The 51,496-nt window shown below is 70.9% G+C and carries 54 protein-coding genes (1 of these 54 running past the window's edge); 34 read left to right on the top strand and 20 right to left on the bottom strand.

Going from position 1 to position 51,496, the window contains the following annotated elements; translation table 11 throughout:
- Positions 1-92: 92 nt before the first annotated feature.
- Together ACIBVN_RS33310 and ACIBVN_RS33305 are read right to left on the bottom strand one after the other, a co-directional pair.
- Positions 93-659 carry an NADPH-dependent FMN reductase gene (locus ACIBVN_RS33310; RefSeq protein ID WP_397143237.1) on the bottom strand — a complete coding sequence of 189 codons (567 nt, stop codon included), beginning with the start codon at positions 657-659 and terminating at the stop codon, positions 93-95.
- 80 nt (positions 660-739) lie between these two features.
- Entirely contained in the window at positions 740-1,438 is a 699-nt protein-coding gene (locus ACIBVN_RS33305) for a response regulator transcription factor (RefSeq protein WP_397143235.1), read from the bottom strand.
- A gap of 216 nt (positions 1,439-1,654) precedes the next feature.
- Between ACIBVN_RS33305 and ACIBVN_RS33300 the strand changes: the two genes are divergently transcribed.
- Together ACIBVN_RS33300 and ACIBVN_RS33295 are read left to right on the top strand one after the other, a co-directional pair.
- Positions 1,655-2,146 carry a hypothetical protein gene (locus tag ACIBVN_RS33300; RefSeq protein ID WP_397143233.1) on the top strand — a complete coding sequence of 164 codons (492 nt, stop codon included), beginning with the start codon at positions 1,655-1,657 and terminating at the stop codon, positions 2,144-2,146.
- A 311-nt stretch (positions 2,147-2,457) separates the two neighbouring features.
- Positions 2,458-2,631 carry a LuxR C-terminal-related transcriptional regulator gene (locus ACIBVN_RS33295; protein WP_397143242.1) on the top strand — a complete coding sequence of 58 codons (174 nt, stop codon included), beginning with the start codon at positions 2,458-2,460 and terminating at the stop codon, positions 2,629-2,631.
- Positions 2,632-2,652: 21 nt separating this feature from the next.
- Here the strand turns inward: ACIBVN_RS33295 and ACIBVN_RS33290 are convergent, their stop codons facing one another.
- Positions 2,653-3,975: a hypothetical protein gene (locus ACIBVN_RS33290; RefSeq protein WP_397143231.1), complete on the bottom strand. Its 1,323-nt coding sequence runs from the start codon at positions 3,973-3,975 to the stop codon at positions 2,653-2,655.
- A gap of 128 nt (positions 3,976-4,103) precedes the next feature.
- On the bottom strand, positions 4,104-5,078 hold the full coding sequence (locus ACIBVN_RS33285) for a CapA family protein (protein ID WP_397143229.1): 975 nt from the start codon (positions 5,076-5,078) through the stop codon (positions 4,104-4,106).
- 241 nt (positions 5,079-5,319) lie between these two features.
- Between ACIBVN_RS33285 and ACIBVN_RS33280 the strand changes: the two genes are divergently transcribed.
- The 6 genes from ACIBVN_RS33280 to ACIBVN_RS33255 all read left to right on the top strand — a co-directional run bounded on the left by ACIBVN_RS33280 (position 5,320) and on the right by ACIBVN_RS33255 (position 9,513).
- Complete coding sequence (locus ACIBVN_RS33280) at positions 5,320-5,733, top strand: Hsp20/alpha crystallin family protein (RefSeq protein WP_349447307.1); 414 nt, start codon at positions 5,320-5,322, stop codon at positions 5,731-5,733.
- Between the two features lie 14 nt (positions 5,734-5,747).
- On the top strand, positions 5,748-6,332 hold the full coding sequence (locus tag ACIBVN_RS33275) for a hypothetical protein (protein ID WP_397143227.1): 585 nt from the start codon (positions 5,748-5,750) through the stop codon (positions 6,330-6,332).
- A gap of 6 nt (positions 6,333-6,338) precedes the next feature.
- A complete protein-coding gene (locus ACIBVN_RS33270; protein ID WP_397143225.1) occupies positions 6,339-6,701 on the top strand; it encodes a hypothetical protein in 363 nt (120 codons plus the stop codon).
- Positions 6,702-6,761: 60 nt separating this feature from the next.
- A complete protein-coding gene (locus ACIBVN_RS33265) occupies positions 6,762-7,010 on the top strand; it encodes a hypothetical protein (protein WP_397143223.1) in 249 nt (82 codons plus the stop codon).
- 124 nt (positions 7,011-7,134) lie between these two features.
- The gene (locus ACIBVN_RS33260) at positions 7,135-8,733 is read left to right on the top strand and encodes a PQQ-binding-like beta-propeller repeat protein (RefSeq protein WP_397143221.1); all 1,599 of its coding nucleotides are present in this window, start codon (positions 7,135-7,137) and stop codon (positions 8,731-8,733) included.
- A 42-nt stretch (positions 8,734-8,775) separates the two neighbouring features.
- Positions 8,776-9,513, top strand: a complete 738-nt coding sequence (locus ACIBVN_RS33255; protein ID WP_397143219.1) for a GNAT family N-acetyltransferase — start codon at positions 8,776-8,778, stop codon at positions 9,511-9,513.
- 9 nt (positions 9,514-9,522) lie between these two features.
- On the opposite strand, the gene ACIBVN_RS33250 is transcribed toward ACIBVN_RS33255, so the two are convergent.
- Positions 9,523-10,413, bottom strand: a complete 891-nt coding sequence (locus ACIBVN_RS33250) for a sigma-70 family RNA polymerase sigma factor (RefSeq protein ID WP_397143217.1) — start codon at positions 10,411-10,413, stop codon at positions 9,523-9,525.
- Positions 10,414-10,541: 128 nt separating this feature from the next.
- Between ACIBVN_RS33250 and ACIBVN_RS33245 the strand changes: the two genes are divergently transcribed.
- The gene (locus ACIBVN_RS33245; RefSeq protein WP_397143214.1) at positions 10,542-11,837 is read left to right on the top strand and encodes an FAD-binding oxidoreductase; all 1,296 of its coding nucleotides are present in this window, start codon (positions 10,542-10,544) and stop codon (positions 11,835-11,837) included.
- A gap of 91 nt (positions 11,838-11,928) precedes the next feature.
- On the opposite strand, the gene ACIBVN_RS33240 is transcribed toward ACIBVN_RS33245, so the two are convergent.
- A complete protein-coding gene (locus ACIBVN_RS33240) occupies positions 11,929-13,146 on the bottom strand; it encodes a S1C family serine protease (protein ID WP_397143212.1) in 1,218 nt (405 codons plus the stop codon).
- A gap of 228 nt (positions 13,147-13,374) precedes the next feature.
- On the opposite strand from ACIBVN_RS33240, the gene ACIBVN_RS33235 reads away from it, so the two are divergent.
- On the top strand, positions 13,375-13,851 hold the full coding sequence (locus ACIBVN_RS33235) for an MFS transporter (RefSeq protein WP_397143210.1): 477 nt from the start codon (positions 13,375-13,377) through the stop codon (positions 13,849-13,851).
- 35 nt (positions 13,852-13,886) lie between these two features.
- Positions 13,887-15,308, top strand: a complete 1,422-nt coding sequence (locus ACIBVN_RS33230) for a serine hydrolase domain-containing protein (protein WP_397143208.1) — start codon at positions 13,887-13,889, stop codon at positions 15,306-15,308.
- A 50-nt stretch (positions 15,309-15,358) separates the two neighbouring features.
- Here ACIBVN_RS33230 and ACIBVN_RS33225 read toward each other — a convergent pair whose 3' ends face one another.
- A complete protein-coding gene (locus ACIBVN_RS33225) occupies positions 15,359-15,793 on the bottom strand; it encodes a MarR family winged helix-turn-helix transcriptional regulator (RefSeq protein ID WP_349447708.1) in 435 nt (144 codons plus the stop codon).
- Positions 15,794-15,905: 112 nt separating this feature from the next.
- On the opposite strand from ACIBVN_RS33225, the gene ACIBVN_RS33220 reads away from it, so the two are divergent.
- A complete protein-coding gene (locus tag ACIBVN_RS33220; RefSeq protein WP_397143206.1) occupies positions 15,906-16,256 on the top strand; it encodes a DoxX family protein in 351 nt (116 codons plus the stop codon).
- 32 nt (positions 16,257-16,288) lie between these two features.
- Here the strand turns inward: ACIBVN_RS33220 and ACIBVN_RS33215 are convergent, their stop codons facing one another.
- Positions 16,289-17,320 (bottom strand): FAD-dependent oxidoreductase, encoded by a 1,032-nt coding sequence (locus ACIBVN_RS33215; protein ID WP_397143204.1) that lies wholly within the window; start codon positions 17,318-17,320, stop codon positions 16,289-16,291.
- Positions 17,321-17,383: 63 nt separating this feature from the next.
- Here ACIBVN_RS33215 and ACIBVN_RS33210 point away from each other — a divergent pair, with 63 nt between their 5' ends.
- From ACIBVN_RS33210 to ACIBVN_RS33200, 3 genes are all read left to right on the top strand, one after another.
- Positions 17,384-17,968, top strand: a complete 585-nt coding sequence (locus ACIBVN_RS33210; RefSeq protein WP_397143202.1) for a TetR/AcrR family transcriptional regulator — start codon at positions 17,384-17,386, stop codon at positions 17,966-17,968.
- Between the two features lie 254 nt (positions 17,969-18,222).
- Positions 18,223-18,585 carry an RNA polymerase sigma factor gene (locus ACIBVN_RS33205; protein ID WP_397143200.1) on the top strand — a complete coding sequence of 121 codons (363 nt, stop codon included), beginning with the start codon at positions 18,223-18,225 and terminating at the stop codon, positions 18,583-18,585.
- Positions 18,578-19,750 carry a hypothetical protein gene (locus tag ACIBVN_RS33200; RefSeq protein ID WP_397143198.1) on the top strand — a complete coding sequence of 391 codons (1,173 nt, stop codon included), beginning with the start codon at positions 18,578-18,580 and terminating at the stop codon, positions 19,748-19,750. Before ACIBVN_RS33205 ends, ACIBVN_RS33200 begins: the two co-directional genes overlap by 8 nt.
- Here ACIBVN_RS33200 and ACIBVN_RS33195 read toward each other — a convergent pair.
- Both ACIBVN_RS33195 and ACIBVN_RS33190 read right to left on the bottom strand, forming a co-directional pair.
- Complete coding sequence (locus ACIBVN_RS33195; protein ID WP_397143196.1) at positions 19,747-20,985, bottom strand: winged helix-turn-helix domain-containing protein; 1,239 nt, start codon at positions 20,983-20,985, stop codon at positions 19,747-19,749. The two genes, ACIBVN_RS33200 and ACIBVN_RS33195, sit on opposite strands and share 4 nt — an antisense overlap.
- 38 nt (positions 20,986-21,023) lie before the next feature.
- On the bottom strand, positions 21,024-21,212 hold the full coding sequence (locus tag ACIBVN_RS33190; protein ID WP_397143194.1) for a hypothetical protein: 189 nt from the start codon (positions 21,210-21,212) through the stop codon (positions 21,024-21,026).
- 4 nt (positions 21,213-21,216) lie between these two features.
- Between ACIBVN_RS33190 and ACIBVN_RS33185 the strand changes: the two genes are divergently transcribed.
- Positions 21,217-21,399: a hypothetical protein gene (locus ACIBVN_RS33185; protein WP_397143192.1), complete on the top strand. Its 183-nt coding sequence runs from the start codon at positions 21,217-21,219 to the stop codon at positions 21,397-21,399.
- 51 nt (positions 21,400-21,450) lie between these two features.
- Positions 21,451-22,764: a bifunctional transcriptional activator/DNA repair enzyme AdaA gene (locus tag ACIBVN_RS33180; RefSeq protein WP_397143190.1), complete on the top strand. Its 1,314-nt coding sequence runs from the start codon at positions 21,451-21,453 to the stop codon at positions 22,762-22,764.
- Positions 22,765-22,912: 148 nt separating this feature from the next.
- Here ACIBVN_RS33180 and ACIBVN_RS33175 read toward each other — a convergent pair whose 3' ends face one another.
- Positions 22,913-23,545, bottom strand: coding sequence for a TetR/AcrR family transcriptional regulator (locus tag ACIBVN_RS33175; RefSeq protein ID WP_397143188.1), 633 nt, complete (start codon positions 23,543-23,545; stop codon positions 22,913-22,915).
- 79 nt (positions 23,546-23,624) lie between these two features.
- Here ACIBVN_RS33175 and ACIBVN_RS33170 point away from each other — a divergent pair, with 79 nt between their 5' ends.
- A complete protein-coding gene (locus ACIBVN_RS33170) occupies positions 23,625-23,798 on the top strand; it encodes a hypothetical protein (RefSeq protein WP_397143186.1) in 174 nt (57 codons plus the stop codon).
- 100 nt (positions 23,799-23,898) lie between these two features.
- Positions 23,899-24,834 (top strand): RNA polymerase sigma factor, encoded by a 936-nt coding sequence (locus ACIBVN_RS33165; RefSeq protein ID WP_397143184.1) that lies wholly within the window; start codon positions 23,899-23,901, stop codon positions 24,832-24,834.
- A gap of 194 nt (positions 24,835-25,028) precedes the next feature.
- On the opposite strand, the gene ACIBVN_RS33160 is transcribed toward ACIBVN_RS33165, so the two are convergent.
- The gene (locus ACIBVN_RS33160) at positions 25,029-26,378 is read right to left on the bottom strand and encodes an MFS transporter (protein WP_397143182.1); all 1,350 of its coding nucleotides are present in this window, start codon (positions 26,376-26,378) and stop codon (positions 25,029-25,031) included.
- Between the two features lie 167 nt (positions 26,379-26,545).
- Here ACIBVN_RS33160 and ACIBVN_RS33155 point away from each other — a divergent pair, with 167 nt between their 5' ends.
- The 4 genes from ACIBVN_RS33155 (at position 26,546) to ACIBVN_RS33140 (ending at position 30,439) form a co-directional block, all read left to right on the top strand.
- On the top strand, positions 26,546-27,220 hold the full coding sequence (locus ACIBVN_RS33155) for a GntR family transcriptional regulator (protein ID WP_397143180.1): 675 nt from the start codon (positions 26,546-26,548) through the stop codon (positions 27,218-27,220).
- Positions 27,221-27,330: 110 nt separating this feature from the next.
- Positions 27,331-28,260 carry a dihydrodipicolinate synthase family protein gene (locus tag ACIBVN_RS33150; protein WP_397143178.1) on the top strand — a complete coding sequence of 310 codons (930 nt, stop codon included), beginning with the start codon at positions 27,331-27,333 and terminating at the stop codon, positions 28,258-28,260.
- A gap of 17 nt (positions 28,261-28,277) precedes the next feature.
- Positions 28,278-29,360 carry an exo-alpha-sialidase gene (locus tag ACIBVN_RS33145; RefSeq protein ID WP_397143176.1) on the top strand — a complete coding sequence of 361 codons (1,083 nt, stop codon included), beginning with the start codon at positions 28,278-28,280 and terminating at the stop codon, positions 29,358-29,360.
- 173 nt (positions 29,361-29,533) lie between these two features.
- Positions 29,534-30,439 (top strand): helix-turn-helix domain-containing protein, encoded by a 906-nt coding sequence (locus tag ACIBVN_RS33140; RefSeq protein ID WP_397143174.1) that lies wholly within the window; start codon positions 29,534-29,536, stop codon positions 30,437-30,439.
- Between the two features lie 3 nt (positions 30,440-30,442).
- On the opposite strand, the gene ACIBVN_RS33135 is transcribed toward ACIBVN_RS33140, so the two are convergent.
- The 3 genes from ACIBVN_RS33135 to ACIBVN_RS33125 form a co-directional block, all read right to left on the bottom strand.
- A complete protein-coding gene (locus ACIBVN_RS33135) occupies positions 30,443-31,261 on the bottom strand; it encodes an SAM-dependent methyltransferase (RefSeq protein WP_397143172.1) in 819 nt (272 codons plus the stop codon).
- Between the two features lie 298 nt (positions 31,262-31,559).
- Positions 31,560-32,237, bottom strand: a complete 678-nt coding sequence (locus tag ACIBVN_RS33130) for a TetR/AcrR family transcriptional regulator (protein ID WP_397143170.1) — start codon at positions 32,235-32,237, stop codon at positions 31,560-31,562.
- A 71-nt stretch (positions 32,238-32,308) separates the two neighbouring features.
- Entirely contained in the window at positions 32,309-33,532 is a 1,224-nt protein-coding gene (locus ACIBVN_RS33125) for a cytochrome P450 (RefSeq protein WP_397143168.1), read from the bottom strand.
- A gap of 139 nt (positions 33,533-33,671) precedes the next feature.
- Here ACIBVN_RS33125 and ACIBVN_RS33120 point away from each other — a divergent pair, with 139 nt between their 5' ends.
- A complete protein-coding gene (locus ACIBVN_RS33120) occupies positions 33,672-34,856 on the top strand; it encodes an alpha/beta hydrolase family protein (RefSeq protein ID WP_397143166.1) in 1,185 nt (394 codons plus the stop codon).
- Between the two features lie 67 nt (positions 34,857-34,923).
- Entirely contained in the window at positions 34,924-35,694 is a 771-nt protein-coding gene (locus tag ACIBVN_RS33115) for a hypothetical protein (RefSeq protein WP_397143164.1), read from the top strand.
- A gap of 1 nt (position 35,695) precedes the next feature.
- Here ACIBVN_RS33115 and ACIBVN_RS33110 read toward each other — a convergent pair whose 3' ends face one another.
- Together ACIBVN_RS33110 and ACIBVN_RS33105 are read right to left on the bottom strand one after the other, a co-directional pair.
- Positions 35,696-36,778: a trypsin-like serine peptidase gene (locus ACIBVN_RS33110; protein WP_397143162.1), complete on the bottom strand. Its 1,083-nt coding sequence runs from the start codon at positions 36,776-36,778 to the stop codon at positions 35,696-35,698.
- A 99-nt stretch (positions 36,779-36,877) separates the two neighbouring features.
- Positions 36,878-38,083 (bottom strand): SGNH/GDSL hydrolase family protein, encoded by a 1,206-nt coding sequence (locus ACIBVN_RS33105; RefSeq protein WP_397143160.1) that lies wholly within the window; start codon positions 38,081-38,083, stop codon positions 36,878-36,880.
- 256 nt (positions 38,084-38,339) lie between these two features.
- Here ACIBVN_RS33105 and ACIBVN_RS33100 point away from each other — a divergent pair, with 256 nt between their 5' ends.
- Together ACIBVN_RS33100 and ACIBVN_RS33095 are read left to right on the top strand one after the other, a co-directional pair.
- Positions 38,340-39,344, top strand: a complete 1,005-nt coding sequence (locus tag ACIBVN_RS33100; RefSeq protein ID WP_397143158.1) for a hypothetical protein — start codon at positions 38,340-38,342, stop codon at positions 39,342-39,344.
- A 49-nt stretch (positions 39,345-39,393) separates the two neighbouring features.
- Positions 39,394-41,373 carry a histidine kinase gene (locus ACIBVN_RS33095; RefSeq protein WP_397143156.1) on the top strand — a complete coding sequence of 660 codons (1,980 nt, stop codon included), beginning with the start codon at positions 39,394-39,396 and terminating at the stop codon, positions 41,371-41,373.
- On the opposite strand, the gene ACIBVN_RS33090 is transcribed toward ACIBVN_RS33095, so the two are convergent.
- Positions 41,370-41,978 carry a DNA-binding response regulator gene (locus ACIBVN_RS33090; protein WP_397143154.1) on the bottom strand — a complete coding sequence of 203 codons (609 nt, stop codon included), beginning with the start codon at positions 41,976-41,978 and terminating at the stop codon, positions 41,370-41,372. The genes ACIBVN_RS33095 and ACIBVN_RS33090 overlap by 4 nt on opposite strands.
- Before the next feature lie 91 nt (positions 41,979-42,069).
- Between ACIBVN_RS33090 and ACIBVN_RS33085 the strand changes: the two genes are divergently transcribed.
- Together ACIBVN_RS33085 and ACIBVN_RS33080 are read left to right on the top strand one after the other, a co-directional pair.
- Entirely contained in the window at positions 42,070-42,804 is a 735-nt protein-coding gene (locus ACIBVN_RS33085; RefSeq protein WP_397143152.1) for an ABC transporter ATP-binding protein, read from the top strand.
- Positions 42,801-45,134, top strand: a complete 2,334-nt coding sequence (locus tag ACIBVN_RS33080) for an FtsX-like permease family protein (protein WP_397143239.1) — start codon at positions 42,801-42,803, stop codon at positions 45,132-45,134. The genes ACIBVN_RS33085 and ACIBVN_RS33080 overlap by 4 nt, the downstream gene beginning before the upstream one ends.
- 371 nt (positions 45,135-45,505) lie before the next feature.
- Here the strand turns inward: ACIBVN_RS33080 and sigJ are convergent, their stop codons facing one another.
- A complete protein-coding gene (gene sigJ, locus ACIBVN_RS33075; protein ID WP_397143150.1) occupies positions 45,506-46,390 on the bottom strand; it encodes an RNA polymerase sigma factor SigJ in 885 nt (294 codons plus the stop codon).
- 240 nt (positions 46,391-46,630) lie between these two features.
- Between sigJ and ACIBVN_RS33070 the strand changes: the two genes are divergently transcribed.
- From ACIBVN_RS33070 to ACIBVN_RS33055, 4 genes are all read left to right on the top strand, one after another.
- On the top strand, positions 46,631-46,987 hold the full coding sequence (locus tag ACIBVN_RS33070) for a hypothetical protein (protein ID WP_397143148.1): 357 nt from the start codon (positions 46,631-46,633) through the stop codon (positions 46,985-46,987).
- Positions 46,984-47,250 (top strand): hypothetical protein, encoded by a 267-nt coding sequence (locus tag ACIBVN_RS33065; protein WP_397143146.1) that lies wholly within the window; start codon positions 46,984-46,986, stop codon positions 47,248-47,250. The genes ACIBVN_RS33070 and ACIBVN_RS33065 overlap by 4 nt, the downstream gene beginning before the upstream one ends.
- Positions 47,251-47,261: 11 nt before the next feature.
- Positions 47,262-47,744 carry a hypothetical protein gene (locus tag ACIBVN_RS33060; protein ID WP_397143144.1) on the top strand — a complete coding sequence of 161 codons (483 nt, stop codon included), beginning with the start codon at positions 47,262-47,264 and terminating at the stop codon, positions 47,742-47,744.
- A gap of 68 nt (positions 47,745-47,812) precedes the next feature.
- On the top strand, positions 47,813-49,807 hold the full coding sequence (locus tag ACIBVN_RS33055; protein ID WP_397143142.1) for a serine/threonine protein kinase: 1,995 nt from the start codon (positions 47,813-47,815) through the stop codon (positions 49,805-49,807).
- On the opposite strand, the gene ACIBVN_RS33050 is transcribed toward ACIBVN_RS33055, so the two are convergent.
- A complete protein-coding gene (locus tag ACIBVN_RS33050; protein WP_397143140.1) occupies positions 49,760-50,677 on the bottom strand; it encodes an AraC family transcriptional regulator in 918 nt (305 codons plus the stop codon). The genes ACIBVN_RS33055 and ACIBVN_RS33050 overlap by 48 nt on opposite strands.
- Before the next feature lie 86 nt (positions 50,678-50,763).
- Here ACIBVN_RS33050 and ACIBVN_RS33045 point away from each other — a divergent pair, with 86 nt between their 5' ends.
- A protein-coding gene (locus ACIBVN_RS33045) for an NAD(P)H-binding protein (protein WP_397143138.1) crosses the window boundary here: on the top strand, positions 50,764-51,496 show its 5' portion. It continues 68 nt past the right edge of the window; 733 of the gene's 801 nt are visible here — the first part of the coding sequence; the start codon lies at positions 50,764-50,766; its stop codon lies off the right edge, out of view.

The following is a 51,496-nucleotide window of genomic DNA, read 5'->3' as shown; positions in this document are numbered from 1 at the left end:
CTCAAAACCGGCACGCTCTACGACGAAGCGACCGCTTGGTCGCATCACGTCCAGAGTGCCACGGCTTGACATTAAAACTCCTGGGATGTCTTTCATGAGACGTACGGCTGCGCGTGCCGGGCGGCGCGCAGCGCCCGGCCCCACCAGGTGAGCTGGTCGAGCATGGCCCCGACGGCCCGCAGGCGGTCGTCGGTGTCGCGCGGACGCCCGTGCTCGTCGACGTCCTCGCCGAGCAGGTCGAGCCCGACCCAGTCACGCATGGTCACGGAGTGCAGGGCGCAGAAGACGGTACGGAGCTGCTCGACCGCGTACATGCCGGCCGATCCCGATCCGTACGCCACGAACCCGATGGGCTTGGCCTGCCACTCGTCGTAGGCGAAGTCGATCGCCTGCTTGAGCGAGGCGGGGAAGCTGCGGTTGTACTCGGGGGTGACCACGACGAACGCCTCCGCGCCGCCGACGGCCCCGGCGAAGCTGCACATGTCCGGCGTCGCCTCATCCGGGTAGCACCCGGGGAAGGCGTAACCGGCCAGGTCGAGCACCTCGACCGCGAGGTCGCGGCGGCGGCGGGCCCGCTCGGCGAACCACGCGCCCACCGAGTCGCCCACGCGGCCGACCCGGGTGCTGCCGATGATGAGCGCGACCCGCAACGGATCCATGGTGCGCCCCCTTCCTGCGCCGTCACCTTTCAGGCGCTAGAAGGGCCGCTAGATCGGATCTAGCAACGCTCCCATGAGGGTCATAGGGCGGGTCTGATCGTGTAGCCGACGCCGCGCACGGTGTGGATCATCGGCTCGCGCTGCGCGTCGATCTTGCGCCGGAGGTAGGAGATGTACAGCTCGACGACGTTGCTCTGACCGCCGAAGTCGTACGCCCAGACCCGGTCGAGTATCTGTGCCTTGCTCAGCACCCGCCCCGGATTGTGCATCAGGAACCGGAGCAGCTCGAACTCCGTGGGCGTGAGCCTGATGTCCTTGCCGGCCCGCCGTACCCGGTGGGTCTCCTGGTCCAGCGTGAGGTCCCCGACCACCAGCCCGGCTTCGGCCCGCGCCTGCGCCGCGCGCGAGCGGCGCAGCAGTCCGCGCAGCCTGAGGACGACCTCCTCCAGGCGGAACGGCTTCGTGACGTAGTCGTCGGCGCCCGCCCGCAGGCCGACGAGCCGGTCCTGGAGCGAGTCCAGGGCCGTCAGGAACAGGATCGGCACGCCCGGCAGCACCGCGCGCAGCCTGGGCAGGAGCCGGATCCCATCCATGTTGGGCAGCATGACGTCCAGGACGACCGCGTCGGGGCGGAACCCACGGGCCGCGCGGATGGCCGCGGAGCCGTTGTGCGCACTGCGGACGTCCCAGGACTCCTGGCGCATGACCATGGAAAGGAGCTCGGTCAGCGAGGGCTCGTCATCCACCACGAGGATGTTGACCCGGCTGGTCGTGTGCATGTTCATGACGATGACGTGCGTTTATGAAAGTTTGATGATTTCCGCTTGTGAATCGCCTGTGAGCTCAGGTCGAGCCCGCTGCCTGCGCTTATCCAATACGCAAGTTGATTAAAGGCGTTTCTCAGATTGGGTCGGCAGGTTGTTCGGCGTGGGGGACGACCTCCGGGGCTGAATTCAAAGGTTCGGCCGGGTCGTCCCGGATTGGATTATTGACTGATGCGTTTCGCCAAGCCTTTCGTCGTGACCCTCGCCGGCGCGGCCGTGCTCGCCCTGCCCCTGTCGGGCGCCGCCCTCGCTGACGCGAGGCAGCCGCAGCCCGCGGCGACGGCCAAGGCGCCGCAGCCGACGCACTCGAACCCCACCGTGCCCCAGGACCAGCTGGCCATGGGACGCGACGGCGTTCGTGCGGCCTCGCTCAAGGTGTCCGTCGACCCGGGTCGCGTGCGTGCCGACGGCTCCTACGAGGTGACGATCGCCGCGAAGGGCCTGCGCTCGGGCACGGCCATCGTGACCAGCCCTGAGGGCAAGAGCTACCGCGTCGCGCTCTCCGGCGGCAGCGCCACCAAGACCCTGACCGTGCCGTCGAAGGCCAAGCCCGGCAGCGAGACGGTGACCGTCAAGGTCGGAAACAAGGTCACCACCGCCGCGTTCGAGGTGGTCGGCGCCCGGAAGCAGCAGCGCGACGACCACCGCCACGAGGCGAAGTAGCGAAGCGCGGTATTGAACCCGCCGTATGCGTTAAAAGCCGTCAAATAGGTTTTATGTCACATAAAGCCGCCGGCAGTCATTCAATTTCCGTGGCTGGTCATCCTTTTCCATGAGAATTAGAATGACTGCCGGAGTTGATGCCGGGTGATGGACGGTGAAGGGCGGCTCGCCCGCGAGCTGTGTGCGGCGCTCGGTCCCGCCGGTAGCCCGGCCGAGGTGGGAGCGGCGATTTCGCAGATCGTCGGACGCCGGGTGGCGCACGACGCGCTCCGGCTGGTCGGCCTCAATCCGGCGATCGGCATTGGTACGGCATCACCGCCGGCGAACGCCGAGTCATCGAGTCCCTGTATGCCGGGGCGGCGGGGAAACAGATTGCCCGCGACCTGGACCTTTCCCTCTACACCGTCAACGACCACTTGAAATCGGTGTACCGGAAGACCCGGGCGCAGAGCCGGGACGAACTCATCGCGGCGATCGCCGGCTGACCGGCCGCCAGTGAGCCCGCCCTACCAGCCGGCGAGCTGTTCCAGGAGCCAGTCGACCAGCACCTGGGAGACGCCGCCGTGCGCGGAGTTGCCCGTGTCGCAGCAGAACACGTCCAGGAACGTCTCGTCCTTCCGCAGGTCGCGCAGGTCCTTGTAGAGGTCGTCCTGCCACCGCAACGGGTCCCTGGCCAGGGCGATCGCGCTGATCGCCGGGACGAAGCAGCTCCTGCGGAACCGCTCCTGGATCGGCAGCCCGATCTCGTCGGCCACGCTGCCCCAGAAGTCCAGCGTGCCGCCCGGCGCCCCGTCGAACGCGGGCACGCGCGACGTGGCGCTCGACCACACGGGCGCGCCGAACCTGATCGTGCCGACGTTCTGCAGCTCGCCCAGGTTCGGCTGGATCCGGGCCGTGAGCTGCAGCGGGTCATGGTGCAGGTCGAACACCGGCGTGCCCGGCGGCAGGTCGGGCCCCACGCCGTCGCCGGCTCCGTTGGCCAGACCCAGCTTGTACGGCCGCATCGGGAACCAGCCGACCCTGCGCAGGTCGTCCAGGAAGTCCGTACGCAGCCGGCTGGCGGTGGTCACCGGACCCGAGTAGTCCTCGCTCTCGACCCAGCCCCACAGGAGCTGCTGTGCGGCCGGGCTGCGGATCAGCTCCGCCTGTCCGGGACCGCCGAGCTGCGGCAGCAGCGACTCGTGGAGGTAGGCGAGCTGCTGCAGCACCAGCGGGATCCAGGCGCCGAGGTGCGGCGTGTCGTAGGAGAAGTACTTGTCGGTCTGGTGGTCGACGCCCTCGCTCTCCAGGCGCGCGAGCGCGTACCTGGTGATCATGCCGCCCAGGCTGACGCCGCCGACGACCAGCGGGAGGTCGCCACGCCGCTCCTGGATGGCACGCCGTACGCAGGTGGCCGCCACGGCGGCGTTGGCCTGGATGTACGTCTGCCGCTCGTCGAAACCGAGCAGGATGACGTCGATGCCCATCGTCCTGAGCTGGTCCAGGAAACCGGGAACGCCCGAGTTGAAGCGGCTCCACAACGCGTCGAGGTCGCTCGGCCCGTAGTCGAAGCCGTCAGCGAAGATCAGCGGCCGGGTCAGCGCGGCGTGCCCCTGCGCCAGGTAGACCGCGGCCCGGCCGGTGGCCGTGCGGCCCTCGTGCGGCTGGTCGCCCACCAGGTCCCAGATGCGGTCGGGTCTGGGCGCGTTGACCGCGCCGGGCCGCGGGGCCGCGAACCAGACCCCCTGCTGCCCGAGCGCGTCCGCCACCCGCTCGACCTGCTCCTCCGTCAGGCTGCCCTTGACCGAATTGGCTCTGGTCTCGACGTCGATTCTCGGTTCCTGCGCCATGCTGGATCCTCTCGCTAGGTTCCGAGGCCTCACTGGGGCCACTCACCCCACCTTATGGACACTGTCAGTAATTGACCGAGTACTGTAAGTGGTGGCGCGTCCTCCAAAAGTCCGCCCAAATGCGCAGGTCACGCCGCTGATGGCCGGAGATCGACGGTGAGCGTGCCCGCTTCGTGCCGGACCTCGGTGCCGAGGTCGGCGCAGGCGTTGGCGAAGCGGTGGCGGACCCAGCCGGACTCCGCCTCGTCCGCCACCCTGGTACGGCAGTAGTCGAGCGCGATGGGCACGACGCTCAGCCGTACCGGACCGTGCTCGTCCAGGGTGACCAGGAAGATCAGCCCGAGGTCGTTGCGCAGCTCGGGATCCACGATGTAGTCGTCGATGAAGTCGCCCAGGTCGTACAGGACCGGCCCGGCCACCCCGTGGAAGACGTGCGCGGAGTGCCCGGCCACCAGGGTCGCTCCCGCACTCACCAGCGCCTTGGCCGAGCGGCGGACGTGGGTGACGGGTGCGGCGGTCATGTTCGGGCCCCAGTGGACGCAGACGAGGACGGCGTCGCCGTTCATGCTCCTGATCGTGTTCGTGAGCCGGTCCGGCACCCCGGTGCCCAGATCGGCGTACGCGACCCCGGGCCTGCGCTCGGTGGCCGCGAAATCGGCGGGATGGTCGGTGACGCCCAGCACGGAAAGGCGCAGGCCCCCGGCCTCCAGCACGGCGGGCTCCCACGCCTGGGCCAGGTCGGCGCCCGCGCCCACGGTCCGGATCCCGGCCGCCGCCAGGTGGTCGAGGGTGTCCAGGAGGGCGTCCTGGCCGTAGTCGAGCGCGTGGTTGTTGGCCAGCGTGACCGCGTGCACGCCGAGCTCCGCCAGCATGGCGGCGGCCTGCGGCGGGGCGCGGAAGTGGAACGGCTTGCGCAACGGGTCCCACTGCCGGCCGCGGTCCGACACGCAGCATTCGAGGTTGAGCAGGACGAGGTCGGCCCGGGCGAGCACCGCGCGCACACCCGCGTCGAAGAAGTGGGCCGGATCCGCGGTCAGCTCGAGCCGCTCGGCGACGCCGCGCCCGAGCATCGTGTCGCCGGCCAGCGCCAGTGTGACCGTCATCGCGGGCTCCCCTGATGCCGTCGCGTTCCCTCGGTCATATTTGTCCAGCTTCCCTGCCGGATGGCTTCGACACCCGCCCCTGCCTGCGGCGGAACCGTTCGTGGGAGGAGTTTGCGGGTATTGGCGCGGGTAGTGACGGGATGAATCTGGAGGAGGGGGACGAGGGTGTCCCTCGCGCCACGGGGGTGAAAAAGCAGTGGCTTTGCCGATAAGGCGTAATCGCGGAGCGATGCAGACGGGTGTGCCCTGGCAGAGACGGGCGTGGGATCCGTTCACGGAGTTCCAGCAACTGTGGGATCAGATGGGGCGGCTGTTCGAGCAGGGCGCCGAGACCGACGTCGCCGCCTGGCGGCCGATGGCCGAGACCGAGGAGACCCCGGACGCCTACGTCGTCCGCGCCGAGCTTCCCGGCATCAAGCGGGAGGACATCAACGTCGAGGTCAACGACAGCGAGCTCTGCGTGTCCGGGGAGATCAACGAGGAGGAGAAGGGCAACATGCTGCGACGGCGCGCCGGCCGGTTCGTCTACCGGACGATCCTGCCGAGCGACGCCGACACCGAGCACATCGGCGGCGAGCTGGCCGACGGCATTCTGACCGTGCGCGTTCCGAAGACCGAGAAGGGCCGCGCCCGCCGCATCGAGATCAAGGGCTGACACGGGGGAGGCGCATGGCCGGCACGCAGGCCTTCTGGATCGGCGCCGCGCGGGGGCACGACGGCGAGGACCAGGGCAGCGCGCAGGAGCGCTACGGCGAAGAGCTGCGCAAATGGAGGCACGCGTTCGAGGCCGTGGACGGCGAACCGGCCGCGGGCGGCATCACGCTGGACCCGCTGCACTTCGCGCTGGGCGCGTGGGAGGTGGCCACGCGCCCGGTGGCGGAGCACGCTTACGTACGCCGCCATCCGCGGGTGCTGGATGCGACCTGCCACCGGCCCGAGCAGGCCGCGGGGCTGCTCGCCGTGGTAGAGCTCGCGGCCCCGCCCCAGGTCAGGCTGCCCGCCGGGTGGTCGAGCTGGCAGCGTCAGGAGCCGACGTACGTGCCGCCGCCGTACGAGCGGCCGACCGCGCTCAGCACGCTGGAGCTCCGCGTGCCGCTGCCGGTGGACCGCCTGCCCACGCCCACCCACGCGCGGGCCGAGGGACTGCCGAACCTCGACGACGCCCAGGCCTCGCTCGAAGCGCTCCTGGCCGAGCTGAACGCCGTGGTCAACCCGTTCCTGCGCGAGCTGGACGAAGCCGATCCGGCGAGGTGATGCGCGATGAAGAGGCAAGACGAGGATCCTGAGGACGAGTTCTTCGCTCCAGTGCTGCGCGAGCCGCCGCCTCCCGACGAGGTGAGCCCCTCCGGCGTGGTGAGCGACACCGGCGTGCCCGACGTGCACGGAGGCGGCCACGGGGAGTGGCCGAAGTCTCCGCCGCCCTCCAGCTGGCTCGGCGTGCGCCTGTTGGCCGCCGCGCTCGCGCTGCTCGCCGGGGTGGTCCTGACCGTGCTGGCCCTGCTGGCCGGACGGCCGCTCCTGGCCATCCCGCCCGCCGTCGTGGCCCTGGCGGCGGCCGTCTACCTCGTGGGGTTCAGCGTGCGGCGCACCCGCTCCGACGGCGGTCCGCCGACCTTCGGGTGAGTGGGGCGGCTATCTGGGTAAGCGCCCTGCTGAGGTCCAGTCCGGGGCAGAGGAGCGGAGATGTCTCTTATCGATTGCGAATGCGTTCGCCACCTGCTGCAGTCGGAGCATCCCGACGCCACGCTGGTGTACGTCCAGGGCGAGTGCGTGGTGCTGCCCGCGGACGAGATAGACGACGCGCACAAGCCGCTGGTCATCGTGCGCCGCGACGAGATCGCGGACCGGGTGCCCGAGGGCGACCTGTCCGACCAGGCCCTGCAGGATCTGGCGATCCGGCTGGACAACGTCGCCCGCGATTTGGGCGACTGACTTGCCGCGCCGGTCCGGCAGCGATGACTCGATTGTTATCTGGTAGTGGAACGTACCTGTCAGGAAGCGCGTTGCACAGATCGTGGGGAAGGGATGGTTAGGGCCAGGGATAGCTCTGGCCGGGGTGGGGGCGGCCGGATGGGGGCACTTCCTGCGGCGGCCGTTACCCGTTGAGCTGCCGATCCTGATCAACCTCGGGCTGCTGCTGGCGCTCGGGCTGCTGGCATGGCTGGTGGCCGACGTGGTCCGGCTGGCACGCGTGACTGCGCGCGCGGAGGGTGACGATCCCTGGCTGGTCGAGGCGCAGGTCACCGTGCGCGTGCGGGCCGTCGCCGTGGCCTTCGTCGCCGTGCCGCTGGCCCTGCACGGGGCCGGACGGGTGCGGCGAACGTTCGCCGGAGGGCTTCCCGAGCAGGGTGAGCTCCTCTTCGGCACCGGCCTCGTGGCCGCCGCGGCCGGGATCGTTCTGATCGCGGTGGTCGTACCCGACTTCACGGTCAAGCCCTTCGCGGGCTTGGGCACGGGGCTGGCCGCCGCGGCGGCGGTGCTGGCCGCGATGTCGCTGGCCGGCGCGACGCTGCCGGTCGAGGCCGTCACCGCGGGCGGGAGAGCCGCTCCTGAGGCGGCTGTGGCCGGGTCGGTGAGCAGGCTCGCCTGGCGGTGGAAGGTGCCGGACGGCACCCCCGCCGAGCAGGTGGCGGTCGCGGGCGGCAACGCGCTGGTGAGGATCGACGACGGCGTCGTGGCGCTGGACGCCCGGACGGGTCGCGAGCGGTGGCACTACCGCAGGCCCGCCGCGGCGGCCACCGGTATGGAGGCCGCCCCCGACGGCAGCGTCATGGTGCTCACCTTCGGACAGGCGGCGGGGACGGAGCGGACCAGGGGGCGCACGGTGGTGCTGGACGCCCGCACCGGCGAAGTGCGCGCCGAGCACGCCGGGCAGCCCTTCGCGGACACCGATCCGGCCTCGCACGGCCTCGTCGGCGTCTCCCGCGACGGCACGATGATCGGAAGGGACCTGGCGGATCCCGCCAAGCAGGTCTGGGAGCGTCCCGTACGGAAGGGCTGCCACGTGGACCGCCGGCTGGCGAAACCGTACGCGGTGCTGCGTGAGATCGTCGCGGTGGTGTCCGACTGCGGTGCGGAGACCGTGGTGACCGGCCTCGACCCGGCCGACGGCACCGAGGTGTGGCAGTACGAGAGCGACAAGACGGGCTACGCCGAGGTCGTCCCCTCCTACGACCTCAGCGCCGTGCGGCTGCGGATCTCGGGCGACGCCGGCGAGACGGACGTCGTGCTGGACCAGCGGACGGGGAAGGTGGTCAAGGACGCCGCCGGGAGCGAGGCCGTGCTGGACCGCTTCACCGCCGACGGCCACGTGCTCACGCCCGCGTACGAGGGCGGGCGCACGGAGTATCGCCGGGAGCCGTACCGCGGCGGCGGGGCGCGGAGTGCCTCGACGCCGGACCAGGGCGATCGTTCCGGCTGGAGAAGGGGCTTCCTTCCGCTGAAGGACAGCATGGTCGTGGCGGAGGTGACGGCGACCGTCCAGACCTCCATGACGGTCACCGCGCACGTCGTGCCCTGGGGCGCGGCGGGCGGCACCGACATCCCGTTCGACATGGATTTCGACGGGCGCGAGGGCCGGTTCACGCTCCTCCCGGCCGCCGGGGCCGTCGTGGTCGCCTTCAGCCCGAGCGCCACGATCGTCGGCCTGACCTGACCGAGTAACGTGTACATCCTTGTTCGAGGAGAGGAGCCACGCTTGTTCGGTGCCGATGTGCACGCTTATCTCAGGTCGGCGGCTGGTGATCGGGCTGTCCGGTCCGGGCCGTTCGTGATCCGGTTCGACGAGCATGACGACGCGCTCCCGTTCAACTACGCCATCCCCGACGACGACGCCGCACCGACGGCGGACGAGATCGCCGCGCTGGTCGCGGCCTTCCGCGGGCGGGCCAGGACGCCCCGGCTCGAGTACGTGCCGCAGGCGGCCCCGAAGGTGGAGCACGCCCTGCTCGCGGCCGGGTTCACCGTGGAGGGCCGCTACCCGCTGCTGGTCTGCCCGCCGGACGAGGTGGTGGACACACCGGTGGACGTACGGGTCGGGCTCGTCACCGACGACGCCGGTCTCTGGCAGGTCGCGCGCGTGATGAACGAGGCGTTCGGGGCGCCGGAGGCCACCGGGCACGACGTCGCGCGGCTCCGGCGGATCCTCGACGGCGGCGGCCTGGTCGCCGCCGCCGTGGACGGCGAGGAAGTCGTCGGCGCCGGTCAGCTCGGCCGCCCGCACCGAGGGGTCGCCGAGGTGGCGGGCATCGCGGTGCGGGCCTCGCACCGGCGGCGCGGCATCGCGGGGGCGGTCACGGCGCTGCTGACCCGCGAGGGCGCGGCTGCCGGGATCACCAGGCCGTTCCTCACGCCCGCCGACGACGGCGCCGCGCGCGTCTACGCCCGCGTCGGCTACCGCAAGGTGGGCGAGGTCCTCCACATCTTCCTCCGCTGATGCCGGTGCTCACCCGGCCGGTGGTGTCAGGACGAGCCGGGCGAGGCGGTCCGGGTCGGAGAGGATGTCGAGGGCGGCGATCCTGCCGTCCGTGACGAAGAAGCTCAGCACCGACCGCACCTCCCCGTTCTGCCTGCCGACGAGCCCGACCACGCCGTTCACCAGCACCGGCTCCGCCGCGTAGGCGGTGCTGAACCGCTTGAAGTTGGCCATCTGACCGGCCACGGCCGCCGCGCCGCTGATCGTCCACATGCCGCCCTTCGCCACGGCGCCCGCGTCCACGCGCACCACCACGTCGGGGTCGAGGATGGAGAGGAGCGCCTCGAAGTCGCCGCCGCGAGCGGCGGCCAGGAAGGCGTCCACGACCTGGCGCTGCCGGCTCGGGTCGGGATCCGGCAGCGGCACCGTACCCCGCACGCGCTGGCGCGCCCGGCTGGCGAGCTTCTTGGCCGTGGACGGAGTGCGGTCCACGATGGTGGCGATCTGCTCGAACGGCACCGCGAACATGTCGTGCAGCACGAACGCCAGCCGTTCCGCAGGACTCAGCGACTCCAGCACCACGAGCAGCGCCAGCCCCACCGCGTCGGCGACCAGTGCCTGCTGCTCGGGGTCGCCCCCGTCCTCGGGGCTGATGACCGGGTCCGGCAGCCGCTGCTCCAGCGGGTCCTCCCGCCGCGAGTTCCGCGCGCGGAGCATGTCCAGGCAGACCCGGCCGACGACCGTGGTCAGCCAGCCGCCCAGATTGTCGATCTCACGCGAGTCCGTACGGCTGAGCCGCAACCACGACTCCTGAACGGCGTCGTCGGCCTCGGCGAGCGAGCCGAGCATCCGGTACGCCACCGCCTTGAGATGGTTGCGGTGTTCCTCGAACCGGCTGGCCAGGAAGTCGTCGGTGTTCACGGTCACATCCTCGATCGGGGCTCCTACCCCACTGACGAAACAGACCCGTCAATGGTGACCGAAAGGCGGACGTCACCTTCTCGCCCCTCGCGTCGTCATAGACCCGAACCGCAACCGAGAGGGAGACGATGACACTCAACGATCTGCGGAACGCCGTACAGGGTGAGGTGCTGCTGCCGGGCGACGGCGAGTTCGAGGGGGCCGCCAGGGCGTGGAACCTGACGGTCGCCCAGCCGGTGGCCGCCGTGGTCACGGCCGCGGGCGCCGACGACGTGGCCGCACTGGTGCGGTACGCCCGCAAGGCCGGGCTCAGCGTCGCGGCCCAGCCCAACGGCCACGGCGCCTCCGGCGACACCGACGGCGTGATCCTCCTGCGCACCGGCAGGCTCGACGGCGTGGAGGTGGACCCAGGGCAGCGGGTGGCCAGGGCCGGCGCGGGCGTCCGGTGGACGCAGGTGCAGCGGGCGGCCGGGCCGCACGGCCTGACCGGACTGGCCGGCAGCATGCCGGGCATCAACGTGGTCGGCTACACGCTGGGCGGCGGTCTGTCCTGGTTCGGCAGGAAATATGGATGGGCGTCGGACTCGGTGCGCGCCTTCGACGTCGTGGACGCCGACGGCGAGCGGTCACGGGTCACCGCCGGTTCCGATCCGGACCTGTTCTGGGCGCTGCGCGGCGGCGGGGGCGACTTCGCGCTGGTGACGGCGGTCGAGTTCGACCTGCATCCGGCCCCGGCCCTGTACGGGGGGCGCATGATGTGGCCGGGCACCCGTGCGGCGGAGGTGTTCGAGGCGTTCCAGCGCATCACCGAGACGGCGCCGAGAGAGCTGTCGGTCTGGTTCCACCGGTTCCAGTTCCCCGACGCGCCGCCCATGGTCGCCGTGGACGCCGCCTACCTGGGCGACGGTGCGGACGGCAAGGCGCTGCTGGCCGATCTGGACAAGGTGGACGGCGCGATCGCCGACAAGCGGGCCGAGCTGCCGGTCGCGAACCTGGGCGACATCACCGCCGAGCCGACCGACCCGGCTCCGGCGATGTCGCGAGCCGAGCTGCTCGGGGAGCTCGACGAGCGGGTCCTGCTCGGCACGCCGGTGGAGCCGCTGGTCAACATCCAGGTGCGGCACCTGGGCGGCGCGCTGGCCGAGCAGCGGCCCGGCGCCGGCGCCCGGGGGGCGGTCGCGGAGCCGTACCTGCTGTATCTGCTCGGCCTGGGGCTGCCGCAGCTCAGGGACGCGGTCGCCGCCAAGCGGGACGAGCTGTCGGCGGAGCTCGGTGCGGTCGGGCGCAAGCCGTACACGTTCCTGACGCCGGGGGAGCGGGCGGCGCACGCCTTCGACGAGCCGACCCTGGCTCGGCTGCGTGAGCTGAAGCAAGCCCGCGACCCGCGGGGCGTGTTCCGCGCGAACTTCCCGGTCAACGCATGATTCGCGGGGCGGCCGTCTCCGAGGCGGACGGCCGCCCGCCGCTGCTTGAGCCCGAGACGCTCGCCGGTCCCCGGACCGGGATCGCGTTCGGCTACTTCTTCTCCTGCATGGTCACGGTCACCGTGCTGGTCTTCCCGTCCCGCTGGTACGTGACCTCCACCTGCTGGCCCACCTTGAACCCGCGGACCTGCCCGACGACCGTGTCACCGCCCTGAACGGGCGTGTCGCCGATCTTGGTGATCAGGTCGCCCTGCTTCAGCCCGGCCTTCTCCGCCGGGCTGCCCGCCGTCACCTGGCGGATCAGCGCGCCGGGTACGTCGCCGGTGGCGTCGGTGACGCTCACCCCGAGGAACGCGTGGCTCACCTTCCCCTTGCTGATGAGCTGCTCGGAGACCTGCTTGGCGGTGTTCACCGGGATCGCGAAGCCGAGGTTGACACCGTCGGCGGCGACCGCGCTGTTGATGCCGACCAGCTCGCCGGCGGCGTTGACCAGGGCGCCGCCCGAGTTGCCGGGGTTGATCGCCGCGTCCGTCTGGATCATGCCGCCGAGCGTGGTCGTCTCGGCCGACTGCCCCTGCCTGCCCCAGCCCGGCGGGAGCTGCTGGTCCTGGTTGCCACCCCCGGCGGTCACCGTACGGTCGAGCGCGCTGATGATGCCCGACGTCACCGTCCCGTCCAGCCCGAGCGGGCTGCCGATGGCCAGTACGTCGTCCCCCACCTTGAGCTGGTCACTGTCGCCCAGCGTGGCCTTGGCCAGCCCCGACACGTCCGCCGCCCTGATGACGGCGAGGTCGGTCGCCGGGTCGGTGCCGACCACGCTCGCCTTGGCAGTCTTGCCGTCGCTGAACTTCACCGTCAACTGGTCGCCCTGCCCGGCCACGACGTGGTTGTTGGTCAGGATCAGCCCGTCCTCGGACAGCACCACGCCGGACCCCTCGGCGTTCTGCCCCTGGATCATCACCACCGACGGCTGCACCTTCTCCGCCACCTGCGCGACCGTGAGCTGGCCCGAGGCCGTGCGGAACACCGGGCTCGCCACGTTCGTGGTGACGGTCGACGCCGGGCGCGCGCCCTCCGCCACGTACGCGCCCACGGCGCCGCCCCCGAGCGCCGCCGCCGTCAACGCCGTCACGGCGGCCAGCGCGAGCCCGGCGATCGCCTTGCGGCTGAGCACGAACCCCGCCCGCCGTGGCGGAGGGGGCGGCGGGAGCACCGGACCCGGACGGGTGAAGCTCCCGGCTGTGGGCGGCTTGTCACCGAACTGGGTCCAGCCGCCGGCGTTGTCCTCGCGAGGCGCGTTCGCGTCCATGTCATCTCCTAGAGTCCCGATGACACAAGAGTGGCGAAGGGCGAGTAAGTCCTGATTAAGCCGAAGATCCCCTCGCGCGGCGGGCCCTGACGCCGGCCTTATCGCCGCAGGCAGCGCCGACGCGCGCCGGACGAATGTGTTTTCCCGCAGGAGAGTTGCGTACATCAGACTCCCATGCGTACAGTGTTCGCATAAGGGAGCGACGTACGCACACGGTGGAAGGTTCCGATGTACACAAGTTCACGCCGCTGGCTGATCCTGGTGGTGCTATGCCTCAGCACGCTCGTGCTGGTGGTCGACAACATGGTGCTGTCCGTGGCGATTCCGCCGCTGACCGCCGACCTGGGCGCCAGCGCGCAGGACGTCCAGTGGATCCTGGACTCGTACATCCTGGTCTTCGCCGGGTTGCTGCTGACGGCGGGCAGCCTGTCCGACCGGTACGGCAGGCGCAGGGTGATGGTCATCGGCCTGGCGCTGTTCGGCGTGGCCTCGCTGGCGGCCGCCTACGCCGCCGATCCGGCGCTGCTGATCGCCGCCCGTACGGTGATGGGTGTCGGCGGCGCGCTGATCATGCCGAGCACCTTGTCCATCCTGATCACCGTGTTCGACGAACAGGAGCGGCGCAAGGCGATGGCCGCCTGGAGCGCGGTCGCCATGGTCGGCCTGGCGCTGCTGGTGATGCCCAAGAAGATCGCCCTTTCCTGAGACATCTGAGACACCTGAGAGCAAGGAGAAAGATCGTGAACACGAACTGGGACGCCACGGGCGACTGGGGAACGCTGAACTCGGCCGGGCGGAGCTTCTACCCCGAGCGCTGGCAGCACCGGCTCGACGAGCTGCGCGCCGCCCACAACGTGCCGGGCGCGACCCTGGCCGTGCTGACCGGCGGGAAGGTCTACGAGCTGGCAAGCGGCGTGCTGCACCGGGGCACCGGCGTGGCGGTGACTCCCGACTCGGTGTTCCTGTCCGGCTCGATCGCCAAGGTCTACACCGCGACGCTGGTGATGCGGCTGGTCGGGGAGGGGAAGCTGGACCTCGACGCGCGGGTGGTGGACGTGCTGCCGGAGTTCGCCACTCCCGACGAGGCGGCGACCAAGGTGATCACCGTGCGGCAGCTGCTCAGCCACACCGGCGGGGTCACCAACGACTTCAACCACGACTCAGGCCGCGGGGACGACTGCCTGGCCGAGTACGTGAAGGCCGCCCGCGACGTGGCCCTGGACTGCCCGCCGGGGACGGCGGTCTCCTACGGCAGCCTCGGCTACGTCGTGCTGGGCCGCCTCGTCGAGGTGCTGACCGGCAAGACCTGGGACCAGGCGCTGAAGGACATGATCTTCACCCCGCTCGGGCTGGAGCGCTCGGTGACGTTGCCGGAGGAGGCGCTGCGGTTCCAGGTGGCGATGAGCCACCTGGGCGAGCCGGGCCAGGACCCCGACCCGGCGCCGGTCTGGGACATGATGCCGCGCTCGGCGGGCCCGTACGGCAGGATCATCACCTCATCCGGCGACCTCGTCCGCTTCGCCCAGATGCACCTGGCCGGTGGCCTGGCCCCCGACGGCACGCGCGTCGTGCCCGCCGGCGCGGTCGCCGCCATGCAGCGGCGCGAGGTGGACGTTCCGGACAAGTGGACCGTCAGCGCGGACGGCTGGGGCCTGGGCTGGACCCTGTACGACTGGGATGGTGTCTTCGGCTACGGCCACGACGGCGCTGCCATCGGCCAGTACGCCTACCTGCGCGTCATTCCGGAAGCAGGCGTGGCCGTCGCGCTGATGACCAACGGGGGCGGGGCCAGGCAGCTGAACGCCGCCCTGTTCCGCGAGCTGCTCGACGAGCTGGCCGGGGTGCGCATGCCGGAGCCGTTCGGCCCGCCGGCCACTCCGCCCGCGGTGGACATGACGCCGTACGTGGGCACGTACAAGCGCGAGGGCGTCGTCATCACCGTCTCGCCCGACCGGATCCGGTACGAGTTCGTCGACGGCATGAAGGATCTGTCGCCGCCGCTGGAGGCGGAGCTGACCGCGGTCTCGGAGACGGTGTTCGCCGCCTCGGGCGCCGGCCCGTCCTTCAGCGAGGACTACATGCCTGTGGTCTTCTCGACCCTGCCCGACGGAGCTCTGGTGTGCTACGTCGGCATGCGCGCCACGCCGAAAGTGTCCGGCTGAGGTTGTCGGTTCTGGCCCGCTGGGTGTCGCGGGGCGGCGAGACCAGCGGATCAGTCTTCGGTGCAGGCGGTCTCGTCGATGGACGTGTTGATCCGGGACAGCAGGCGCTGCAGGGTGCTGATCTCCTCGCTGTCGAGGTCGGCGAAGAGCGCGGACTCCACGGCGGCGATGGCGTCGTGGATGCCGTTGACCATGACCTTGCCGCCGGCGGAGATCTCGACGATGTGGCGGCGGCGGTCGGCGGGGTCGCGGCGCCGCTCGGCCAGCCCGTTGCTCTCGAGGTCGTTGAGTATGGCGACCACCATGCTGGGATCGACGCCGAGGGTCTCCACGAGCGACTGCTGGCTCGTCGCGCCCTGATCGGACAGCAGCATGAGCACATGGCCGTGGGCGGGCTTGAGCCCGTGCTGAGCCAGCGCCTTCTTGATCCGCGTGTTGGCGATCTGGCCCGAGAGGGCGAGCGCCAAGCCGGGACGATCGACCATCACCCCAAAACTCTAGCAGTACATCAAATCATCATCGAAAAACAATAGTTGAGAGTTCTCAATGATTTGCTAGGCTCCACGGTGCTGCATCGACGACTGTTGGGAGCCGACCATGTTCATTGCCTATGCCGTCCTCGCGGTCCTGCTGGCGATCGCGCTCAGCGCGTCGGGATACGCCAAGCTCAGCCGCAACGAGCGCATCGTGACCGGGCTCACCGGGCTGGGCGTGCCGCTGGGGCTGTTCCCGTTCCTGGCGGCGTGCGAGATCGCCGGCGCGGCAGGCGTGGTGATCGGGATCTGGTACGCGCCGCTCGGCATCGCGGCCGCCGTCGGCGTGGTGCTCTACTTCGTCGGCGCGCTGGGCACGCACCTGGTCAAGGGTGACTTCAAGGGCATGCCCAACGCGTTCATCATGTTCGTTCCGTCGGTGGCGGTGCTGGTCCTGCGGCTCGCGTCCCTCTGACGGTGAAGGGCGGGCGCCGGGGTGACGGCTGGTCAGGCCGGGACCAGGCGCACCAGGGAGTCGCGTAGCCGGGAGCGTTCGGTGCTCACGAAGCGGTGCAGGGTCCGGGAGCCGAAGGCGACCCGCTGAGCGCTGCGGCGGCGCTCGGAGTCGTACGCGCGCAGGGCCGACGTCAGGTCGGCCGCACCGTGGCGGCCGATCGCCCGCGTGAGGGCCTCCGCGTCGAGGATGGCCGTGCACGCGCCCTGCCCGAGGTTGGGCGTCATGGCGTGGGCGGCATCACCGACCAGCGCCACTTTGCCGGCGCGGACGAACGTGGGCAGTGCGGGGAACAGATGCCGCATCTCGTACCGGATCCACGAGGCAGGATCCGTCCCGGCCAGGATCCGCGGGATCGGGTCGTGCCATCCGGCGAAATGGTCGCGCAGGTCAGCGGCCGTGGTCGCCTCCGGCACCGCGGCGTACCAGTTGGTGCGGCCCGGCTCGATCGGGGTCATGCCGAAGAAGCGCCCACGGCCCCAGGTCTCGCCGTGGACGCCCGTCTCGAAGTCGGCGACGCCGATCCAGGTGACCGTGCCGACATGCCGGACGCCGCTACGTGTGCCGAACAGAGCGGTACGCACGCCGCTGTTGATCCCGTCGGCGCCCACCACGAGGTCGTGCTCCTCGGCCAAGGCGGCCGCGTCCGAGACGTTCTCATCGAAGGCCACCGGCACGTCCAGCGCCGCCAGCAGCGCGTCCAGCAGGTACGGTCGCGAGATCAGCAGCTCCGGCCGTCCCGCCCTGCGCTCGATGCGCTCCAGCGGCAGACTCGCCATCACCTTCCCGTCCGGTGTGCGGATGCGCCCATCGCGGTACGGCAGCGCCCGCACGCGAAAGGCGTCACCGACTCCGAGCCGGTCGAGCGCCGCCTGTGCGGTGGGGTGGATTCCGAACGCCGTGCCGTACCGCTCCAGCTCCGCCCGGCGTTCGAGGATCTTGACGTGCCAGCCGGCCCGGCGCAGGCCGATCGCCGTCGCCAGGCCACCCACGCCAGCGCCCACCACAACCGCCGATCCCGCCATGACGCCCTCCTCCATAGATGAGTACCACAACTGTGGTACCACAATTGGGGTAAAATCGCACCTGTGGGAAATCAAGATCGTCGAGAACGGTTGCAGGACGCGGCCATCGAGGTTCTGGCCGAGCAGGGCGGGCGCGGGCTGACTCATCGGGCCGTGGACACCGCCGCTGGCGTTCCTCTGGGCACCACCAAGAACTACTTCCCGACCAGGCAGGCATTGCTGAGGGCGGTCGCCGAGCGCTGCGTCGAGCTTTACCGCGACGTCCCGAGGCCGGTGCCCGGCGACAGGCGGACGCTCGTGGCCATGATGAGCGCGCTGCTCGCCGACGTCGCGGGCCCTGGGCGGCCTCGCCTGCTCGCCTACCTTGAGCTCCAGGCAGAGGCGGCCCGCGCGCCCTGGCTGGCCGACATCGTGGACGCCATCGCGGAGGCCGACTTCATCGCCTTCGAGGAGGCGCAGCGGGCCGCCGGCCTGCCGGTCACGCCGGAGCGCGCCCGCACCGTCACCCTGGCCCTGCATGCCGCGATCCCGCACCTGCTCGCGGGCGGCCCGAGGACCCTGGCCGCCGCCGGTCTGGACGACCCGGTCGGATTCGCCCGCGATCTGCTGGACTCCGTCTACGGCCGGCCGAGTGACGCCATGTCGTGAAAGTCTGGTGGCGCTTCGGGCAAGAAGGGGTGACCGTCGTTCACTCGACCCAGCGGAGACGCCTGCATGGCCGTTCCCCCCGATCTGACCGAGCCCCCCGATCCACGGGCCGGCTTCGAGCAGATCTTCAACGCGCACTTCACCGAGATCCACCGCTACATCGCCAGACGGCTGCCGGACGACGCCGCTGACGATCTGGCCGCCGAGGTGTTCCTGGCGCGTATCGAGGCGGGTACGACGCCTCCCGCGGCGGGGTGCGACCGTGGTTGTACGGCATCGCCACCCACCTCGTCGCGCGGCATCGCCGTACCGAGATCCGCAGGTGGAAGGCGCTCAGCCGGGCCGCAGAGCGCGCCGAGCACGACCCCGAGGACGCCGCGCTCTCCCGCGTGGCGGCGGGCGAGCTGACCGGAAGGCTCGCGGAGGCGCTGGCCGGGCTCAGCCGCGGGGACCGCGACGTGGTCCTGCTGAGCGCGCTGGGCGAGCTCAGCCACGCCGAGGTCGCCGCGGCCCTCCAGATCCCGGTGGGCACGGTCGCGTCCCGGCTCAACCGGGCGCGCAAGAAGCTCCGCAAGGCGCTCGGCGAAGTCAACCCCCTGAAGGAGTCCCATGGATGAGCTCGACCTGCTGGCCAGATCGTTGCCCGACGCGCCGCCGCCCTCGGCCGAGGTGGTGGAGCGGGCCCGCGCCCGGCTCGCCGCCGCCCAGCACGAGCCGACCCGGCCGTCCTTGAGGTTCGGGCCGGCACGGCGCCGCTTCGGGTGGGGCTGGACACTGGGGACAGCTGTGGTCACGATCGCAGTCGTCATGGCCGTCGTCACGCTGGTGTCGAACATGACCGCCGTACCCGCGCCCGTGCTGGTGCCGCCCGCCCGCGGCAATGACGCCCTGCGCCGGCTTGCGGACCAGGTCGCGAAGCTGCCGGACGACAGCGGCGCGTACTGGCGCAAGTCACTGGCGGGCGACTATCTGGTCCGGGTGCGGGCGGGCGGCGAGACCTTCAACGCGCTGGGCACGCTGAGATCAGAGTTCTGGGTGCCTCATGACCCGAAGGACCCCGTCCAGACGCAGCACGAGGAGTCAGGGCTGCGTCCGGCGACCCCCGAGGACGAGCGCACGTGGCGGGCGGCCGGCTCGCCCGCCAAGGTCCAGAGGGTGTGCACACCCGGCACCCGAGCGGCCGACTGCCCGAAGGTGCCGATGGGCTCCAAGCGCGTGGACTGCCAGTACACGCGCGCGGTCGAGCCGGACGGCGTGCTCGGCGACCGGCGATTCGGCGATCTCACCATGGCGGAGCTCGCCGCCCTGCCCACCGACGACAGGGGGCTGCGGACTTGGGTGCGCGCCCATTGGGACCTGCGCAGGCCCGGCAAGCAGACGGACGACGAGGTGCTCCCCCGCTCCCGTCACCTGCTGGAAATGGCGATCAGGCCCGCGGCCAGGGCCGCCGTCCTGCGCCTGCTCGCCGACCTGCCGACGACCACCGTGCGGGGCCGGGCAGCCGACCCGCTGGGACGGCCTGGCCTGGAGGTGGACTTCATCAAGGGCAACCCTTCCTTCGCGGAGTTCGGCAAGGACGACGAGGTGACCGAGGACCATACGACCATCCTCGACCTGCGGACGGGCATGATTCTCGCGGACGTCACGGCGGCGGGGGAGAGCACTGAGGGGCTGCCCAAGGGGGCGGTCATGCGCCACACGGCATGGGTGCCGGGGTCCGGCTGGACCGACGACCGCCCCGAGCAGCCCCGCGGCTGCCGCGCCGTGCGTAGCGTGCGCTAGCCACGCGACAGCTCGCGGGATCTCGGGCCGGGCCGCCAGGGCGCTGGGACGGTGTCCGCGTAGGTGACCTCGCGTGCTCCCGCGAACGCGGCAAGCTCGGCGACCGCCTCGCCGACGGCCCCGGCGGACGCCTCGTCGCCCGGGAAGCCCGGCTCCGGGAACACGCCCTCGATCTCCAGCACGCCCCGGCGGCGGTCCAGGCGCGGCACGAGCCGGCCGATCAGGCGCTCGCCGTGCAGGATCGGCATGATGTAGTAGCCGTAGCGCCGCTTGTCCTTGGGCACGTACATCTCCGTGCGGAACTCGAAGCCCCACAGCCGCTCGGTGCGGGCCCGGTCGCAGATGAGGTTGTCGAACGGAGACAACAGCGTGGTGCGCGGCTGCCAGTCCCGCTCCAGCAGGCCCAGGGCGTCGCGGTGCACGTACCAGCGCTCCGGCCCGCCCTCGACCTCGGCGGGCACGACGCGGCCCGAGCTCTCCAGCTCCCGCAGGATCTCGGCGAGGCCCGGATAGCGGTCGCGGACGAAGTGGCGCTCGACGTCGGCGGCGCGGGCCACGCCGAGCGCCCGCAGGGCGTGCTCGGCCGCCAGCGACACCGCCTCCCGCCGTGCCAGCGGCGTGGCGGCGGCCCACTCGGGCAGCCGGCGCTCGGCCAGGTCCCAGTGGCGGGTGCGGCCCGCCCTGCCCGCGACCATGATGTGGCCCTGGAGCCACAGGAAGTCCAGCATGCGCTCGACACCGCGGCCGTTGGTCCACCCGCTGGACTGCCAGGCCACGCTCACGCGGTCGTCGAACGCCCCGGGTGGCAGCGGCCCCGCCTCGCGTAACCGGTCGAGCACGTGCCGGCGCAGCTCGTCGTTGGCCGCCAGCCAGTCACGGACCCGCTGCGCGTAGGACGACTCTCCCCGCGGGTAGCCGCGCATCATGACCTGGTGGATCGGATAGTCCTCCGCCAGCACGATGGAGGCGGCATGCGCCCAGTATTCGAAGAGCCACCGGTCCTGCCACAACAACGTGTCAAGGTCGGCGGGGTTGTACGTCCCGAGCCGGCTCCAGAGCACCAGCAGGTGGCTGCGGGCCACCACGTTGATCGGGTCGAGCTGCAGGCACCGCAACGTGCGCAGCACCTGCCGCAGCCCTTCGACGCCGCCGCCCGGCCGCGGCCCGGCCAGATGCTGACAGGTCACGGCCAGCCGGCGCGCGGTCTCCAGGCTGAGGGCCAGGGGGTTCGGCATGGCCAGCAGTGTAATCGAAAAAGAGTTCGACGGAGGTCTCACGCGAGCGCGCGGATCAGCGCGTCGATCGCGGCCTGGTAGGCGCGGGCCGGTGGCGTGGCGTACCCGACGACCAGCGACGGCGGGTGCCGGTCGCTGCGCAGGTAGCGGCCAAGCGAGTGAGCGTCGACCGAGGCCGCGCGCAACGCCTCCAGCGCGGCGCTCCGCTGGCCGAGCGGGACCGTCAACGTCGTGGACGACGAGCCCGCCCCCGCCCGCGAATGGTTGCCCGCGCCGGCCGCCGCCGTCGGCGCTCCGGCCCCCCCTCCCACCAGCGGGCGGGCCGGCTGGCAGCGCGACGCCGACAACGCCCTCGCCCGCTCTCTCGGCTGGACGCCACGGCACGCCACCTGGCGCACCGGGTTCACCGGCTAGGTTGTCCGAATTCGGCCGGTGAACGGGCCGCGGGTGACGTAGACCTGGGGCATGACCACGTACTCCGCCGTCGTCACCACCGGCATCTACTGCCGGCCTGGATGCGGCGCCAAGCCACTGGCCCGCAACACGCGCACGTACGAGCACCCGGCCGTCGCCGAGGCCGCCGGGTTCCGCGCGTGCCTGCGCTGCCGGCCCTACCGGGTGGCCGCGCCGATCGCGGCCGGCGCGCCCGAGGTGGTGTGCCGGGCGTGGCAGTTGATCATCGACGGCGTGCTGGACGACGGCACCGAGGCGGCGCTGGCGGCGCGGATGGGCATGTCGCCGCGGCACCTGCGCCGGCTGTTCGTCCAGCACCTGGGGGCGACCCCGGACCAGCTCGCCCGTTCGCGGCGGGCGCACTTCGCCCGGCGCCTCCTGGACGACACCGATCTGACGGTGCTGGACGTGGCCTTCGCCTCGGGGTTCGGCAGCCTGCGGCAGTTCAACCGGATCATGCGCGAGGTGTTCCACGCCTCGCCGACCGACCTGCGCGACCGGCGGCGCCGCGCCGACCGGCTGGTCGCCGACGGCGGGCTGGTGCTGCGGCTGCCGTTCGTGCCGGGTTACGACTGGGCCGCCGTGCGGGACTTCCTCGGCGTACGGGCCGTGCCGGGGGTCGAGGAGGTGGACGGCGACACCTACCGCCGCACGATCACCGTGGAGGGCGCGCCGGGCGTGCTGGAGGTGTCGCCGGGCGGCGACGGGCACCTGCTGCTCCGTGCCCACCTGCCGTACTGGGAGGGGTTGATCCACGTGGTGGGGCAGGCGGGGCGGATGCTCGGCGTGGACACCGACCACACGGCGGGGGTGGCGGCGCTGTCGGCCGACCCGGTGCTCGGGCCGCTGGTGCGGGCGCGTCCCGGGCTGGCCGTGCCGACGGCGTGGAGTGCTCTGGAGGCCGCCGTCCGGGCGGTACTCGGGCGTGGCAGGACTCCGCGGGAGGCGGCGGACCGGCTCGGGGCGATCGTGACCAGGCTGGGGACGAGGGTGCCCGGGCTGCCTGGCGGCCTCACGCACACCTTCCCCGAGGCCGCCGCGATCACCCAGGCCGACGTCACGGAGGAGGAAGCGGCCCTGATCGGGGCGCTGACGGCCGACGTCGGCCGCGGACACGGCCTGGACGCGCCGACCCCCTTGCCCTATGCCGATCACGACCTGAGCCACGACCTGGCCTTCCGGCTCGGGAACCGCGAGGCGTTCCCGCTCGGTGACGCGTCCCTCCGTGCCGCGCTGGCAGACCTCGGCTTCGACCCCGCCACCTGCGAGAAGCGGTGGCGGTCACTGGCGGCGATCCACCTGATGGCGCACGGCGACGCGCTCTGAGCGTCAGGAGCCCGTGCCCCACCAGCCGCGACGCGCGGCGAGTAGCCCGGCCTTGAACCGGGTGCGGGCGCCCCTGGCGGCCGAACGCCGCGCTCTTCACCCCCGCCCGGCGGGAGTCGCTCAGCAACGGGGCCCAGGTGACCTGGTTTCAGCGCACTGCATAGCTCCCGAACGCCGGCTCCATGAGATCGAACACCTCGCGCGCGGACTCGGCCACGATCTCGGCGATCCGCGCGTTGTCCAGCCCCTCCAAAGTGAGCTCCATGATCTGACCGAGCAGGACCCGGTAGGGGGCGGCGAGCTGCGCCGCCACCACCCGGGGCACCATTGCCCGGCCGCCCGTCTCCGCGGCCAGCACCCGAGCCAGGGCCTCCTCCCGCTGCTCCAGCAGCTCGCGCAGGCGCGCCACGAGCGTCGGCGACTCCACGATCATCCGCGCGAACCCGTCGCGGGTGAACCCGAGCATCGGATCTTGCCGTTCGGCCGCTTCCATGAAGACCCTCTTGAGCGCGGCGAGGGCGGACTCGCCCGGCGACCTGCCGGCCACGATCTCGGCCAGCGTGGTCACGAACTCCTCGTGGTGGTCGAAGGCCAGATCCTCCTTGCGTGGGAAGTAGTTCGTGACGGTCTTCTTGGCGACCCGCGCGGCCTCGGCGATCTCGGCGATCGTCGTCTCCTCGAAGCCGTGCTCGATGAACAGGCGGGTGGCCTTGTCGGAGATCTCCTGACGGGTTTCCCGCTTCTTCAGCTCCCGCAGGCCCAAGATTTTTACGTCGGACATAAATTTCCTCTTGACGGTTGCATGCTTCGGACATAATCTTACCACCGTCGCAAGTTTTTCTCACCTGAAGGGCCTTCGCGTGCGAGAGTCGATCCAGATCAAGCTGCCCGCCTCCATCACCGCCGCCACCGCTCGTCGTGACAACCAAAGGTCGGCGTGCCGCCCGGCCGTACCGGCCCGTGACCTGAACTCCACGGCGCAGCCGTATCTCACCCGCCGCCCCAGCGCCGCCCCCAGGCGCGCCGCGTACTGACCCGCAAAGCCACCAGCCACATCACCTGCCAGGAGCTGAACTGACCTTCACCCGCACCGCCGCCACCCGCCGCTCGTCCGCTCACCCCCGGGAGGTCCCCATGGCAGCCGCCACCACCACGACCGCGACCACCGACCCGGTCAAGGACTACCTCAAGCAGATCGGCAAGATCCGGCTGCTCGACGCCCACCAGGAGGTGGCGCTCGGCGAGCGCATCGAGGCCGGCCTGTTCGCCCAGGAGCGCCTCGACCGCGAGAGTCACACCCTGTCCTCGCAGGACCGCGCCGACCTGGAGTGGATCGCCGCCGACGGCCGCCTGGCCAAGGACCAGATGATCGAGGCCAATCTGCGCCTGGTCGTCTCGATCGCCAAACGCCAGACCGGACGCGGCCTGCCCATGCTCGACCTGATCCAGGAGGGCAACATGGGGCTGATGCGGGCGGTGGAGAAGTTCGACCACAAGTTGGGGCTGAAGTTCTCCACCTACGCCACCTGGTGGATCAAGCAGGCCATCGGCCGGGCGCTGGCCGACCAGTCCCGCACGATCCGCATCCCGGTCCACATGACCGAGCTGATCAACAAGGTGAACCGGGCGCGGCGTGAGCTGTTCCAGTCACTCGGCCGTGAGCCCTCAGACGAGGAGATCGGTCTCCGTGCGGAACTTATCGCCGAGAAGGTCAGGAAGATCCGCGGCTACGCACGGGAGCCGATCTCCCTGAGCCTTCAACTCGGCGACGAGGGCGACACCGAGCTCGGCGACCTCATCGAGGACGTCGAAGCCGGCGACCCTGCGGATGTCATCGGCCACGACCTGCTGCGCGGACAGCTCCGTGAGGTCCTGGACGGCCTCACCGAGCGGGAGGCGGGCGTCATCGCGCTGCGGTACGGCCTGGCGGACGGCGAGCCCAAGACTCTCGACGAGATCGGCAAGGTCTACGGCGTCACCAGAGAGCGCATCCGGCAGATCGAGGCCAAGACGATGAGCAAGCTGCGTCACCCGAGCCGCGCCATGTCCCTGCGCGACTACCTCAACTGATCCGAGTCCTAGGAGCGTGGCGTTCACTATGTTGCGTTCAGCGCCGCGGGCGTGAGGCGATCCCTTCTTGAAGATCGTGATGTCGGTGTGGAGGCTGTAGGGTCTGCGCGGTCGCGGGCCTCAAGTCAGGCCTGACCGGTTGAGCCCGGCCGGCCCTCGTCGGCCAGGAGCCGGCCGATCGCCGGGAGTCCTGATCAGCGCACGCTCTCGCCGGTGGCGCTGAGGTCGCGGCGGAAGGACTCCGGCGCCTTGTAGACCGCGAACATCGTGATCAGAGCGCCGATCATGACGTACGCGGCGACCAGCGGCCAGCGGGAGCCGTCCTTGCCGGCCAGCGCCGTGGCGATGAACGGGGTCAGCCCGCCCGCGAAGATGGAGGCGATCTCGCGGCCCGCCGCGGCGCCCGTGTAGCGGCGCTCGGCGGGGAACAGCTCGGCGAAGAACGCCGGTTGGATGGCGTTGATGGCGTTGTGCCCGAAGTTGAGCACCAGCACGTACCCGAGCACGATCAGCACCATCGACCCGCTGTGCAGCAGGGCGAAGAACGGGAAGGCCATGACGAACACCACGACCGCGCCGAAGAAGTAGATCGGCCGCCGCCCGACCCGGTCGGAGATCGCGGCGAACACGCCGTGGCTGACGAAGGAGAGCACGGCGGCGATGAGGATCGCGTTGTTCAGCTGGGTCTTCTCGAGCCCGAGCGCGCTGGTGCCGTAGGACAGCGCGAAAACCGTGAGCAGGAAGTACGGCGTGGACTCGGCGAACCGCAGGCCGATGATCAGCAGCAGGTTGCGCCAGTCGTCCACGAAGATCGTGCGGATCGGCCCGCGCTTGGGGCGCTCGGGCTCCGCCGCGGCCGTCTCGCTCTCCTTGTCCGCGGCCACGGCTTCGGTGAAGACGGGGGTCTCGTGCAGGCTGCGCCGCATCCAGAACGTCACGACGAGCACCACGGCCGACAGCAGGAACGGGATCCGCCATCCCCAGCTCAGCAGCTGATCCTCGGGAAGCGTGTAGATGTAGGCGAAGATCCCGGTGATGAGGATCTGCGCGGAGAAGCCGCCGGTGTTGGGCCAGGCGCTGAAGAATCCGCGCCGGTTCGGCGGCGCCGACTCCAGCACGATGATCATGGAGCCGCCCCACTCGCCGCCGACCGCGAACCCCTGCAGCAACCGCAGCGCCACCAGCAGGACGGGAGCCCAGATCCCGATCGTGCCGAACCCCGGCAGCAGCCCGATGAGGATGGTGCTGAGTCCCATCACGACGAGCGTGACCATCAGGGTGGACTTGCGGCCGTGCCGGTCGCCCCGGCTGCCGAAGAACAGCCCGCCCAACGGCCTGGCCAGGAAGCCGACGGCGAACGTGCCGAAGGCGGAGAGCGTGGCCACGAAGCCGCTGGCGTCGGGGAAGAACACCTTGGGGAAGACGACGGCGGCGGCTGTCCCGTAGACGAGGAAGTCGTAGTACTCCAGCGTGTTGCCCAGGAAGCTGGAGGCCGTGACCTTCCAGGTGTAGCGGAGATCTGTCTTCGGAAGGGTCGCGACCATGGCGCCTCCCTTTCTGCTGGCGGCCTTCTGAGTTTCCGCAGTGGTTCAGTTGTCGCACACTATGACTTGGATGACGGTTAACCGTCAACGGTCATCCGTTAACGTTGACCGTATGCATTTGAGCGGGATAGTCTCCGGTCGGGCGGAGACTCAGGAGAGGAGAGCTGGTGTCGTTCACCAATCCGTTGCGCAACCCACCGCTCGGAGATCAGCTGCTTGCCCAGCTCCGCTCGCTCATCGTGCGTGGCGAGCTGAGTGTGGACACGCATCTGGTCGAGGGCCGGATCGCGGAGCGCTTCGGGGTGAGCCGCGGGCCGGTCCGTGACGCGCTCCGCCAGCTGGAGATCGAGGGGCTGGTGGAGACGCGCAAGCGTGGCGTTTTCGTCCGCGGCCTGTCTGACCAGGACCTTCGCGAGCTCTACTCGCTCCGCGGCGCGCTCGAGAGCCTGGCCATCAAGGAGGCCGTCGCGCGCCTCGACGCCGACTGGACCCCGATCGACGAGGCGGTCGAGCAGATGCGGGCCGCGGCCGAGGACTCCGACGCCGCCAAGTTCGCCGCCGCCGACCTCGACTTCCACAGCGGCTTCTACACGATCGGCGACAACCGCTGGCTGACCGCCACCTGGGCGCTGCACCGGCCGTTGTTCGCGGCGGTGCTGGAGATCACCAACACCGATCGCGACCTGGTGCCCGTCGCCCAGGACCACGCCGACCTCAGGGACATCGTCCGCTCGGGCGACGTCGACGCCGCGCTGGCCGCACTCACCGCTCACCTCGACGGATCCTGCGCCCGGATCCGCGCGACGCTGATCGAGCGGGAGCGCGTCCAGCCCGCCCTCTGACCTGCCCTCACCTCCTGCCCAGGGTCCGCCCCGGGTCCCGTCCGCCTGCCCTCAATGACGTACCGAGGCATTGCCGTGCCTCACCACCACCGACGAACCGAGGCCCCGCCATGCCGGAAAACACAGCCCTGCCAGGAAACACTGCCCTGCCGGAAAACACCCGGCCCCGTGCCGAGATCCTCGCCGCCGTCCCGACCTTCTTCGACGAGGCGGGCGAGCTCGACCACGCCACCACCAAAGCGCACTTCACCGATCTCGCCGGCCGCGTCGACGGCGTCTTCGTGTGCGGCACCACCGGCGAGTTCCCCGCGCTCGACCGCGCGGAGCGCCGGGGCGTCGCCGAGATCGCGCTGGCCGTGTTCGGTCCCGAGCGGGTCGTGGTGCACGTCGGCGCCGCGGCCACCAGGGAGACGGTGGCGCTGGCCCGCGACGCCGTGGCGCTCGGGGCACGCAGGCTGGCCGCGCTGACCCCGTACTATCTGCCTGCCGACAACGGCGCCGTGCTCAGGCACTTCGCCGCGGTGACGGAGGCGGCGGGTCCCGCCGCCGTCTACGGCTACCTCTTCAGCGAGCGCTCCGGCGTGGTCGTCGAGCCCGCCGACTTCGCCGCGATGGCCGGCGAGACCGGGCTGGCCGGGGCCAAGCTGAGCGGCCTGGCGGCCGAGCGGTTCGCGGAGTACCGCGCGGCGCTGCCGGCCTCCGCCCGGGTGTGGTCCGGCTCGGACACCAAGCTCGCCGAGGTCGTCCGCGGCGGTGGCGCCGGGGTCGTCTCCGGGCTGTCCTCGGCGTTCCCCGAGCCGTTCGCGCTGCTCGCCGACGCCGTGGCGAGCGGGGACGCGGGCGCGGAACGTTCCGCACAGGCGCGGGTGGACGAGGTGCTGGCCGCGCTGGGCGGCACCGTGGAGGGCATCAAGCTGGCGCTGAGCCACCTCGGACGCGGTACGGGCGCGCTCCGCATGCCCGCTCCCGAGATCGGCCCCGACATGCGTCAGCACATCGCGCGGCTGGCCGAGACGGTGCTGGCGTCCCGGGCGCGATGATGATCCACCGGGAGTTCGTGACCGTTGACGATCCCCGCTGGAGGCAGTGCCACGCGTCCACGCTCGCGGTGGTGGACGGCACTCCGGTCGTCGCCTGGTTCGCCGGCACCAGGGAGGGCACGCCCGACAACCGCATCCGCATCGCCCGGGGCCGGGAGACACAAACCCTGGACACCGGCAGGGACGTCGCGCACTGGAACCCGGTGCTCGCGCCCGGCCCCGACGGAGCGCTCTGGCTGTTCTGCAAGGCAGGCGAGCGCATCTCCGAGTGGGTCTCGCTGGTCACCCGCTCCCACGACGGCGGCGCCACGTGGGAGCCGGTGCGCGAGCTCGTCCCCGGAGACCGGTCCGGCGGCCGGGGACCGGTCAAGAACCCGCCGCTGCTCGCTCCCGGAGACCGGCGCTGGCTGGCGCCCGGCTCGACGGAGCGATGGGGTGCGCCGCCCCGCTGGGACCCGTTCGTGGACGTCTCCGACGACGGCGGGCTTAGCTGGACGCGCGTCCCGATCCCCGTCGACCACGACGCGCTGGCCGGCGCCGGGCACATCCAGCCCGCGCTGTGGTGGGGAGCCGGCGGCCCCGTCGCGCTGATGCGCAGCACCGAGGGGCGGGCGTACCGCTCGGTCTCCCGCGACGGCGGGTGCACCTGGACGCCCGCCGAGCCCACGAGCCTGCCGAACAACAACAGCGGCCTCACGGCGGTCGCGCTGCCGTCGGGACGGGTGGCCTGCGTGCACAATCCGAGCGCCGAGTCGTGGGGCAGCCGCTGCCCGCTCGTGCTCTCGCTGTCGGACGACGACGGGCTGACCTGGCACACCGGCCCGACCGTGGACGACGGCGTGGTCCCCGTCGATCCGGGCGTGCCACGCCTCCTGGACGACGGCGTGGTTCCCGTCGGCCCGGGTGTGCCGCGCCTCCTGGGCCCCGGCACCGGACCCGGTTTCGCGCCGGGCGACGGGGGCGTCGTCACCGGCGGCGTCGCCGAGTACAGCTACCCCTCCGCCGTCCTCACCCCCGACGACCTCCTCGTCACCTACACCTGGCAGCGCAGGGGGATCGTCCTCGCCCGGCTGCCCCTCGCCGATCTGGAGCCGCAATGACCGGCGCCTAGGTCTGCCCCCTGACCTCGGCCACCCACCCGGATCCCCGCCCGTGACGGCGGTTCCCTCGGCTGTGGCGCATTTCTCGCCGCCGGGAAATATCCGATGTGCCGCGGACGACGTGGCAAGATTGAGCGGGCGGACTGTGGCAAGTTGCCGATTGAGGAGCATGCATGTCGACTGCTCGCGATAGGGGTGACCTGGCCGAAATGCCGGGGAAGGAAGCCGTCCGATCCGGGCCGACGGCGCTGCGCATCCTGGTCGGGGCGCAGCTGCGCCGGTTCAGGGAGGCCAGCGGGATCTCTCGCGAGGACGCCGGATATGCCATCCGAGGCTCCCACTCCAAGATCAGCCGCATGGAGGGCGGGCGCACGAGCTTCAAGATGCGCGACGTCGCCGACCTGCTCTCCCTGTACGGCGTGGCCGACACGGCCGAGCGCGAGGCCCTGCTCGCCCTGGCCAAGCAGGCCAACGAGCCCACCTGGTGGCACGACTACCGCGACGTGGTCCCCGACTGGTTCGAGGACTACATCGGGCTCGAGCAGGACGCCGCGCTGATCCGCACCTATGAGGTGCAGTTCGTGCCGGGCCTGCTGCAGACCGAGGAGTACGCCCGCGCGATCTTCAGCCTGGGCAACAAGGGCGACTCCGCCGAGCGGATCGAGCGCCGCGTCGAGGTGCGGATGCGCCGCCAGCTGATCCTCGCCCCGCCCATGTCGCACAAGCTCTGGGTGGTCCTGGACGAGGCGGCGCTGCGCCACCGCGTCGGCAGCCCGGAGATCATGCGTGACCAGCTGGAGCACCTCGACCGGATGGCCGCACAGCCCAACATCACCGTGCAGGTGGTCCCGTTCACCTCCGGCTGGGCCGTCGGCGGCGTCGGCCCCGTCACCGTCCTGCGCTTCCCCCAGGCCGAGCTGCGCGACGTGGTCTACCTCGAGCAGCTGGCCGGCGCGCAATACCTCGCCAAGGAGTCCGAGGTGCTGCCGTACCAGAAACTGATGGACGAGCTCGGGGTCCATGCCTCGCCCGCCCCCGACACCCCGGCCATCCTGCGTCAGATCATCGACACGCTCTGACCGTCACGGTTTGCGGGCCACGGCGCAGAACGCGTCGACCTCCGGTGGCAGCCCGAACGCCTCGGACTCCAGCCCCCAGCGGGAGACGGACACGACGCCGGGATCCACGAGCTCCAGCCCGTCGAAGAAGCGGGTGATCTCCGCGGGGGTGCGCAGCCGGTACTCGTACACCTCGCCCTTGTCGCGGAGCCGCTCGGCTGCCGCTGCCGCGTCGGGCTTGACGATGTTCGTGCCGTCCTCGAACACCAGGTAGCTGCCCGGGGGCAGCGCGTCCATCAGGTGCCGGACCAGCGCGTACGCCTGCTCGTCGTCGAAGACCGTGCCCATCACGCCCAGGAGCATGAGCGCGGTCGGCCGGCTGAAGTCCAGCGTCTTGGCCGCGAACGCCAAGATGGTGTCCGGCTCGCGCACGTCGGCCTCGATGTAGTCGCAGGCCCCTCGCGGGTCGCTGGCGAGCAGGGCGCGCGCGTGCACCAGCACCAGCGGGTCGTTGTCGACGTAGACGACGCGGCTCGTCGGGTCCACCCGCTGGGCCACCTCATGGGTGTGGTCAACGGTCGGCAGACCCGTGCCGATATCCAGGAACTGCCGGATGCCTGCCTTTCCGGCGAGATATCTGACGGCTCGCCCCAGGAAGACGCGAGTGTGACGGGCGATGTCTTCCATGCCCGGGTAGACGTCCCGGAGTTTCTCGGCGAGCTCCCGGTCGGCGGGGTAGTTGTCCTTGCCGCCCAGCCAATAGTTCCAGACCCTGGCCTGATGCGGCTTGCTGGTGTCGATCCTGGAAAGGAGCGCGGGGTCCAGGGGTGAGTCATCTGTCACGAAGAGCTTCACCTCAAAGGTTGATATGTCGCATCTACGTATCTTTCAGGCTTTTGCCTTTGTATCAGGCGTGCCTGTCGGTGTCATTCGGGCTCAGTGATAAAGAGGAGCCGCCTGCTGAACCCGCGCGGGCGGACGGCCGTACCTCGCTGTAGGACGAGACGGGGAGGGCGGCCACATGCGACGCCGGATCACGAGCGTGAGCGTCGGGTTGCTGCTGTCGCTGTCGGAGCCGCGGCCATGATCGTCCTCATGGTCCGGCCCCGCCGTCGCTAGGCCCCTGCGGTGGCGGGCCATGTCATGGGTGTGCGCTCTCCAGCAGGGCGGCGCTGAGCCCGCAGACCGCCGTGACCAGGTGCTCGCCCAGCCGGCGCCACGACTGCTCGGCGTCGGCCGAGGCGACCCGCCCGCCGGCGAGATCCCCTTCCAGTTCGGCGCACATGTGCACGATGAGCAGCCGGATCATGGCTCCGTACTGGGCGGACAGGTCGGGGTCGCGGTCCTGCCCGCGCGGGGGCCGGAGCTTGTCCAGGCGGCGGAACGAGGGCGTCTGCAGACTCGCCTGGACGGCGTGGTCGCGCAAGGAGGGCTCGACGACGGCCTGGGCGAGGAAGCGCCCGTACCAGGACGGCGTGCCCAGCTCGATGTGATGCTCGATGTGCGGTGCGATGACGCAGGTGATCCACTCGCGGAGGGACACCTCGCCGGACGCCTCCAGCGCGGCCACCATCGGGATCCGGTGCTCGTCGATGGCGGCCGCGTGGCGGGCCAGGATGGCCTGGATCAGCTCGTCGCGGGTGCTGAAGTGATATTGGACGGCGGACTTGTTGCGCTGGCCCGCCGCCTCGCCGATCATCCTGATCGAGACGTTCGCGAAGCCGTGCTCGGCGTAGAGCCGCTCGGCGGTGTGCATCAGCTTGTCGCGGGCGCGCATGGATCGGGGAGACGGCGTGGCGACCGCCGCACTGACTTGCATGACTGATCCTTGATCTCTTCTTGCTGAACCGTCCCCCGACGATTATCGCTCCTTACCGTGAGTACGTCAGGTCACCACGTGACCCATACGTCCTGGAGACCTCCGGACATCGCACCGGTACGCAGCCGCAGGCTCTCGGGGGAGTCCCGCAGTTGCAGTCCGGGCAGCCTGCGCACGAGAGTGCCCAGCACGACCTGGAGCTCGACCCTGGCCAGCGGCTGGCCGAGGCAGTAGTGCGGGCCCGCGCCGAAGGTGAGGTGCTGGTTGCTGTTCGGCCGCCGCGGGTCGAACCGGTCGGGTTCGGCGAACTTGCCCGGGTCGCGGTTGGCGGCGGGGATGGCGGGGATCACCGTGCTGCCGGCGGGCACCGGGGTGCCGCTGAACGTGACGTCCTCGGTGAGGTACCTGGGCACGCCGCCGATGGCCGACAGCGTGCTGTCCAGGCGCAGGACTTCCTCGACGGTGCCCGGGATCAGCTCGGGGTCGTCGATCACGGCCTCGAAGCGCTGCCGGTCGGAGAGCAGCATCGCCATCATGATCGAGATCATGTTGGAGGTCGTCTCGTGGCCGGCCAGGAGCAGCCCCCTGACGGTGGCGATCAGCTCGGCCTGGCTGAGCCGGCCGTCCTCGGCGTCGGTGATCTGGGTCAGCTCGCTGAGCAGGTCGTCGCCGGGGTTCTCCCGGTTGTGGTCGACCAGGTCCGACACGTACGCGTTGAACTCCTGGTAGGCCTGGTCGACCTCTTCCTGGGTGTTGAGCGTGAGCGTGAGCATGGTGCGGGACCAGTGTGCGAACTTGTCCTGGTCCTCGGGCGGCGCGCCGACCAGCGCGCAGATGACCCGCACGGGAAGCGGCAGGGCCAGCCCGGCGGACAGGTTGCCGGGGGAGCCCTTGGCCAGCATGGCGTCCAGCAGCTCGTCGGTCATCGCCTGGACCCTGGGCCGCCACACCTCCATCTTCCGCGCGGTGAACCAGCGGCTGAGCAGCCGCCGCCACCGCATGTGGCCCTGCCCCTCGCTGATGTCCGTGGTGCCGTCCTTGCGCCGGTTGAACAGGCCGCCGTCCTCGGTGGTGGCCAGCCGGGCGGCGCCCTCCCTGGCGAGGTTGCGGCTGAAGCGCGGGTCCGCCAGCACCGCGCGGGCGTCGTCGTACCTCGTCACCAGCGTGGCCACGTCGCCGCTCGGCAGCCGTACGTGCGCCACCGGGCATTTCTCCCGCAGCTCCGCCAGCTGCGGCGGCGGCTCCAGGGCGGTGGGGCGGTCGAACGGGAACTCTGGGATCGCGTCAGCAGTCATCTCTGTCCTCCAGCTCGGAAGCCCGACGTATCCGAATATAAGGCGATCGCCTTATTTGGGGCAATCGCCATGAGGGTCCGCCGCGAGAGTCCGCATTCTTATACCTCGCATATATACACTCGGGGTATAGTCACGCGACATGATCACTCTCTCCCAGGGAATCCGCAAGGGAACCCGCCCGCTCGCCGCCGGCCTGCTCGCCGTGACGGCGGCCGCCTGCCTCCTCTCCGCGCCCACGGCGTACGCGTCCACCACCCCGTCTCTCACGCGGCCGACCGGGACTCATCCGGTCGGCACCACGTCCCTGCACCTCACGGACACCTCTCGCCCGGACCCTTGGGTCCCCACGGCCAAGGCCAGGGAGCTCATGGTCTCCCTCTGGTACCCGGCCAAGGCGCCGGGCCGTGACCGGGCGCCGTACATGACGGCGAAGGAGTCGGAGCTCCTCCTGAAGGCCGCCGAGATCACCGGCGTGCCCTCCGACGTGCTGAGCAAGACCCGCACCAACTCCTTCACCGACGCCAAGCCGGCGGGCCGCAAGCACGGCCTGCCCCTCGTCGTGCTCTCGCCCGGCTTCGGCAAGCCCAGGAGCGAGCTCACCGCGCTGGCCGAGGAGCTGGCGAGCCGGGGGTATGTGGTGGCCGGGATCGAGCACACGTACGAGAGCGTCGCCACGACCTTCCCCGACGGACGGGTCACCACCTGTGTCGTGTGCGAGATCAAGAAGACCCCGGAGTGGTGGGTGAAGCTGGAGAAGGGCCGGGCGGCCGACGTCTCCTTCGTGCTCGACGAGCTGACCGGGTCCCGCCCGAAGTGGAAGGGCGCCCGCTTGATCGACCCCGCCAGGATCGCGATGGCCGGCCAGTCGGTCGGCGGCGCGAGCACCATCACGGCCATGCTCGCGGACTCCCGGGTACGCGCCGGAATCGACATGGACGGCACCACGGACGCTCCGATCCCGGCCGGCGGGCTGTCACGGCCGTTCATGTTCCTGGGCAGGCAGTCCACGTACAGCCCGGGAGCCGGGGACGAGGCCGCCACGTGGGAGCGTGACTGGAAGAGCATGACCGGCTGGAAGCGCTGGCTCGTAGTGACCGGGGCGGTGCACGTCTCCTTCACCGACTACGGCCTGCTGACCGATCAGCTCGGCATCGAATCCGGAGCCGACCTGCCTGGTGCCCGGTCCGTGGAGATCACCCGCCAGTACGTGCGCGCGTTCTTCGACCTGCATGTGCTCAAGAAGGCGCAACCCCTGCTGGACAAGCCGTCGGCGCGTTATCCCGAGGTCAAGTTCTGCGCTCCTGAGACGAAGACCTGCGCCTAGCTTTACACGATCTTTCGGCGCCGGTTGTTTGGGTAGGAACCCGTAGATCAACTCCGGGGAGGCATTTGTGAAGGCACGGACCGCCTTGGCCGCAGTCACCGCGTTCCTGTCCCTGTCCACGCTCGCGCCGGCGGCGGGCGCGAGCGCCGAGCCGGCCGATCCGGCGCCAGGCGGGCCGCGGCGGGCCCACGAGCCGGACGTCCAAGGCGCCCGCAACATCGACTCGCTGGCGGTGTCAGCCACCGCCGGGCCCGGCGGGAGCCTCACCGTGGCCTTCGACCGGCGCAGCCGCGCCGAGTCCGGCAAGGTCCCGGCCGCCGCCCGCCGGTTCGTCTTCCTCTTCGACCGGTCGGTGAGCTTCAACCCGGACGCCTTCCCCACCTGTGACCGCGACGTGGTCGAGCAGGAGGGGCCGGGGGCGTGCCCGACGGGCTCCAGGGTGGGCGGCGGACGGGGCGAGTTCCCCTCCGGGGAGTCGCAGGACGTCCTCGTGCTCAACAGCAAGATAGGCAAGCTCCCCGGAGTGCTGGTCGTGTTCCCCGGCACCGGCCTCATCCTGGAGCAGACGCTGGAGCGGGTCTCGGCCCCGTACCGCGACGACTACCGGTGGGCGTTGGACGAGATCGTGCCGCCCAACTCCACCCCGCCCCAGGACCGCGTGGGCACCACCCGCTTCCAGCTCTCCTTCGGCGCCACCCGGCAGCACCGCGGCCGTACGGTCGGCTTCGCGGAGACCACCGCCATGCCCGGCGACACGCTGGAGTTCGGTCTGTGGAGCGACTTCGTCACCGGCCAGACCATCCTGCCCACTGCGAGCACCGACCTGATGGAGGAGTAGCTCAGAGTGTGTCGGCGCTCTGGGCTGCCTGGTAGACGGCCATCGCCTCGTTCCCGAAGAACGGGCCGAACATGAAATCGGGGGCGAAGTCGTACTTGAAGCTGTTGACGGAGTTCAGCATGCCGAGCCCGGTGGACTCGTTGAACGCCTGGAACCACGGGCCGCCGCTCGATCCGCCGGTCATGTTGCAGCGCAGCCCCTGGTCGCTGGTCATGACGGTGTCGTTGAACGTGCGCCCGCTGCAGTAGATCAACCGGGAGCCGTCGAACGGCCGCGCCGCCGGATAGCCGAAGGAGAACATCTGCCGCCCCCTGGCCTGGTTGAACGCCACGCCCTGCCCGCCCACCACGTCGGTCAACGTCCGCCCCTGCAGCGGGGCCAGCACGGCGGCGGCGACGTCGAAGTTGATGTCCTCGCGGGCGTTCCACTGCTGGGTGGTCAGCAACCTGGTGGCGACCCACGTGCCGAACGGGCGCCGGCCGTTGTCGAACCCGGGGACGAACACCACGTTGCGGTGCGCGGCGCCGTTCAGCTTCACGCAGTGCCCAGCGGTCATCACGACGCTCTCGTTGGCGCTGGTCACGGCCGAGCCGGAGCAGGACGCGTTGCCGCCCTCCGCGGTGGTGAAGAAGACGCGTCCGGTGGTGCGGACGACGGCGCCGCCATCGGTCCAGCGCAGGCCCGGGCTGTTGGGCACCGCGGCCACCCGCTGGGCGTCGACGGCCGCGGTGCCGCGGACCGACCATGGGGCGCCCTGGACGGCCGAGGCGGCCCCGCGGGTGGTCCAGGGGGTGCGCCGGGCGGTGTCGGAGGCGCCGCGGGTGGCCCACGGGTCGCCCTCGGTCGGCCCGCCCGAGCGGGTGCGTCGCGGCCTGGGCGTGTCCAGCGCCTGCGCCGCCAGCATGCGCTGTGGCGTCCAGTACTGCTGGACGCTCCTGGCCTCCGACCACGAGTCCGCGCCGGACCACCCGACCGGCCTGCGGTCGAGGCTGTTCGTGGCGCTGGCCTGCGCGGTGCCCACGGGGGCCAGGGCGCCCGCCACGGTGAGCGCGACGGCGGAGAGCAGGACGACTCTGCGGTGCATACGTACCTCCCGAAACCGGAATCTGCCGCTTGGAGGTACGTACGGGGACATCCATCTGCCTCAAGGCATACGCAAATGGATATAACTGGCGCCGCGCCCCTATCGGCGCAGCAGCCGGGCGGGGACCGCGTCGGCCAGCGCCTTGTAGCCGGCCGGGCTCAGGTGGAGGTGGTCGCCCACGTCGAAGGCCGCGACCAGGCGGCGCGGGTCGGCGGGGTCGCGGGTGGCCCGGTCGAAGTCGATCACGGCGTCGAACCTGCCGCTGGTGCGGATCCACTCGTTGACCGCCTGCCGGGCCGACTCGCGATATCCCTGGGCGTCGTCGTAGAAGCTGCCCCCGAAGGGGGTGAGCGTGGCGCCGTACACCCGGATGTCCTGCGCGTGCGCCCGCACGATGATCTGGTCGTAGGCGGCGATCAGGTCGTCGGCGATCTTCTTCTGGGCGTCCTGGGTGGCACCGGCGGTGCCGATGTCGTTGACGCCCTCGAAGACGATCAGCCACGTGACGCCGCTCTGCGCGAGCACGTCGCGGTCCAGCCGGGCCAGGGCGTTGGGGCCCAGGCCGTCGTTCAGCACGCGGTTGCCGCCTGCCGCCTGGTTGGCGATGGCGACGCCCGCGGTGCGGCGATCGGTCTGCAGCCGGTCGAAGAGCTGGTCGGGCCAGCGGTTGTTCTGGTTGGTGGTGGAGCCCCGGCCGTCCGTCAGGGAGTCGCCGAGCAGGGCGAGCGTCGCGGTGGCGGGCTTCGACCAGACCTCGATGCCGCTGAGGAAGTACCAGTGGTCGACGGGGGTGGCGCCGGTCAGGTCCGCGGCCTCGGCCTGGTTGCCGCCGGCGAGGTAGGAGGTCGTACGGGAACCGGGGTGGGAGGTGACCGCGGCGGACGCCTGGCCGTCGGCGAGGTAGGCGGTCACGCTCAGCACGGTGCCAGGGGGCAGCGCGAGGTCGAGCGGGTCGGACACGACCTGCGCGCCGACCGGCACGACCGCCGAGGAACGCCCGTAGAACGTCACCGGCTGGAGGGTCTGCGGCTGGATCGCGCTCACCCCGGCCTTGCCGCCGCTCGGGAGCGCCACGGTGACGCGGGTGATGGGCAGCGGCGCGCCGCCGAACGCGTTGGAGAAGCGCAGCCGCATCCGTGGCCCGCCGACCGACACCCGCACGGTCTGCCGCACCGTGCTGTCGGCCAGGACCAGGTTCTCCCGCGTGTACGGCGGTGGCGGCATGTTACCCGGCTCGGTGAGCTGCGGCATCGCCGTCCACGTGGTGACCCACTGCCCGCCGGGCTCGGAAGACCCGTCAGCCACCCCCGACGCTCCCATGGCGAGTCCCAGAACCGCGACGATGGCCAATTTCAGCGTCCCACCCATAGACCGGCCTCCCGAAATTTTTCGGGCAGATGTCGAATATTTCGGATGCGAAGGTATGACAGGTGGGCGCTGTGGTCAATGGTGCCCGAGATGCCCAGTTCATGATGAGGTCATGCCGGGCTCATGATCGCCTCTCTGGTAGGCGAGTTCGCAGGCCAGCAGGGTTGTACCCAGTCGATGCGAAGGAGTCGTCATGGGTTTCCTGCTTCAGCCACGTGAACTTCGGAAGTGGCACGCTCCGCTCAGCTATTGCGCGATGGCGATGGCGGTGCTGGCCGGTGTCAGCTTGATGGGACTCGTCGTGGACGAGCGAACGCTGCTCGGCCAGGGAGTGTGGCTCAAGCCGTTGAAATTCGCGCTCTCCTTCGGCCTGTACGCGATCACGCTTGCCTGGATGATCGGTCAGGCCGGGCGGTGGCGGCGGACGCTGTGGTGGCTGGGCACCGTGGCCGTGGGCGGGTTCATCGCCCCGGAGATCACGGCCATCACCTTCCAGGCGGCACGCGGCGTCCACAGCCACTTCAACTTCACCACCGGGCTGGACGAGACGGTATTCATGATCATGGGAGGGGCCGCCTACCTCGGCTGGCTGCTGACCTTCGGGATGGGGGTCCTCCTGGTGGTGCAGCGCCGGGTGGACAGGGCGATGGCGTGGGCGATCCCGCTCGGGCTGGTCATCTCGCTCGCCGGCATGTCCGTCGGCTACCTGATGACCGCCCCCACGCCGGACCAGGCGCGGGAGCTGGCCGGCGGGCTGGACCTGGCCACGATCGGCGCGCACAGCGTCGGCGCACCCGACGGCGGCGCCGGCATGCCGGTCACCGGCTGGGAGCAGGACTCGGGCGACCTGCGGGTGGCGCACTTCGTCGGCCTGCACGCCCTGCAGGTGCTCCCGCTGGTCGCGATCGGCCTGCGCATGCTCGCCCGCCGGTTCGCCGTGCTCGCGGGCAGCGCCACCCGCACGGCGCTGGTGATCACCGCCGCGTTCGGGTACGCGGGGCTCACCGCGCTGGTGCTGTGGCAGGCGCGACGCGGACAGGCCCTCGTCCACCCCGACGCGCTGACACTGGGAGCCGCCGCGGGCCTCGTCGCACTGGTGTCCGCCTGCGCGGTCGTGGTCCTGGCCGTCTCCGCGCCCCGGCGCACCGGGCTACGGGACGTGCCCGTCCGCCCGGCCGCGACGCTTGCCGGCCGATGAGCCGGTCCCCGCGTCCGGGTGGCGAAGAGAGGCCGCCTAGGCTGCACGCGTGCACAGGCGGACGAAGCTGATCGTGGTCGTGGCGTTCGCGGCCTTCGCGAGCGTCTACGTGGTGGCCGGATCACCTCTGGCGCTGGCCGTGTTCGGGGTGCAGGTCGCCTTCGTCTGGCGGCGATCGTGGTGGCTGGTCGCTCTCCAGGCCGCCCTGGCATTCACCTCGGTGCTGGCGTACGGCTCCTCCGTCGGCATCCTCGGCTTCGTCGGCGGATCGTTGCTGCTGACCTCGCTGTGGCCGCTCGCCCTGGCGGTGGTGGCCTGCGCCGCCCTGCTCGGCCCCGTCGACCCCGTGATCAGCATGGTCCTGGTCTCCCTGGTCGTCTACGGCCTGACCAGGATGGTCGACCGGATCGAGGAGGTGAACGCGGCTAGGCTGTCGCTGGCCGTGACGTCGGCGGCCGAGGAACGGTTGCGCATCGCCGCCGAGCTGAGCACGGGCCTGGGCCGGGCACTGTCCACGATCGCCGACGGCGCGCGTACGGGCACCCCCGACGTGGAGACGGCGCGCCGCTCCCTGGCCGAGGCCAGGGCGGCGGCGGCGAGTTACCGGGCCATGTCCCTGGCTCCCGAGACGACCACCGCCAAGGCGATGCTGACCGCCGCGGGCGTCACCGTGGACGTGCGGGTGGGGCACGCCGAGCCGCTCGGCCCGGCGGGCGCGCTCCTGGCGGCGGTGCTCAGGGAGGCCGTGACAGAGATCGTACGGCGGCGCACGGCCACCGCCTGCCGCATCGAGACACTCACGGAATCCGGCACGGTACGGCTGCGCGTCTCCAACGACGGCGCACGCACGGCCGGCGACGAGAGCCTCGGCGACCTGCCTGCCCAGGTAGAGGCGGCAGGTGGCACGCTCACCGTCGAGCTCGCCGATGACGCCTGGATGACCGTGGAGGCCACGCTGCCCACCACGCGCCCGCCCGTCGAGCCGGCTCGCGACAGCGCCCTGTCGACGGCGGTGCTGGCGGCCGTGCTGGTGGGCTTCTCGGTGAAGGCGCTCCTCATCGCCGGCTCGCTGTGGCCGGCGGGCCTGCTGGCCGTCATCGTCGTCATGCAGCTGCGATCGGTCGAGGGGCGGCACCCGGTGGCACTGTCGATCATGGCGGTGCTGACGTTCGCGCCGATCCCGCTGTTCGGGCTGGCCTGGCTGGGGGTGGCGGGGTTCCTGGCGGGGCCGGTCCTGCTGGCCTTCTCGTGGGCGGTGGCGCTGCCGCTGGTGGCGGCCATCGTGGCGGCCGTCGCCACCGTCGGCGTGCTGCTGGGCCTGCCGCTCCCGCTGACCGTGAACTACGCGATCAGCACGCTGGTGACCGGCCTGGCCGTGTACGGGTTGCTCCGGCTGGCCCAGCTGGCCAGGGAGCTGCGCGAGTCGAGGGACGGCCTGGCCCGTGCGGCCGTCGTCGAGGAACGCCTGCGTGCCGCCCGCGACCTGCACGACCTCCTCGGCCACACCCTGGCGGCCATCCTGCTCAAGTGTGAGCTCGCCCGCCGGCTCGACGCCGAGCGGGCGCGGAAGGAGCTCGACGACGTGCTCGCGATGACCGAGCGGGCGATGGAGGACCTGCGGACGGTGTCGGGCGAGCACGGGGAGCTGTCGCTGACCGCGGAGGCGGAGTCGGCCCGCTCGGTGCTGGCGGCCGCGGGTATCGCGGCCGTTCTCGACCTGGGCCACGACAGCCTCGGCAGGGAGGTGGACACCACGCTCGGCATCGTGCTCAGAGAGGCCGTCACCAACGTCCTGCGGCACAGCTCGGCCGGCCGCTGCACGATCACGACGTCCGTACGTGACGGCACCGTACGGCTGAGCGTGCGCAACGACGGTGTGCGCTCCGCGCAGGGGCGCCGCGGCTCGGCCGGGATCGGCAACCTCACCACCCGGCTGGCGGCGCTCGACGGGCGACTTGCCGTCGACCGGGAGGACGACTGGTTCGAGCTGACCGCCACCGTGCCGACGCGGGCCTGGGTACCGGCCTAGATCCAGCCGGCCTCCTCGGCGATGCGTACGGCGTCGGTGCGGTTGCGGGCGTTGAGCTTGGCGACGATCGCGGTGATGTAGTTACGGACGGTCCCCGCGCTCAGGAAGAGCTGACCGGCGATCTCGGTGGCCTCGGCGCCCGCCGCGACCAGCCGCAGGACGTCGGCCTCGCGCGGGGTGAGCGGGTTGTCGGCCAGGTTCCACGCGGTGACGGCGAGCGAGGGGTCGAGGACGCGTTCGCCCCTGGCCACCTTTCTGATCGCGGCCGTCAGCTCCTCCGGTGAGGCGCTCTTCAGGAGGAAGCCGTCCACCTGGGAGGCGAGCGCGCGGCGGAGGTGGCCCGGCTTGCCGTGGCCGGTGAGCATGAGCGTGCGGCAGCCCGGCAGCTTGGCGCGCAGCTCGCCGGCGGCGCCGAGCCCGTCGATCGCGCCGGGCATGTCGATGTCCAGGACGGCCACGTCCGGCCGGTGGATCAGGGCCGCGGAGACCGCCGCGTCCCCCGACTCGACCGCCTCGACGACCTCGATGTCGGGCTCGAGACTGAGCAGGGTCACGAGGGCTTCCCTGATGACGTGCTGGTCCTCGGCCAGGAGCATACGAATCACCTGACCATTATGTCCGGATCATGATGAGGTCATGGCGCGGTCGTGACCGGCTCTCTGGTCGGCGAAAGCGCAGATCAGCAGGCTTGATCCCATGACAGAAGCAGTGCGGTTGGACGCGGTGAGCAAGGTTTACGGCAGGGGCCAGAGCGCGGTGGCGGCCCTGCGGGAGGTGTCGGTCGGCATCCCGCGAGGAACCTTCACCGCCGTCATGGGTCCCTCGGGCTCGGGCAAGAGCACGTTCCTGCATTGCGCGGCCGGGCTCGACGTTCCCAGCTCGGGATCGGTACGGCTGGGCGGCGCCGACCTGACGGGCATGGACGAGAACGCGCTGACCGAGCTGCGGCGGCGGCGCGTCGGCTTCGTGTTCCAGGCGTTCAACCTGGTCTCCGCGCTGACAGTGACGGAGAACATCACGCTGCCGCTCACGCTGGCCGGCGCCCGGGTCGACCAGGCCTGGCTGGACGAGGTCGTGCACAGGGTGGGCCTCGGCGGACGTACCGATCACCGCCCGGCCCAGCTCTCCGGCGGCCAGCAGCAGCGGGTGGCGATCGCCAGGGCGCTCGTGACCAGGCCGGAGGTGGTCTTCGGCGACGAGCCGACCGGCGCGCTGGACACCATGACCGCCCGCGACGTGCTGACCCTGCTGCGGGAGGCGGTCTCCGCGCTCGGCCAGACCGTGGTGATGGTCACCCACGACCCGGTGGCCGCCTCCTACGCCGACACCGTGCTCTTCCTGGCCGACGGCCGGATCGTGGACGCGATGACCGGCCCGACCGCCGAGAAGGTGGCCGAGCGCATGACCAGGCTCGGAGCGTGGAAGCGATGATCTCCTTCGCGTTGAAGACGCTCAGGCACCGCAAGGCCGGATTCGCCGGCGCGTTCGTGGCCCTACTGTGCGCCGCCGCGCTGGTGACGGCGTGCGGGATGTTGCTGGAGACGGGCCTGCGTGGCGGGGTGACGCCCGAGAGGTACGCGGGCGCCCCGGTGATCGTGGCAGGCGACCAGTACGTCAGGCAGGCCAAGGAGAGCGGCAAGCAGAAGGCCAAGCTCCTGTCCGAGCGCAGGTGGATCCCTGCCTCCCTCGCGGAGCGGATCAAGGGGATCCCCGGCGTCACGAAGGTGGTCACCGAGGTGAGCTTCCCCTACGCCGGGTTCACCGCCCACGGCTGGGAGTCCGCCGCGCTCACCCCCTTCACGCTCGCCGCGGGCCGCCCCCCGAAGGCCGCCGACGAGGTGGTCGTCGACGCCCGCCACGCGGATCAGCAGATCCCCGGCTACCGGGTGGTCGGGGTGACCAGACAGGCGCTGCCCAGCCAGGACACGATCTTCTTCACCACAGGTGAGGCCCGCCGCCTGGCCGGCCATGGCGGTTTGGTGACAGCGATCGGTGTCTGGCCCCGGGGCGACGTCACCGTCCAGGGCGCGCTCGCCTACACCGGTGACGAGCGCGGCGCGGTCGAGTTCCCCGAGGCGGAGAGCTCCCGGGTCAAGCTCGTCAGCCTGGGCGGCGCGCTCGGCGGAACCTCGCTCCTGGTGGCGATCCTCGTAGTCGTGGGCACGTTCGCCCTGTCCATGCAGCAGCGCCGGCGTGAGATCGCCATGCTGCGTGCCGTCGGCGCCATGCCGCGCCAGGTCAGGAAGCTCATCGGCGGCGAGGCCCTGCTCATCAGCGTGGTCGCCGGGCTGCTCGGCTCCGGCGCCGGGATCCTGCTGGGGCTCTGGCTGCGGACCAGGTTCGTCGAGCTGGGGGCCATGCCTGCCAACCTGCGGCTGGTCGTCAGCCCGTTCCCCGCGATCGCCGCCGCCGTGACCACTCTGGTGGCCGCGTGGGTGGCGGCGCGCGTCTCCGCCCGCCGTACCGCCAGGATCAGGCCGGTGGAGGCGCTGGGCGAGACGGCGATGACGGCGAGCCGCCTGCCCCGGGTCCGGCTGGTCGCGGGCCTGCTCGCCCTGGCCGGGGGCGTGGTGCTGACGATCGTGCTGTCCTCACTGTCCACCGAGGCGGCCTCCAGCCCGGTCACCATGCTCACCGCGCTGGTGTGGACGACAGCGGTCGCGCTGCTCGGGCCGGCGATCGCGCGGGCGGTGACGGCGCTGCCGCTGCGGGCGCCCGGCGTCGGCGGGTACCTGGCGCGGAAGAGCCTTCGCGCCGGCACCGAGCGCCTGGCCTCGGTGATCGTGCCGTTGACCCTGATGACCGCGATGACCTGCACGATCCTGTTCGTGCAGACCACGATGGGGCACGCCGCCCAGAGCGAGGTGAACGCGGGCGTCAGAGCCGATCACGTGCTCGCCCCGGGCGCGTCTCCAGCCGCGGTGCGCACGGTGCCCGGCGTGCGCACCGTCACCGAGGTGCTGCGCACCTCGGTCCGGATCGACCTCGAGAAGTACGAGGTCCAGGCCGTCACGCCCGATGGCCTGAGCCGGACGATGGATCTGGGCGTGGTGGCGGGCTCGCTGGACGGGCTCGGCGACACGTCGGCGGCCATCAGCCGGACGGCCGCCGAACGCCTCGACGCCGGCGTGGGCGACCGGGTCGACCTGGTGCTCGGCGACGGCACGCCCGCCACGGTGCGGATTGCCGCGATCTACGCTCGTGGCCTCGGCTTCGGCGACCTGACCCTCTCCCGCGGGCTCGTCGCGGGCCACGTCGACGACCCTCGGGGGACCGTGCTGGTGTCCGGCGGGGAGCGCGAAGCACTCCGGAAGCTGCCCGGCGTGACCGTGCTCGACCATGCCGGGGCGGCGCAGGCGGGTACGGCCAACGCGGAGGTGACCTACGTGGCCATGGGGCTGATCATCGCCTTCTGCGCGATCGCCGTGGTGAACACGCTGGCCATGTCCACCTTGGCCCGCTCCCGCGAGCTCGCCCTGCTGCGTGTCGTGGGCACCACGCGGCGGCAGGTGGCGCGCATGCTGCGTACGGAGACGCTGACGGCCATCGCCCTCGCCGTGACCATCGGCACGGCGATCTCGCTGGTGACCCTGGCGGGCTTCAGCAGGGGGATGACGGGGTCGGCGCTGCCGTACGCGCCGCCGCTCACCTATCTCGCGGTGGTCGCCGCCGTGGCGGGTCTGGCGCTGGCGGCCACGGCGATCCCGGCCAGGCTCGCACTGCGCCCCCGACCGGCCGACGCGCTCGGGGCGCGCGAGTGAGGGCCGGGCGCCGCTTTAATTCGGTTGCGCCGGGTTTCGGAAAGCTCGTACGTTACGGACATGCGCCTTTACCAGTAATTCGCACTCAGCAGCGAAACCGCATCAGTCCACCCAGACGCGGCAGCTGTGCATGTCGAGCGGCCTCCACGAGCCGCGTCGCGAGTTACGTAGAGGAGCTTCCCATGCGAGTTCGTCCAGCCAAGAAGAATCGGCCCGAGTTGCCCGCGCCACGGCAGATGCCCAGGATGCCGCAACGGCCGGTCGCGCCACCCAGGCGCATCCCGTCCAAGGGCCGCTGAGACAACTACCCGGGATGGTAGTTAGCGAGCGCCGCCTCCACCGTACGCCAGGAGGCGGCGCTCGCGCCTTTTTCACCAGGTAGTGAGCTTCGTGGGGTTGCGCATGGCCCAGATGCGTTCGATGAGGCCGTTCGCGACTCCGATCGAGACCACGGCGAGGATCTGTCCGGCCCCGTCGCGGACCACGAGCCCTGGCTGCTCGTTCACGGTGGCCGTCTGCACGGTCAGGCCGGATTGCCGCTGTCGCACGTCAAGGAAGAAGCGGGCGATCCGTTCGGCCCCCTCGATGGGTTCGAGTGCCGCGCTGACGAGGCCGCCGCCGTCGGTGACGGCGGTCGCGTCCGGGTCGAGCAGCTCGACCAGGGCCGCCAGGTCGCCGCTCTCCCACGCCGACTTGAACGCGGTCACGATGCGCGTGTGCTCCTCCGAAGGCACGTGGTCGTCGGCGCGTTCCCGTACGCGACGGCGTGCCGAAGAGGCGAGTTTGCGGCAGGCCTGCGGCGATCGGCCCACGATGTCGCCGATCTCGGCGAAGGTGTACGCGAACACGTCGTGCAGGATGAACGAGACCCGCTCCGCCGGAGTCATCGATTCGAGCACGACGAGCAGCGCCATGCTGATCGACTCGTCCAGGGAGACCCGGTCGGCCGGATCGGCCGCGCTGTCGGAGACGGCCTGGCTCGTCCACCGGGTCGAGGCCGGGACCGGCTCGGGCAGCCACTCGCCCACGTACCTTTCGCGCCTGGCACGGGCAGAGCCCAGGACGTCGAGGCAGATCCTGCTCACCGTCGTGACGAGCCAGCCGGTCGGGGACGCGACCTCGGCCCGCCGCCCGTCCGGCAGGGCGTACCACCGCGTGAAGGCCTCCTGGACGGCGTCCTCCGCCTCCGACACCGAACCCAGCAGGCGGTAGGCGACGCTCATGAGCGCCCCTCGGTCCGCCGCCGACCACGTCATGCTCTGCACTCCTGCCGATGCACTCCCCACGACTGTAATGACGAAACACCACCGCGGAACGTGACCCTTCGTCCTGGCAGTTCCCCAGTCGTGGCTGGGCCGCCCGAGGCCGCGGGCGCGACATCGGCGGTATCGCTATCCGTAATCGTCGATTACTCAGTGCTATCGTCGGGACGTCATGTCGTGCCGGTGGCGGGGGGAACGTTGAAGGCATTCGTACGGATCGCTGTAATAGCCGTAATGGGGGGCAGCACATTGCTGGCCGCGAACACCGCGTCGGCCTCCGAACCGCCTCGCGAGGGCTCCCTGCTCACCCGGCTGTTCGGCGCGGACGTCGGGTCCGTGATCGGCGCGCTCCCGAGCGTTTTCTGCGGCAATCGCCTGGTCAGCTACAACTCGCCGGCGCCCAATTCACCGACGAAGTGCGTCAACGGCGCGGAGAACTCCGGAAACTCCACCAACAGCGGTAATTACCACAACGATGGAGATCCCATCAACAGCGGTAACTTCTCGAATACCAACGGCTCCACTTCCAGCAGCAACCTCGTCAATGGCGGCAACACCGCCAACGGGTTCCAGTCCATGGGGGAGCGATGATGCGCAGAGCCGGAGCGGTCGTGGCATATCTCGGGCTGATGGTGACGACGACCGCGATGTCGATGCCGCACGGAGGCCCCGAGAACAACGGCAACTCCTGGAACAGCGGAAACTACTGGAGCAAGGGCCGCCAGATCAACAGCGGCAACTTCGGCTTCTCGAAGCGCTCACCCATCAGCAACAACGTCCACGGCGGAGCGAACTTCGCCAACGGCTTCCAGTGCTTCATCGAGCGCAAGAGCATCGTCAAGCGGGGCTGCTGACCGGCATGCCCATGAGCCCGGCACTCATCCGGCGTGCTCTGCTGGCGCTGACCGCGATCGGCGTCCTCGGCGCCGCCTTCGAGCTCACCACGGAGCGGCACTGGAAAAGCGCGGAGCAACTGATTCCCTGGGGCGCCCTCGCCTGCCTCGGGGCCGCGGTGCTCCTCATGCTGGTCAAGGACTCGCTGCGGCTGGCCGCCGCCGTCCGGCTGATCGCGCTGGCCGTCCTGGTCGCATCGGCCTTCGGCGTCTACGCGCACGTCGCGGCCAACTACGACGCGGGCCCGCTCGACCAGCGCTACGCCACGACGTGGGATGCCCTGTCGGCCGTGACGCGCTGGTGGTACGCGCTGACCAAGGCCGTTGGCCCGGCGCCGCCGCTCGCCCCCGGCATGCTCGGCCAGTCGGCCCTCATGCTGCTGCTCGCCACGCTCCTCAGACGCAGGCCCACCGCAGATGACGCCGTACAGGGGGACCCGGCCCTGCAGGCCTGATGCTCCGCAGAAGAACCTTCCGGCCAGTTAAGGTGCCGTAGATCCACCTGTACGGTCACAATTGCCGCATGCCATCCTTCACGCCGCTTATGCCCGGCGATCCCCGGACACTTGGTGGCCTGGAGCTCCTCGGCAAACTGGGTGAGGGCGGACAAGGCGTCGTCTATCTGGCCCAGACCCCCATGGGCATATACGCGGCCATCAAGTGGCTGCGTATCGACCGGTCCGACGACGGAAAGAGCGTCGAGCGTTTCCTGCGCGAGGCGGAGGTCGCCCAGCGGGTGGCCCCGTTCTGCACCGCGGCCGTGCTCAGCACGGGCGTCGAGCACGGCCGCCCGTACATCATGAGCGAGTTCGTCGAGGGCCCCTCTCTGGAGCGGGCCGTGCGCGATGAGGGCCCGCGCACCGGCACCGAGCTGGATCGGCTGGCCATCGGCACCGCCACCGCGCTGGCCGCGATCCACCGGGCCAACGTCGTGCACCGGGATTTCAAGCCGGGCAACGTCATCATCGCCGCCGGCGGGCCGCGCGTGATCGACTTCGGCATCGCGCGTGAGCTCGATCCGGCCACGATGACCAGCAGCACGCAGATCGGGACGCCTGCGTACATGTCTCCGGAGCAGGTTCTGGGGCACGCGGTCGGGCCCGCGACCGACATGTTCTCCTGGGCCGCCACGATCGTCTTCGCGTCCTGCGGGCGGGCGCCGTTCGGCAGCGACGGGACGCATGCCGTGATGAGCCGGGTGCTCAGGCACCAGCCTGATCTGGGCTCGCTCGGCGGGCCGCTCCGTGACGTGGTGCAGCAGTGCCTGGCCAAGGATCCGGCGCAGCGGCCGACGGCCGAGCAGGTGATCATCCGGCTGCTGCGGAACCCGCCGTCCGGCTCCAACCTCCTTGTGGAGGGAAGCAGGCAGGCTTCTCCGACCACCACCCCGTCCGAGGGTCCCACCCGGTCACTGCGCAAGCCGATCATCATCGGCGCGGCCATTCTGACCGCCGTGCTCCTCTCCGCGGCCGGGATGGCCCTGGCAACGGCGCTGCCGAAGCGCACGCCCGTGGCCGGTCCCACCGCATCCACGGCCGCGCCGCCCAAGGAGACGACAGGGACGCCGCAGCCCACGACTCCCGCCGAGCCGGTCAAGACCACGCTGCCAGGCGGCGCGATCACGCTCTACGAGTACCCGTCCGATCCGATCACGCTGACGGCGTACGAGGTCTACAACAAGAAGCTCGATGACCACATCGACTACGCGAGGGAATCGCTGCACGGCAAGTTCACGAAATATCCCGACAACATGGAGTCGCGGCTCTCGCCGAACGGCCGCCATCTCGCAGAAAGGCCCCAGGACTACACCTCGGACGGCTACGACTCGATCCTCATCACCGACACGCAGGCGGGATCCAGCTTCCGCATCAAGACCGTGCGCAAGCCGCTGGACACCTCCATCCGCTCCTGGTCGAAGGACGGCAAGAAGATCCTGCTCAACCTCAACAAGAAGATCAAGACCACGAACGGCAAGAACGACTGGAACACCGTGGGCTTCGCCATCGTCGACGTGGCCCCGAGAGACCTGGCACAGAGCAAGGTCGACGTGGTCGAGGTGGACGACGACGCGATCCACGACTACGACTTCGGCTGGGACGGCGACGAGCAAGGCGTGGTGGACGTCTACGGCAAGGACGACGGGTTGCGCTTCTTCGACGCCTCCGGCAAGCACACGCGGGACCTGCCAGGAGTGGGGTCGCTGGGGTCCGACGCCAGGGACCTCTTCTCGCCCTCGGGCAAGATGTTCGCGGCCGACTGCCCGCGGGGCCCCAGCGGGGACACCTGCCTCCACGACGCCGCCACCGGCAAGCAGGTCCGCAAGTTCTCCTCCGACTGCGACAGCGTGCTCGGCTGGTACGACGAGACGCATCTGTACTGCTGGGAATGGGACAACGCGAAGAACACCGAGCTCCAGGTCGTGGACTTCGACGGCAAGCTGGTGCGCAGGCTTATGGAAGTCCCGAAATCGCTAGATGTGATCGCTCATTTCACGATCGATCCCCCCAAGACCTCCTGAACTTCTCTGCTCCAGCCGCCGGTAGGCGTTGGGGCTGAGGCCGTGAACGCGCTTGAAGGCCGAGCTGAAGCTGAAGGCGTCGGTGTAGCCGACGCGGTGGGCGACAGAGGCGACCGTCGTGCCCGGCTCATCGAGCAGGTCGGCGGCCAGCGCCATGCGCCAGCCGGTCAGGTAGGTCAAGGGCGGCTCGCCGAGCAGCTCGGTGAAACGGCCGGCCAGAGTGGTACGCGAGACGTTCGCGACGGTCGCGAGCGAGGCGATCGTCCATGGCCGGGAGGGGTCGTCGTGGATGGCGCGCAGGGCCGGGCCGACCACGTCGTCGCCGAGGGCCGCGTACCAGCCGGGCGCTTCGGCCTCCGGCCGGTCGAACCAGTCGCGCAGCGTGCACACCAGCAGCCAGTCGAGCAGGCGGTCCAGGACGATCTGCCGGCCGGGACGGCACGCCAGCAGCTGCGCCTCCAGATAGGCGCGCATGCCGGCGCAGTCGCCGTCGTCGGGCACCACGACCAGGGACGGCAGGATCCGCACCAGGCGCCGCGCCACCTCGCCGTTGACCTTGTAGGCCCCGGCCAGCAGGACCGTGTCGCCGGTGATGTCATCACCGTCGTGCCGGGCATCGGTGATGAGCCGCGGCGTGTCGGTGTCGGAGAACACGAACGGCTCGGGCCCCCGCACGATGGCCGCCTCGCCCTCCCGCAGGCGCCGGGCCTCGCCGTCGCGGATGATCCAGCCTTCGCCACGCAGGGGCACGCAGAGCGTGAGTGACGCCTGGTCGTCGAACCTGAGCGCCCACGGCGGCGACAGCACCGACGCGCCGAAGAGTGAGCCTTCGCCGCGTACGCCATGCAGGAGGTCGTCGAACGGATCCACGGGCTTCACCATAACCGGACGATCGGACAGGTCCGGCGTACGCGTGACCATGGCCGCAGGACCGCCAGGCCGGTTGGCTGTTCTCCATGAACGACATCGTGATTCTCGGTGCGACGGGCAAGACCGGCCGTCGCGTGGTGGAGCTCCTGCGCGCGGAGGGCAGGCAGATCCGGCCCGCGTCCCGTTCCAGTGAAGTGCGTTTCGACTGGTCCGACGCGGCCACGTGGGAGGGTGTGCTGACAGGGGCGAGGTCGATGTACCTGGTCGCGCCCGAGGACCCCGCACTCGTACGCGACTTCGTCAAAAGAGCCGAGGGGGTCGAACGGTTCGTGGTGCTGTCCGGGCGCGGGCTCGAGCACGTCGGCGGCGAAGCGTTCCGCGGAATGGCGGCCGCCGAGGAGGCGGTGCGCGAATCAGGCGCGGAATGGACGATTCTGCGGGCGAACAACTTCAACCAGAACTTCGACGAGTACACCTGGCGGGAGCCGCTGCTCGCGGGGCGGCTGGCGTTGCCGGCCGGAGACGTGCCGGAGCCGTTCGTCGACGTGCACGACATCGCGGCGGTCGCCGCGCGGGTGCTGACCGAGGGCGGCCACGCCGGGCGGGTCTACGAGTTGTCGGGGCCGCGCGGCCTGACGTTCGGCGAGGCCGTGTGGGTCATCGCGCAGGCCGCCGGCCGGGAGATCGAGTACGTGGAACTCACTCCCGAGGCGTACCGGGCCGAACTGCTCGCAGAAGGACTTCCCACGGAGGTGGCCGACGAGTTGGGCGCGATGTTCGCCATGATGCGTGAGGGCCATCTGGCCGAGCCCACCGACG

The organism is Nonomuraea sp. NPDC049400 (genome assembly GCF_044466425.1).
Lineage (GTDB): Bacteria > Actinomycetota > Actinomycetes > Streptosporangiales > Streptosporangiaceae > Nonomuraea.
The sequence above is the reverse complement of the archived record's forward strand: the minus strand, read 5'-3'. Positions and strand labels throughout refer to the sequence as shown.

Bases quoted from the DNA above. Each gene is read 5' to 3' on its own strand.
- ACIBVN_RS33310 (WP_397143237.1), bottom strand. From the start codon at position 659: ATGGATCCGTTGCGGGTCGCGCTCATCATCGGCAGCACCCGGGTCGGC.
- ACIBVN_RS33305 (WP_397143235.1), bottom strand. From the start codon at position 1,438: ATGCACACGACCAGCCGGGTCAACATCCTCGTGGTGGATGACGAGCCC.
- ACIBVN_RS33300 (WP_397143233.1), top strand. From the start codon at position 1,655: ATGCGTTTCGCCAAGCCTTTCGTCGTGACCCTCGCCGGCGCGGCCGTG.
- ACIBVN_RS33290 (WP_397143231.1), bottom strand. From the start codon at position 3,975: ATGGCGCAGGAACCGAGAATCGACGTCGAGACCAGAGCCAATTCGGTC.
- ACIBVN_RS33285 (WP_397143229.1), bottom strand. From the start codon at position 5,078: ATGACGGTCACACTGGCGCTGGCCGGCGACACGATGCTCGGGCGCGGC.
- ACIBVN_RS33275 (WP_397143227.1), top strand. From the start codon at position 5,748: ATGGCCGGCACGCAGGCCTTCTGGATCGGCGCCGCGCGGGGGCACGAC.
- ACIBVN_RS33270 (WP_397143225.1), top strand. From the start codon at position 6,339: ATGAAGAGGCAAGACGAGGATCCTGAGGACGAGTTCTTCGCTCCAGTG.
- ACIBVN_RS33265 (WP_397143223.1), top strand. From the start codon at position 6,762: ATGTCTCTTATCGATTGCGAATGCGTTCGCCACCTGCTGCAGTCGGAG.
- ACIBVN_RS33245 (WP_397143214.1), top strand. From the start codon at position 10,542: ATGACACTCAACGATCTGCGGAACGCCGTACAGGGTGAGGTGCTGCTG.
- ACIBVN_RS33240 (WP_397143212.1), bottom strand. From the start codon at position 13,146: ATGGACGCGAACGCGCCTCGCGAGGACAACGCCGGCGGCTGGACCCAG.
- ACIBVN_RS33235 (WP_397143210.1), top strand. From the start codon at position 13,375: ATGTACACAAGTTCACGCCGCTGGCTGATCCTGGTGGTGCTATGCCTC.
- ACIBVN_RS33225 (WP_349447708.1), bottom strand. From the start codon at position 15,793: ATGGTCGATCGTCCCGGCTTGGCGCTCGCCCTCTCGGGCCAGATCGCC.
- ACIBVN_RS33220 (WP_397143206.1), top strand. From the start codon at position 15,906: ATGTTCATTGCCTATGCCGTCCTCGCGGTCCTGCTGGCGATCGCGCTC.
- ACIBVN_RS33215 (WP_397143204.1), bottom strand. From the start codon at position 17,320: ATGGCGGGATCGGCGGTTGTGGTGGGCGCTGGCGTGGGTGGCCTGGCG.
- ACIBVN_RS33200 (WP_397143198.1), top strand. From the start codon at position 18,578: ATGGATGAGCTCGACCTGCTGGCCAGATCGTTGCCCGACGCGCCGCCG.
- ACIBVN_RS33195 (WP_397143196.1), bottom strand. From the start codon at position 20,985: ATGCCGAACCCCCTGGCCCTCAGCCTGGAGACCGCGCGCCGGCTGGCC.
- ACIBVN_RS33180 (WP_397143190.1), top strand. From the start codon at position 21,451: ATGACCACGTACTCCGCCGTCGTCACCACCGGCATCTACTGCCGGCCT.
- ACIBVN_RS33175 (WP_397143188.1), bottom strand. From the start codon at position 23,545: ATGTCCGACGTAAAAATCTTGGGCCTGCGGGAGCTGAAGAAGCGGGAA.
- ACIBVN_RS33165 (WP_397143184.1), top strand. From the start codon at position 23,899: ATGGCAGCCGCCACCACCACGACCGCGACCACCGACCCGGTCAAGGAC.
- ACIBVN_RS33160 (WP_397143182.1), bottom strand. From the start codon at position 26,378: ATGGTCGCGACCCTTCCGAAGACAGATCTCCGCTACACCTGGAAGGTC.
- ACIBVN_RS33150 (WP_397143178.1), top strand. From the start codon at position 27,331: ATGCCGGAAAACACAGCCCTGCCAGGAAACACTGCCCTGCCGGAAAAC.
- ACIBVN_RS33140 (WP_397143174.1), top strand. From the start codon at position 29,534: ATGTCGACTGCTCGCGATAGGGGTGACCTGGCCGAAATGCCGGGGAAG.
- ACIBVN_RS33130 (WP_397143170.1), bottom strand. From the start codon at position 32,237: ATGCAAGTCAGTGCGGCGGTCGCCACGCCGTCTCCCCGATCCATGCGC.
- ACIBVN_RS33125 (WP_397143168.1), bottom strand. From the start codon at position 33,532: ATGACTGCTGACGCGATCCCAGAGTTCCCGTTCGACCGCCCCACCGCC.
- ACIBVN_RS33120 (WP_397143166.1), top strand. From the start codon at position 33,672: ATGATCACTCTCTCCCAGGGAATCCGCAAGGGAACCCGCCCGCTCGCC.
- ACIBVN_RS33110 (WP_397143162.1), bottom strand. From the start codon at position 36,778: ATGCACCGCAGAGTCGTCCTGCTCTCCGCCGTCGCGCTCACCGTGGCG.
- ACIBVN_RS33100 (WP_397143158.1), top strand. From the start codon at position 38,340: ATGGGTTTCCTGCTTCAGCCACGTGAACTTCGGAAGTGGCACGCTCCG.
- ACIBVN_RS33085 (WP_397143152.1), top strand. From the start codon at position 42,070: ATGACAGAAGCAGTGCGGTTGGACGCGGTGAGCAAGGTTTACGGCAGG.
- ACIBVN_RS33080 (WP_397143239.1), top strand. From the start codon at position 42,801: ATGATCTCCTTCGCGTTGAAGACGCTCAGGCACCGCAAGGCCGGATTC.
- sigJ (WP_397143150.1), bottom strand. From the start codon at position 46,390: ATGACGTGGTCGGCGGCGGACCGAGGGGCGCTCATGAGCGTCGCCTAC.
- ACIBVN_RS33070 (WP_397143148.1), top strand. From the start codon at position 46,631: ATGGGGGGCAGCACATTGCTGGCCGCGAACACCGCGTCGGCCTCCGAA.
- ACIBVN_RS33065 (WP_397143146.1), top strand. From the start codon at position 46,984: ATGATGCGCAGAGCCGGAGCGGTCGTGGCATATCTCGGGCTGATGGTG.
- ACIBVN_RS33060 (WP_397143144.1), top strand. From the start codon at position 47,262: ATGAGCCCGGCACTCATCCGGCGTGCTCTGCTGGCGCTGACCGCGATC.
- ACIBVN_RS33055 (WP_397143142.1), top strand. From the start codon at position 47,813: ATGCCATCCTTCACGCCGCTTATGCCCGGCGATCCCCGGACACTTGGT.